The 56,014-nt window shown below is 63.8% G+C and carries 54 protein-coding genes and 2 tRNA genes (1 of these 56 cut by a window edge); 40 read left to right on the forward strand and 16 right to left on the reverse strand.

The window, feature by feature from the left end; translation table 11 throughout:
- Window positions 1–111: 111 nt before the first annotated feature.
- The 3 genes from chrA to HMPREF3227_RS06270 are packed head-to-tail and all read right to left on the reverse strand — an operon-like array spanning window position 112 to window position 2,613.
- Window positions 112–1,245 carry a chromate efflux transporter gene (chrA, locus tag HMPREF3227_RS06260; RefSeq protein ID WP_066511307.1) on the reverse strand — a complete coding sequence of 378 codons (1,134 nt, stop codon included), beginning with the start codon at window positions 1,243–1,245 and terminating at the stop codon, window positions 112–114.
- Window positions 1,246–1,250: 5 nt separating this feature from the next.
- Window positions 1,251–1,652 (reverse strand): globin domain-containing protein, encoded by a 402-nt coding sequence (locus HMPREF3227_RS06265; protein WP_066490446.1) that lies wholly within the window; start codon window positions 1,650–1,652, stop codon window positions 1,251–1,253.
- The gene (locus HMPREF3227_RS06270) at window positions 1,636–2,613 is read right to left on the reverse strand and encodes a mechanosensitive ion channel family protein (RefSeq protein ID WP_066490451.1); all 978 of its coding nucleotides are present in this window, start codon (window positions 2,611–2,613) and stop codon (window positions 1,636–1,638) included. The genes HMPREF3227_RS06265 and HMPREF3227_RS06270 overlap by 17 nt, the downstream gene beginning before the upstream one ends.
- A gap of 82 nt (window positions 2,614–2,695) precedes the next feature.
- On the opposite strand from HMPREF3227_RS06270, the gene HMPREF3227_RS06275 reads away from it, so the two are divergent.
- Window positions 2,696–3,871 (forward strand): cystathionine gamma-synthase, encoded by a 1,176-nt coding sequence (locus HMPREF3227_RS06275; protein WP_066511310.1) that lies wholly within the window; start codon window positions 2,696–2,698, stop codon window positions 3,869–3,871.
- Between the two features lie 167 nt (window positions 3,872–4,038).
- Window positions 4,039–4,770 (forward strand): GntR family transcriptional regulator, encoded by a 732-nt coding sequence (locus tag HMPREF3227_RS06280; RefSeq protein ID WP_066490458.1) that lies wholly within the window; start codon window positions 4,039–4,041, stop codon window positions 4,768–4,770.
- 78 nt (window positions 4,771–4,848) lie between these two features.
- Here HMPREF3227_RS06280 and pepN read toward each other — a convergent pair whose 3' ends face one another.
- Complete coding sequence (pepN, locus tag HMPREF3227_RS06285) at window positions 4,849–7,338, reverse strand: aminopeptidase N (protein ID WP_066511313.1); 2,490 nt, start codon at window positions 7,336–7,338, stop codon at window positions 4,849–4,851.
- Window positions 7,339–7,427: 89 nt separating this feature from the next.
- On the opposite strand from pepN, the gene HMPREF3227_RS06290 reads away from it, so the two are divergent.
- Window positions 7,428–8,048: a mycothiol-dependent nitroreductase Rv2466c family protein gene (locus HMPREF3227_RS06290; RefSeq protein WP_181734595.1), complete on the forward strand. Its 621-nt coding sequence runs from the start codon at window positions 7,428–7,430 to the stop codon at window positions 8,046–8,048.
- On the opposite strand, the gene HMPREF3227_RS06295 is transcribed toward HMPREF3227_RS06290, so the two are convergent.
- Window positions 8,045–8,446, reverse strand: coding sequence for a hypothetical protein (locus HMPREF3227_RS06295; RefSeq protein WP_066490468.1), 402 nt, complete (start codon window positions 8,444–8,446; stop codon window positions 8,045–8,047). The two genes, HMPREF3227_RS06290 and HMPREF3227_RS06295, sit on opposite strands and share 4 nt — an antisense overlap.
- Before the next feature lie 69 nt (window positions 8,447–8,515).
- On the opposite strand from HMPREF3227_RS06295, the gene HMPREF3227_RS06300 reads away from it, so the two are divergent.
- On the forward strand, window positions 8,516–8,989 hold the full coding sequence (locus HMPREF3227_RS06300) for a ribose-5-phosphate isomerase (protein ID WP_066490477.1): 474 nt from the start codon (window positions 8,516–8,518) through the stop codon (window positions 8,987–8,989).
- 219 nt (window positions 8,990–9,208) lie between these two features.
- Here HMPREF3227_RS06300 and HMPREF3227_RS06305 read toward each other — a convergent pair whose 3' ends face one another.
- Complete coding sequence (locus HMPREF3227_RS06305) at window positions 9,209–9,997, reverse strand: hypothetical protein (RefSeq protein WP_066490527.1); 789 nt, start codon at window positions 9,995–9,997, stop codon at window positions 9,209–9,211.
- A 151-nt stretch (window positions 9,998–10,148) separates the two neighbouring features.
- Between HMPREF3227_RS06305 and HMPREF3227_RS06310 the strand changes: the two genes are divergently transcribed.
- Both HMPREF3227_RS06310 and HMPREF3227_RS06315 read left to right on the forward strand, forming a co-directional pair.
- Window positions 10,149–10,223: transfer RNA gene (locus tag HMPREF3227_RS06310), tRNA-Gly, on the forward strand.
- A 47-nt stretch (window positions 10,224–10,270) separates the two neighbouring features.
- A complete protein-coding gene (locus tag HMPREF3227_RS06315) occupies window positions 10,271–11,098 on the forward strand; it encodes an aldo/keto reductase (protein WP_066490478.1) in 828 nt (275 codons plus the stop codon).
- Here HMPREF3227_RS06315 and HMPREF3227_RS06320 read toward each other — a convergent pair.
- Complete coding sequence (locus tag HMPREF3227_RS06320) at window positions 11,091–11,741, reverse strand: HAD hydrolase-like protein (protein WP_066511315.1); 651 nt, start codon at window positions 11,739–11,741, stop codon at window positions 11,091–11,093. The genes HMPREF3227_RS06315 and HMPREF3227_RS06320 overlap by 8 nt on opposite strands.
- A gap of 80 nt (window positions 11,742–11,821) precedes the next feature.
- Here HMPREF3227_RS06320 and HMPREF3227_RS06325 point away from each other — a divergent pair.
- The 4 genes from HMPREF3227_RS06325 (at window position 11,822) to HMPREF3227_RS06340 (ending at window position 14,807) form a co-directional block, all read left to right on the forward strand.
- A tRNA-Pro gene (locus tag HMPREF3227_RS06325) sits at window positions 11,822–11,895 on the forward strand.
- A gap of 93 nt (window positions 11,896–11,988) precedes the next feature.
- Window positions 11,989–13,347, forward strand: coding sequence for a trigger factor (gene tig, locus HMPREF3227_RS06330; RefSeq protein ID WP_066490482.1), 1,359 nt, complete (start codon window positions 11,989–11,991; stop codon window positions 13,345–13,347).
- 217 nt (window positions 13,348–13,564) lie between these two features.
- Entirely contained in the window at window positions 13,565–14,149 is a 585-nt protein-coding gene (locus HMPREF3227_RS06335; RefSeq protein ID WP_230384166.1) for an ATP-dependent Clp protease proteolytic subunit, read from the forward strand.
- 34 nt (window positions 14,150–14,183) lie between these two features.
- Window positions 14,184–14,807 carry an ATP-dependent Clp protease proteolytic subunit gene (locus HMPREF3227_RS06340; RefSeq protein WP_066490487.1) on the forward strand — a complete coding sequence of 208 codons (624 nt, stop codon included), beginning with the start codon at window positions 14,184–14,186 and terminating at the stop codon, window positions 14,805–14,807.
- Between the two features lie 3 nt (window positions 14,808–14,810).
- On the opposite strand, the gene HMPREF3227_RS06345 is transcribed toward HMPREF3227_RS06340, so the two are convergent.
- From HMPREF3227_RS06345 to HMPREF3227_RS06355, 3 genes are all read right to left on the reverse strand, one after another.
- The gene (locus HMPREF3227_RS06345; protein WP_141759173.1) at window positions 14,811–15,119 is read right to left on the reverse strand and encodes a hypothetical protein; all 309 of its coding nucleotides are present in this window, start codon (window positions 15,117–15,119) and stop codon (window positions 14,811–14,813) included.
- A gap of 73 nt (window positions 15,120–15,192) precedes the next feature.
- The gene (fabG, locus tag HMPREF3227_RS06350; RefSeq protein WP_066511330.1) at window positions 15,193–15,963 is read right to left on the reverse strand and encodes a 3-oxoacyl-ACP reductase FabG; all 771 of its coding nucleotides are present in this window, start codon (window positions 15,961–15,963) and stop codon (window positions 15,193–15,195) included.
- A gap of 9 nt (window positions 15,964–15,972) precedes the next feature.
- A complete protein-coding gene (locus HMPREF3227_RS06355) occupies window positions 15,973–17,274 on the reverse strand; it encodes an MFS transporter (protein ID WP_066511333.1) in 1,302 nt (433 codons plus the stop codon).
- Window positions 17,275–17,510: 236 nt separating this feature from the next.
- Here HMPREF3227_RS06355 and clpX point away from each other — a divergent pair, with 236 nt between their 5' ends.
- Entirely contained in the window at window positions 17,511–18,809 is a 1,299-nt protein-coding gene (gene clpX / locus HMPREF3227_RS06360; RefSeq protein WP_066490499.1) for an ATP-dependent Clp protease ATP-binding subunit ClpX, read from the forward strand.
- Window positions 18,810–18,928: 119 nt separating this feature from the next.
- Here clpX and HMPREF3227_RS06365 read toward each other — a convergent pair whose 3' ends face one another.
- A complete protein-coding gene (locus tag HMPREF3227_RS06365; protein WP_066511338.1) occupies window positions 18,929–19,681 on the reverse strand; it encodes a TetR/AcrR family transcriptional regulator in 753 nt (250 codons plus the stop codon).
- A gap of 218 nt (window positions 19,682–19,899) precedes the next feature.
- Between HMPREF3227_RS06365 and HMPREF3227_RS06370 the strand changes: the two genes are divergently transcribed.
- Window positions 19,900–20,865, forward strand: coding sequence for a malate dehydrogenase (locus HMPREF3227_RS06370; protein WP_066511345.1), 966 nt, complete (start codon window positions 19,900–19,902; stop codon window positions 20,863–20,865).
- Here HMPREF3227_RS06370 and panC read toward each other — a convergent pair.
- Both panC and panB read right to left on the reverse strand, forming a co-directional pair.
- Window positions 20,862–21,656: a pantoate--beta-alanine ligase gene (gene panC, locus HMPREF3227_RS06375; protein WP_066511349.1), complete on the reverse strand. Its 795-nt coding sequence runs from the start codon at window positions 21,654–21,656 to the stop codon at window positions 20,862–20,864. The genes HMPREF3227_RS06370 and panC overlap by 4 nt on opposite strands.
- Window positions 21,656–22,465, reverse strand: coding sequence for a 3-methyl-2-oxobutanoate hydroxymethyltransferase (panB, locus tag HMPREF3227_RS06380; protein ID WP_066511355.1), 810 nt, complete (start codon window positions 22,463–22,465; stop codon window positions 21,656–21,658). Before panB ends, panC begins: the two co-directional genes overlap by 1 nt.
- 94 nt (window positions 22,466–22,559) lie before the next feature.
- Here panB and HMPREF3227_RS06385 point away from each other — a divergent pair, with 94 nt between their 5' ends.
- The 4 genes from HMPREF3227_RS06385 to HMPREF3227_RS06400 are packed head-to-tail and all read left to right on the forward strand — an operon-like array spanning window position 22,560 to window position 28,183.
- Window positions 22,560–25,289, forward strand: coding sequence for a valine--tRNA ligase (locus HMPREF3227_RS06385; protein WP_066490518.1), 2,730 nt, complete (start codon window positions 22,560–22,562; stop codon window positions 25,287–25,289).
- On the forward strand, window positions 25,289–26,833 hold the full coding sequence (locus HMPREF3227_RS06390; RefSeq protein WP_066511358.1) for a bifunctional folylpolyglutamate synthase/dihydrofolate synthase: 1,545 nt from the start codon (window positions 25,289–25,291) through the stop codon (window positions 26,831–26,833). The genes HMPREF3227_RS06385 and HMPREF3227_RS06390 overlap by 1 nt, the downstream gene beginning before the upstream one ends.
- Complete coding sequence (locus tag HMPREF3227_RS06395) at window positions 26,834–27,673, forward strand: ATP-grasp domain-containing protein (RefSeq protein WP_066511365.1); 840 nt, start codon at window positions 26,834–26,836, stop codon at window positions 27,671–27,673.
- Window positions 27,674–27,706: 33 nt separating this feature from the next.
- Window positions 27,707–28,183 (forward strand): DUF4233 domain-containing protein, encoded by a 477-nt coding sequence (locus HMPREF3227_RS06400; protein WP_066490525.1) that lies wholly within the window; start codon window positions 27,707–27,709, stop codon window positions 28,181–28,183.
- Between the two features lie 3 nt (window positions 28,184–28,186).
- Here HMPREF3227_RS06400 and HMPREF3227_RS06405 read toward each other — a convergent pair whose 3' ends face one another.
- Window positions 28,187–30,418, reverse strand: coding sequence for an HtaA domain-containing protein (locus HMPREF3227_RS06405; RefSeq protein WP_066511367.1), 2,232 nt, complete (start codon window positions 30,416–30,418; stop codon window positions 28,187–28,189).
- A 214-nt stretch (window positions 30,419–30,632) separates the two neighbouring features.
- Between HMPREF3227_RS06405 and HMPREF3227_RS06410 the strand changes: the two genes are divergently transcribed.
- The 24 genes from HMPREF3227_RS06410 to HMPREF3227_RS06525 all read left to right on the forward strand — a co-directional run bounded on the left by HMPREF3227_RS06410 (window position 30,633) and on the right by HMPREF3227_RS06525 (window position 53,406).
- Window positions 30,633–30,950, forward strand: coding sequence for a hypothetical protein (locus HMPREF3227_RS06410; RefSeq protein ID WP_070540863.1), 318 nt, complete (start codon window positions 30,633–30,635; stop codon window positions 30,948–30,950).
- A gap of 39 nt (window positions 30,951–30,989) precedes the next feature.
- Window positions 30,990–31,400: a nucleoside-diphosphate kinase gene (gene ndk / locus HMPREF3227_RS06415; protein WP_066492532.1), complete on the forward strand. Its 411-nt coding sequence runs from the start codon at window positions 30,990–30,992 to the stop codon at window positions 31,398–31,400.
- Between the two features lie 235 nt (window positions 31,401–31,635).
- A complete protein-coding gene (locus HMPREF3227_RS06420; RefSeq protein ID WP_066511377.1) occupies window positions 31,636–35,157 on the forward strand; it encodes an Rne/Rng family ribonuclease in 3,522 nt (1,173 codons plus the stop codon).
- A 159-nt stretch (window positions 35,158–35,316) separates the two neighbouring features.
- Complete coding sequence (gene rplU, locus HMPREF3227_RS06425; RefSeq protein ID WP_066492512.1) at window positions 35,317–35,622, forward strand: 50S ribosomal protein L21; 306 nt, start codon at window positions 35,317–35,319, stop codon at window positions 35,620–35,622.
- Window positions 35,623–35,662: 40 nt separating this feature from the next.
- Window positions 35,663–35,941, forward strand: a complete 279-nt coding sequence (rpmA, locus tag HMPREF3227_RS06430; RefSeq protein ID WP_066492511.1) for a 50S ribosomal protein L27 — start codon at window positions 35,663–35,665, stop codon at window positions 35,939–35,941.
- Window positions 35,942–36,056: 115 nt separating this feature from the next.
- Complete coding sequence (gene obgE, locus HMPREF3227_RS06435; protein WP_066511380.1) at window positions 36,057–37,577, forward strand: GTPase ObgE; 1,521 nt, start codon at window positions 36,057–36,059, stop codon at window positions 37,575–37,577.
- A gap of 60 nt (window positions 37,578–37,637) precedes the next feature.
- Window positions 37,638–38,831, forward strand: a complete 1,194-nt coding sequence (gene proB / locus HMPREF3227_RS06440) for a glutamate 5-kinase (protein ID WP_082723318.1) — start codon at window positions 37,638–37,640, stop codon at window positions 38,829–38,831.
- A gap of 34 nt (window positions 38,832–38,865) precedes the next feature.
- The gene (locus HMPREF3227_RS06445) at window positions 38,866–39,771 is read left to right on the forward strand and encodes a D-isomer specific 2-hydroxyacid dehydrogenase family protein (protein WP_066492505.1); all 906 of its coding nucleotides are present in this window, start codon (window positions 38,866–38,868) and stop codon (window positions 39,769–39,771) included.
- 29 nt (window positions 39,772–39,800) lie between these two features.
- Window positions 39,801–40,292, forward strand: a complete 492-nt coding sequence (locus HMPREF3227_RS06450; RefSeq protein WP_231732330.1) for a DUF1707 SHOCT-like domain-containing protein — start codon at window positions 39,801–39,803, stop codon at window positions 40,290–40,292.
- 258 nt (window positions 40,293–40,550) lie between these two features.
- The gene (locus tag HMPREF3227_RS06455; RefSeq protein ID WP_066511386.1) at window positions 40,551–41,762 is read left to right on the forward strand and encodes an ABC transporter substrate-binding protein; all 1,212 of its coding nucleotides are present in this window, start codon (window positions 40,551–40,553) and stop codon (window positions 41,760–41,762) included.
- A 3-nt stretch (window positions 41,763–41,765) separates the two neighbouring features.
- On the forward strand, window positions 41,766–42,854 hold the full coding sequence (locus HMPREF3227_RS06460) for a FecCD family ABC transporter permease (RefSeq protein WP_005528313.1): 1,089 nt from the start codon (window positions 41,766–41,768) through the stop codon (window positions 42,852–42,854).
- Window positions 42,848–43,600, forward strand: a complete 753-nt coding sequence (locus HMPREF3227_RS06465; protein ID WP_046646211.1) for an ABC transporter ATP-binding protein — start codon at window positions 42,848–42,850, stop codon at window positions 43,598–43,600. The genes HMPREF3227_RS06460 and HMPREF3227_RS06465 overlap by 7 nt, the downstream gene beginning before the upstream one ends.
- Window positions 43,578–44,858, forward strand: coding sequence for a glutamate-5-semialdehyde dehydrogenase (locus HMPREF3227_RS06470; RefSeq protein ID WP_066492502.1), 1,281 nt, complete (start codon window positions 43,578–43,580; stop codon window positions 44,856–44,858). Before HMPREF3227_RS06465 ends, HMPREF3227_RS06470 begins: the two co-directional genes overlap by 23 nt.
- Complete coding sequence (locus tag HMPREF3227_RS06475; protein ID WP_066511388.1) at window positions 44,859–45,584, forward strand: hypothetical protein; 726 nt, start codon at window positions 44,859–44,861, stop codon at window positions 45,582–45,584.
- Window positions 45,585–45,736: 152 nt separating this feature from the next.
- Entirely contained in the window at window positions 45,737–46,657 is a 921-nt protein-coding gene (locus tag HMPREF3227_RS06480) for a cutinase family protein (protein WP_066492499.1), read from the forward strand.
- A 31-nt stretch (window positions 46,658–46,688) separates the two neighbouring features.
- Window positions 46,689–47,300, forward strand: coding sequence for a nicotinate-nucleotide adenylyltransferase (gene nadD, locus HMPREF3227_RS06485; RefSeq protein WP_066492495.1), 612 nt, complete (start codon window positions 46,689–46,691; stop codon window positions 47,298–47,300).
- A 73-nt stretch (window positions 47,301–47,373) separates the two neighbouring features.
- On the forward strand, window positions 47,374–47,844 hold the full coding sequence (rsfS, locus tag HMPREF3227_RS06490) for a ribosome silencing factor (RefSeq protein ID WP_066492492.1): 471 nt from the start codon (window positions 47,374–47,376) through the stop codon (window positions 47,842–47,844).
- A 6-nt stretch (window positions 47,845–47,850) separates the two neighbouring features.
- Window positions 47,851–48,549: a histidine phosphatase family protein gene (locus HMPREF3227_RS06495; protein WP_066492490.1), complete on the forward strand. Its 699-nt coding sequence runs from the start codon at window positions 47,851–47,853 to the stop codon at window positions 48,547–48,549.
- A complete protein-coding gene (locus HMPREF3227_RS06500) occupies window positions 48,549–49,412 on the forward strand; it encodes a DegV family protein (RefSeq protein WP_066492489.1) in 864 nt (287 codons plus the stop codon). Before HMPREF3227_RS06495 ends, HMPREF3227_RS06500 begins: the two co-directional genes overlap by 1 nt.
- Window positions 49,413–49,427: 15 nt before the next feature.
- Window positions 49,428–50,054, forward strand: a complete 627-nt coding sequence (locus HMPREF3227_RS06505; protein WP_066492487.1) for a ComEA family DNA-binding protein — start codon at window positions 49,428–49,430, stop codon at window positions 50,052–50,054.
- Window positions 50,051–51,427, forward strand: coding sequence for a ComEC/Rec2 family competence protein (locus HMPREF3227_RS06510; RefSeq protein ID WP_066511391.1), 1,377 nt, complete (start codon window positions 50,051–50,053; stop codon window positions 51,425–51,427). Before HMPREF3227_RS06505 ends, HMPREF3227_RS06510 begins: the two co-directional genes overlap by 4 nt.
- Before the next feature lies 1 nt (window position 51,428).
- The gene (gene holA, locus HMPREF3227_RS06515) at window positions 51,429–52,367 is read left to right on the forward strand and encodes a DNA polymerase III subunit delta (protein WP_066492480.1); all 939 of its coding nucleotides are present in this window, start codon (window positions 51,429–51,431) and stop codon (window positions 52,365–52,367) included.
- 65 nt (window positions 52,368–52,432) lie between these two features.
- Window positions 52,433–52,765, forward strand: a complete 333-nt coding sequence (locus HMPREF3227_RS06520) for an ankyrin repeat domain-containing protein (protein ID WP_066492529.1) — start codon at window positions 52,433–52,435, stop codon at window positions 52,763–52,765.
- Entirely contained in the window at window positions 52,762–53,406 is a 645-nt protein-coding gene (locus HMPREF3227_RS06525) for a LysE family translocator (RefSeq protein WP_066492478.1), read from the forward strand. The genes HMPREF3227_RS06520 and HMPREF3227_RS06525 overlap by 4 nt, the downstream gene beginning before the upstream one ends.
- Here the strand turns inward: HMPREF3227_RS06525 and HMPREF3227_RS06530 are convergent, their stop codons facing one another.
- Both HMPREF3227_RS06530 and HMPREF3227_RS06535 read right to left on the reverse strand, forming a co-directional pair.
- Complete coding sequence (locus tag HMPREF3227_RS06530; RefSeq protein WP_066511395.1) at window positions 53,407–55,041, reverse strand: alpha-keto acid decarboxylase family protein; 1,635 nt, start codon at window positions 55,039–55,041, stop codon at window positions 53,407–53,409.
- 133 nt (window positions 55,042–55,174) lie between these two features.
- Window positions 55,175–56,014: the 3' portion of a type II restriction enzyme gene (locus HMPREF3227_RS06535; protein ID WP_066511397.1), read on the reverse strand. It continues 354 nt past the right edge of the window; 840 of the gene's 1,194 nt are visible here — the last part of the coding sequence; its start codon lies off the right edge, out of view — the gene reads right to left on this strand; the stop codon is at window positions 55,175–55,177.

Here is a 56,014-nt window from a genome sequence, read left to right on the forward strand (position 1 = left end):
GGGGATTATGGCCCAGCGGTGGCGCCAGACCATTTCCCAGCGCACCGAACAGCTCGCCACCGAGCGCAACCTCATCCCGCTGCCCGAACCGGAGGAGACCAGTTTCGCAGACTAAAGAAGAACCCAGCCGGCAAGAGCCGCGCCGACCGCGACGGACCACGCCGGGGCCTTGAACCAGAGTGCTGCGAAGGCGGCCACAGCGATGAGAGCGGTGGCCCAGCCTGTCACGCCGTGGGTGATGATGGGATCCCAGAGCGCGTGGGTGAGCAGCCCGACGACGGCGGCATTGACGCCAGCGAAGGCGCCGCGCATGCGCGGAAGCGTGCGCCAGCGCGACCAGAAGTAGAGTCCCGCGACCATGAGGAGGGCGCCAGGAAGGAAGATCATCACGGTGCCGACGATTGCACCGAGGATTCCGCGATCGACGGCGCCGACGTAGGTTGCAAATGTGAAGAGCGGCCCGGGTAAACCTTGGGCGATGGAGTAGCCGGCGAAGAACTCAGCGGGGTTCATCCATCCGGTGGCGACGAAGCGATCCTCGAGCAGCGGCAGGATGACGTGTCCGCCGCCGAAGACGAGGGCGCCGGCTTGGTAGAAGGCGTTCAGCCGTGTCGCCCACCAGTTCCCGGTGAGCGCGCCGGCGGCCAGCCCACCGAGCAGTGCGAAGAAGGCAACGAGCGCGCTCCAACCGGCGCGGGCGGTGACGGGGCGCAGCTCGGGTGCGCCAGTAAGTTGTGGCCGGCGGAGGAACGCGGCGCCGAGACCCGCTGCGAGGAGGAGCGGGACTATCTGGGGAAGCCAGAACAGCGCAACGAAAGTGGCAATCGCAAACACCCACGTGAGTGGGGTATAGAGCAGCTTGCGGGCCATGCCGTAGACGGCGTGGGCGACGACGCCGGCTGCGGCGGCGAGCAGACCGGTGAGGAAGGGGGTATCGGCAAGCTGGGCGTCGCGGAAGGCGAGGCCACAGACGGCCATGATGAGGGCCGAGGGCAGCGTGAACCAGAACCAGGCCGAAATAAACCCGGCCCAGCCGCCGCGATGGTAGCCGAGCGCCATGCCGACCTTGGAGCTGCCGGGGCCGGGCAGGAACTGCGAGAGCGCGACGAGGTCCGCATAGGACGACTCGGTGAGCCAGCCGCGCCGGCCGATGAACTCGGTCCGGAAATAGCCGAGGTGAGCCGCGGGGCCGCCGCAAGACGTCCAGCCCAGCGGGAAGAAGGAGCGCCGGATGTCTGCGGACATGTGGGTTAGTCCGGCTGGTTGACGAGCATGCCAGCGACGCGCTCGAAGTGGTCGGTGAGCATGTGACGGTAGGCCGGGGGAATGGTCTCCTCGTCGATCTGGGCGAGCGAGTTATTCATGAGCTCGAGCCAGCGCAGGGCGGCGGCGCGGTCCACATGGAAGTGGGCGTGCCGCATGCGCAGGGCTGGGCGGCCGCGGTTTTCGCTGAACTCCTGGGGCCCGCCCCAGTACTGCGCGAGGAACCACTTGAGACGGTTGTGTGCGCCCTCCATATCGTCTTCGGGATACATGGGCGCGAGGATGTCGTCGTCGGGCACCTGCGCGTAGAAGCCCGCGACGAGCTTGTCGAAGGTGGCGTCGCCGCCGATGGCGTCGTAGACGGACTCGGCGCTATTCGGCGTCGTCATAATTGGGGATTCCTTTGCCGTGGGGGTAGGGGGTATTGATGTCGTTCTTCTGCATATCTTCCCAGATCTCGCCCTGGATGAAGCGCTGAACCTGCCATTGGGCGCCGGGGAGGGTCTTGGTCACGATGCGCACGGTGGCATAGTCAGGCTCGACGCTCGAGACGCCGAGCATGTTTGGGGCCTCGAGGATGAGCCCGGAGACGGCTTCCTCGTCCGCCGCGCGTGCTGCCGATGCCGCGATGACAGCTTGGGCATCATCGATGTCGTTGGACAGGCTGATGGGTACCTCGATGCGGGCAATGGCGTAGCCATCAGAGTGGTTGGCGACGTGGAGAATCTCGCCATTGCGGACGTACCACAGCGCGCCGTCCATGTCGCGGACGGTGGTGATGCGCAACGTGATGTCCTCGACGTCGCCGAAGACGCCGTTGCCGAGATCGATGGTGTCGCCGATGCCGTACTGGTCCTCGAGGAGCATGAAGATGCCGGAGAGGAAGTCCTTGATAAGCGACTGGGCGCCGAAGCCGATGGCGACGCCCACGACGCCGGCCGAGGCGATGAGTGGGGCGACGTTGACGCCGATTTCGGCGAGGATGGTCATGGCGGCCCAGACCCAGATGACGATGGCGACGGCGGAGCGGGCGACGCCAGCGAGCGTCTTAATGCGGGAGATACGGCGTTTCTCGTGCGTCTCGTCGAGGGAGCGCAGTTGGGCCTGTTGCTTGGACTTGGGCTTGCGTACGTTGCGTAGCAGCGGCGGGCGCGAACCGTTCGAGCTCTGCGCTTTGCGTGCGAGCTTGTCGATGAGCCGGCGCGAGAGCCAATGCAGAACGAGCGCAATGAGAATGATGAGCAGGATCTTCAGAGGCTTTTCCACGAGCCAGGCACGGGTATCGGGATTGGACCACCACGAGTTAACCGCGGTGACGGTGTCGGTTGCAGTGTTTTTAGCGAGAATCATCGTCCGCCTAGTGTACGCCAGGGTGAATATAAAAGGCGGAAAGGTACGCGAAAAATGGACAGCTTGGTCTAGGCTTGCGTGCATGACTGAGCCGAGCAACCACGAGCGCCGCGCACAACTCGCGCGCGGCTTCCATTCCCGTGCCATCCACGCCGGATACCAGCCGGATAGCCATATGGGTTCTATCAACGTGCCCATCTACGCGTCCACGACGTTCGAACAAGACGGCTTGGCGCAACTGCGTGGCGGCTTCGAGTATGGACGCGTGGCTAACCCGACCGTGCGTGCTCTGGAGAAGACGCTCGCCGCGCTCGAGGACGCGCAGTACGCGCGCGTGTTCTCCTCTGGCATGGCGGCCGTGGATACGCTTCTGCGCATCATCCTGCGCCCGGGCGCGCACGTCATCCTCGGCAACGACGCTTATGGCGGCATGTACCGCCTGCTCCACAATGACTACGGCGATTGGGGCGTCGAGCTCAGCATCGTCGACACTACCGACGTGCAGGCGGTGCGCGCGGCCATCAAGGACAACACGAAGCTCATCTGGCTGGAAACGCCTACGAACCCGGCGACGAACATTACGGATATCGCGGCCGTCGCGGCGGTGAAGGGCAACGCTGCTGTTGTTGTGGATAACACCTTTGCGACCCCGTACCTCCAGAACCCGTTGGCGCTCGGTGCGGACCACGTGCTCCACTCCACCACGAAGTATCTGGGTGGGCACTCGGACGTCCTCGGCGGCGCGGTCGTGACCAATGATCCGGAGATGGACGAGCGCCTGCTTTACTTCCAGGGCAATACGGGCGCGGTGGCCTCGCCGTTTGATGCGTACCTCACTGCACGGGGTATCAAGACGCTTGCGGTGCGCATGGACCGCCACTGTCAGAACGCTCAGGCGGTGGCCGAGTTCCTTGCGGCGCGCGCGGAGGTGAAGCAGGTGCTCTATCCGGGGCTGGCGTCGCACCCGGGCCACGAGCTGGCGGCGAAGCAGATGCGCGGATTCGGCGGCATGATGTCGGTGCGCTTCCACAAGCCCGAGCATGCGACGCAGTTCTGTCTCAACACGCGGCTCATTGCTCTCGCAGAATCGCTGGGCGGTGTCGAGTCGCTCGTGGAGCATCCGCGGCACATGACGCATGTGTCGGCGGAGGGCTCCGAACTCGTGCCGCCGGCGGACCTTGTGCGTCTGTCGATCGGCATCGAGGATAGTGAGGACTTGCTCGAGGATCTGCGCCAGGCGCTCGACGCTTTAGACTAGATTAAATGTCTCTTAATCTCGCTCGGATGGCTGGCATGACACCTGGCCGGTCTATATCTCACCGAGTGGATTGCGTAGAGATTTCTAAGCCTTTAAACCTTGAACTTAAGGCAGTTTTAAGCGGGCCTTAGTTAGGGGGATCATTTTTTATTGGCTATTCTTAATGCGTGACTGCTATCCAACGACGCAAGCCCGCATACTTGCTCATCTCTGACGCATTGCGCGAGAAGATTGAGACAGGCCAGCTGCGCCCCGGAGACCGCTTACCCACTGAGCGAGAGCTGGTTCAGGAGTTCGGCGTGGCCCGCATGACAGTTCGTCATGCCTTGGACATCCTTCAAATTGAGGGACTCATTGATCGTCGCCGCGGTCGCACAGGTGGAACCTTCGTACGGTCCATTCCGCCGGTCGCCGAGCTCACGACGCTCGACGACATCTACCCGCAGCTCAGCAGCCGCGGAACCGCGCTGCAGACGCGCGTTCTCGATTTCCAACGCACCACTGCTCCGCGCCATATCGCGGCGCAGCTGGAGATCGACGACAACGACGAAGTGTGGGCGCTGTGGCGCCTGCGCTCCACGGAGCTGTCTCCCGTGAGCCTTGCCATGCACTACCTGCCGGTGGAGTTCTTCCCGGACCTCGCAAGCAGCGATCTGGAAGGCATGATGAACAGTCTGGGCGTGCTCAAGCGCGAGCTCGTCACCCCGGCGTTGCCCACCGAGGACGAGCAGTCGCTCCTGCTCATCGGCCGGACACAGCCGGTGCTGCGCCTTTCCCGTACGGTGTGGGGCAGCGAAGGGCGCGTCGTCGAGCATTCAGAAGAGACCTTGCGTTCCGATGCCGTCACGGTCGCCGTCGTCGTCGGCGACAGGCCCGCCGCAACGCTCGAGTCTGTCTAGAACGGCAGCAGTCCCGCCGACGAGCGCCGCAGCGGCCGGCGAGAGGGGAGTCGATGATCCCACGCGGCCCCCAGTACATCAGGACGCGTCAAACCTGCGGTTGCGCAGTGCGCGGGCGACGCGGTCGCGGTCCTCGGTGACGCTGCGACGCAGGCCACCGGGCAGTTCGCGCGCGAGGAACTCATCGGCACGCTTGAGGCCTTCCTCTGTGACGTCCCAGCGAGGGAACAAGCCGGAGACGGTGGTCTGTGCGACCTCGGAGGACTGCGCGCCCCAGATCTTCTCCGCGACGTCGTAGAACTCCGCGGTGGGCAGGAGCGCCTCCGAGCCCGGTGACGTGAGACCCGCCAGCTTGGACTCGAGCTCGCGGTTGCCCAGGTCGCCGGCGACGATCTCGTCGTAGACCGCGCGCTTATTCTCTGGCGTGTTGACGGCAGCGCGGGCACGGATGGCGCCCTGGACGCCGAGTGCCGAGTTATCGCGCTTAAGCTCCGAAGTCACCGCGTCCTCCATGTCCTCGCCAGCCGCCGCCAACGCTGCGAGTGCCTTCCACCGCAAGCCCTGGTCCTCGGAGTCGGCGAGGAGGCCCTGCAGGTAGGAACGGGCGGCATCGGAAAGCTCGAGCGAGGTGAGCGCCTGAGCGAAGATGAGGGAGCGCTGCGCGTCCGGGTTCTGTGCGCCGCCAAGCAGGGCAGATGCAAGGGTCTCATCGCTCGCTGCCCAGGCGGGATCGGCGTATTGCCGCTGGGCGGATACCGCCTGGATAAGGATGCGTTCGAGGACGGCGAGCTCCGTCTCTGCGGACGCACCGCGGGCGACGAGCGCCACGAAGTCGCGGGCGCGCATGGTGCCGCCGCGGGTCATCTCCCACGCCGCGGACCAGCACAGCGTGCGGGCCATGGGATCGACGAACTTGTCGATGTTCTCGATAGCGAACGCGAGCGAGTCCTCATCAAACTCGATAAGTGCGTACGTGAGGTCGTCATCGTTGACGAGGACGAAGTCTGCCTTCTCGGCGCCAATGAGGGCGTCCACCGACGTGGAGGCACCATCGATATCGAGTTCTTCGCGGCGGACACGGGTGACAGCCCCGTCGACCACGTTGTAGAGGCCGACCGCGAGGCGGTGCGTGCGCAGCGTGTCGCCGGACTGCTCAACAGAGAATGAAGCATACTTGCCGTCCTCCACGGTAAAGGCAGGCTTCACCGTGTTGACGCCCGTGGTCTTGAGCCACTGCTGCGCCCAGAAGGACAGGTCGCGACCAGAGGCCTCCTCGAGGTGCTGCAGCAAATCGGAGAAGGTCGCGTTGCTGAACGCATGCGCGGCGAAGTGACGGCGTACGCCTGCCAGGAAATTCTCGCGGCCGACGTAGGACTGCAGCTGCTTCAACGTCGAGGCGCCCTTGGCGTAGGTGATGCCGTCAAAGTTCTGCTCGACGGTTTCGATATCAGACGCATCCGTGGAGATGGGGTGCGTGGTGGGCAGCTGATCCTGCTGGTAGGCCCAGGACTTCTCCACGTTGGCGAAGGTGACCCAGGCGGTGTCGTACTGGGTTTCCTCCGCCTGGGAGATGGCCGCGGACCAGGTGGCAAACGACTCGTTGAGCCACAGGTCGTCCCACCACTCCATGGTCACGAGGTCGCCGAACCACATGTGGGCGAGCTCGTGGAGGATGGTGTCCGCGCGGCGCTCGTACTTGTAGTGCGTCGCCGGCGAGGTGAAGACGTACTCGTCGCGAATGGTCACGCAGCCGGCGTTCTCCATCGCACCCGCATTGAATTCCGGCACGAAGATCTGGTCGTACTTGCCAAACGGGTAGGCGTAACCGAAGTTGCGGTGGTAGAAGTCGAAGCCCTGCTTGGTCTCCGTGAACAGGCGCTCGGCGTCGAGGGAGTCCTTGAGGGACTGGCGGCAGTAGATGCCCAGCGGCACCGTGAGTTCCTGCGCGGGCTGGCCCTCCGGGTGCTCCGTAAGCGTGCCCTCCCACACATCCGAGACGCGGTAGTAGGGACCCGCGCACACGGCAACGAGGTACGTGGAGAGCGGGTAGTCGATCTCGCAGCGCCAGCGAGTTCCATCAAATTCAACGGGGCCATTGGTGATGATCGTCCAGTCGCTCGGGGCCGTAAAGGACAGCGAGTACGTCGCCTTGAGGTTCGGCTGGTCGAAGCAGGCGAAGACGCGCTTGGCATCGGCCGTTTCGAACTGGGTGTAGAGGTACGGCTGGTTATCGGCCGGGTCCACGAAGCGGTGCAGGCCCTCGCCGGTGCGCGAGTAGGTGATGAGTGCATCGACCTCGAGGACGTGCGCGCCCTTCTTCAGCTCCAGCGGAATGCCGTAGGTGGGGTCGTACTCGAAGTCGATGGCCTCGCCATCCAAGGTTGCGGTGGCAGAATCCCCACGCAGATCGATGAACGTGGAGCCGTCCTCCTTCGCCGTAAACGATACGGTGGTGCGGGAGCGGAACTGCTTCTCGCCGGTGATATCAAGGTCTACGTCGTAGTGCTCAACTGTGACGAGGGCTGCGCGGGCCTGCGCCTCCGAGCGGGTGAGATTAACCGAGGTCATTGGGGTTCCTCCGAAATTTTGTGTGAAAAGTAACGCTACCCACATTAGTCTGGGGGAACGATAACGCACACCATTTTTTAGGAGAAATAATGCAGACCGTTACCTTCTGGTTCGATTGCACCTGCCCGTTCGCGTGGGCCACGTCCCGCTGGATGAAGGAAGTGGAGAAGGTCCGCGATATTAGCGTCGAGTTCAAGCCCATGTCGCTCTCCGTCCTCAACGACGGCCGCGACCTGGACCCGGACTACATGGAGATGATGAAGGCGAATTGGGGCCCGGCCCGCGTCGCCGCGAAGATCATGCTCGAAGCCCCGGAGAAGATCGACGCCTACTACACCGCCATGGGCACCCGCATCCACGGCGCCGGCGAGGGCGGCAAGAAGGGCTACGGCGCCTACGACGACATCATCACAGCCGCGCTTGCCGATGCCGCCCTTCCCGCAGAGTTTGCTTCCGTCGCCAATACGGAGGAGGTCGACGAGGACCTTCGCACGTTCCACCATGAAGGTATTTCCGAGGTCGGCGACGACGTCGGCACCCCGGTGGTCAAGCTGGGCGATACGGCCTTCTTCGGCCCCGTCATTACCCGCATTCCGACCGGCGAGGAGGCCGGCGAGATTTTCGATGCCGCCGTGCGTCTCGCGCAGTACCCGTACTTCTTCGAGATCAAGCGCACCCGCACCGAAATGCCGCAGGTGCGCGACAACTAGCGCTTACGCGCTCGACATGCTGCGGTGGCGAGGATGACCACCACGATGACCGTGCAGGGTAGCGAGGGCAGGCCCGCGATGTTGATAATCGGCAGGGTCTGCTGCGCCTGGTATTCCTCCCACGCGGCCAGCACCCAGCTCGCCCAGGACGCGGTGCCGATGAGTCCCACGATGAAGGCGACCAAGAGCTGGGCGTGGGTGCGTGCGCCCTTGTCAAAGCGCTTGCTGAACAGTGCGTAGCCTACGGCGACCACGAGGCCTAGGTTGGCGAGCGTGGCGAGGACCCAGCCGATGAGAAATCCCCGATAGTTGGGCAGGCTCGTGACGATGAGCGTCCCGATCCCCGCAGCGAAGCACACGGCGAAGAGGATGAGCGTGGTCGTGAGGTAGCGCGTCATGACACTTACGTTTACCGCAATGTTTGAGTTTGCGCAGCGGAACTGAGCGGGTGCGGTACCATCGTGGTCATGCGCGTATATCTAGGAGCAGACCACGCAGGGTTCGAGACGAAGAATGTCATTGCTGAACACCTGAAGAACCAAGGCCACGAAGTTATTGACTGTGGCGCCCACGCTTATGATGCCGAGGATGACTACCCGGCATACTGCATCGACGCCGCCCAGCGCACCGTCAACGATCCGGGTTCGCTCGGCATCGTGCTCGGTGGCTCCGGCAACGGCGAGCAGATCGCTGCGAACAAGGTGAAGGGTGCTCGTTGTGCCCTCGCGTGGTCCCCGGAGACCGCCCGCCTTGCACGCGAGCACAACAACGCTCAGCTCATTGGCATCGGTGGCCGCATGCACTCCGAGGAAGAGGCACTCGCCATCGTCGACGCTTTCCTCGATCAGGAATGGTCCCGCGCCGAGCGCCACCAGCGCCGCATTGACATCCTCGCCGAGTACGAGCGCACCGGCATCGCCCCGGAGCTTCCGGAGGCCTAATCGCCCCGAATATGACTCAAGCGCCAGCTTTCGCTGGCGCTTTCGTCGTTTTCCGTGCGTGGCAGTGGGTTTTATCATTTCGACGTCCCCAAACGGCACGAGGCTTAGCTTTGGGTTTGTTGCGTTTCGAGGGGTCTGAGTCGGCCTGAAGCGCCATAAACCCAAAGCTAAGGGGGCCTCCAAGAACCCTGGCGCTTGTGTTGACTTGGGGGACGGGGCTTAGAAGTCGAAGTCCATGTCGAACAGGCCGCCGCCGTCTCCGTCGCCGCCACCAAAGAGACCGTCGAAGAAGCCGCCGCCATCTTCGCCGCCGCCCATGTCTCCGCCGCCCATGTCTCCCATGTCGCCGCCGCCGTCCCAGGCGCCGGACTCTGCGGCTGCGGCCGAGTAGCCAATACCGGACATGCCCGCGAACATAGCGTTAAACATCATGGAGTAACCCATCATCCACACACCGGTGCTCAGAGCATCGGCCCACCATGGACGCGAGTACCAGCCAGCGGGGACCGGACGGCCAGCGACGGTGCCGCCGGGGTAGTAGTTCGGGGTATTCGCCGAGGCGTACGGCGAGGCGGTAATCGTCTGGCCGTCCTGGAGCTCGACCGTGCGCTCCTCCGTGACGCGGCCAGCCTGACGCTGACCCTCGAGCGGCGGGAGCTGCGGGCCGGAAGGCATTCCCATGATCTCGCGGGCGGCATTGACGTAGTGCAGGCCCTCGAGCGCGGATTCGCGCGCGAGGTTCGCCTGCTTGGTCGTCGTGGCGCTGGCGAGTGCGGAGTTCGCCGCGGTGAAACGCTCCGAAGCATCAGCCATCGCCTGCTGAGATGCGGTGTCCGTGCCGGAGAGGTTCATCACTTGGCCGCCGAGGCGCTCGGTCCAGCGGCGCGCGTCTGCGATTGCGTCTTCAAAGCTCTGCTGCTCGATGGCCGCGGTGTTCTTCTTCGAACGGCTCGAGACAAACCACACTGCGCCTCCGACGGCCGCGAGGATAATAATGAGGCCCGTCATGTTGTAGACCACTCACTCCCATGTACTTAAAAGTATGTTCTTCCTGCCCACTATAACGATTAGCTGGGTTCCTGAGTTCCCGTTTTCTCAATTCCACGTGCCATGCGTTAAAGTGTTGAGCAGCACGTTACGCGCACGCGTTTGACGGCATGGGAATGTCGTATAGTGGCTAATACCTCAGCCTTCCAAGCTGAAGACGCGGGTTCGATTCCCGTCATTCCCTCCAACTTTCAACCCCGGTTTCGGCCGGGGTTTTGGCGTATTCTAGGCCGCATGACTGTACCGAATATCAAGTTAAACGACGGAAATACTATCCCTCAGCTGGGCTTTGGTGTGTTTAAGGTCGACCCAGAGCAGACCGCGGAACTCGTGGCCGAGGCGCTGCGCGTGGGCTACCGCCACATCGATACCGCAGCCATCTACGGTAACGAGGAGGGCGTGGGCCAGGCCATCGCCGAGTCCGGCATCCCGCGCGAGGAGCTGTTCATAACCACGAAGCTGTGGAATGACCGCCAGACCGACGCCGCCGCGGCGCTGGACGAGTCACTGCGGAAGCTGGGCCTCGACTACGTCGACCTCTACCTCATCCATTGGCCGACCCCGGAGAAGGACACCTTCGTCGAAGCGTGGAAGCAGCTCATCGAGCTGAAGAAGGCCGGCAAGGTCAAGTCCATCGGCGTCGCGAACTTCGAGCTCGGCCACATTGAGGAACTCGAGCTCAATACCGAGGAGACGCCAGCCGTCAATCAGGTCGAGCTGCATCCGTACCTTCAGCGTTGGCGCGAGCTCGACGGCATTCGTGCACACGGCATCAAGATCGAGTCGTGGGGTCCGCTGGGTCAGGGCAAGACCGACATTATGGAGCAGCCCGAGGTCACCGGTCCGGCCGAGGCCCATGGTGTCACCCCAGCACAGGTGCTTATTCGCTGGCAGCTGCAGAATGGCGTCATCGTCTTCCCGAAGTCCGCGCACAAGGAGCGCATCGCAGAGAACTTCGACGTCTTCGGCTTCGAACTCACCGAGGACGAGATGGCGGGTATCACGAGCCTGGATCGCGGCGAGGACGGCCGCGGCGGCCCGCACCCGAACGACTTTAACTAGTCCATCCGGCGACGATAGCCTCGAGCGCTGGGAAGTCCGGCGCAAAGAAATCCGCGTCGTCGAACTCGGGCTGGCTGCCGTGGCCCCAGCCCACGAGCGCCGTCGCGATGCCGAGTGGGCGGGCGCCCTCCGTGTCGTGGGAGCGGTCGCCGATCATGAGGATCTTGGACTCGTGGCCGCGTAAGTCCATGGAATCAAGGACCCACTCGATGACCTCGCGCTTGCGCTTGCGCGTGCCGCCCTCGTCGTCGGCGCCGCCTATGAAGTCGAAGTGCTCGAGGACACCCAACTGGTCCAGGATGCGTGTGGTGACGGTGTCGCCCTTGCTTGTCGCCGTGCACAGCGTGTGGCCCGCCGCCTTCCACCGAGGTAGGGCGTCCGCCCAGCCCTCGTGGAGCGTGGTCCACTTCCACCCCGACGTGTCATACACCTGGTGGAATGCGGCGTAGATACGCTCGACGGCATCGGAAGCATAGCCCCAGGCCGCGAGGGTATCGCGCAGTGGGGGCCCGGGGAGCCGGTGGAGCTGGGCATCGGAAGGCTGGGGCAGGCCGAGCTCATCCATGGTCGCGCGGATGCACGCGGCGATGCCGGGATAGGAGTTGACGAGCGTGCCGTCGACATCGATAAATAAAATCGCCATGTTTGCCAGACTAGCTGCCGGTTTCCGCAAACGGCGCTACACCCAGTAGACTTGCGCGATGAACCCGTTTCGGCGGGTCGCGGGACGTGGCGCAGTTTGGTAGCGCACCTGCTTTGGGAGCAGGGGGTCGCAGGTTCAAATCCTGTCGTCCCGACGTAAAAGAAGGGGTCCAAGACGAAGAGTCTTGGACCCCTTTAGTACACTTGTGAGCCGTACATTCTACTAACTACCCGCAGGAGAGTTTTCCGTGAAGACCACCGTCGACAAGCTGAGCGATACTCGCGTCAAGCTGACCGTTAACGTTCCGTTCTCGGAGCTGGACAAGGAGATCGCGCAGGCTTACGCTGCCATCGCGCAGCAGGTCTCGATCCCGGGCTTCCGTAAGGGCAAGGCGCCGCGCCAGCTTATCGATGCGCGCATCGGCCGCGGCCCCATCCTCGAGCAGGTCGTCAACGACATGCTGCCTACCCGCTACGAGCAGGCCGTCGTTGAAAACGACCTCAAGGTCATCGGCCAGCCGGAGATCGACATCACCAAGATCGAGGACAACGACGTTGTCGAGTTCACCGCTGAGGTCGACGTCCGCCCGGAGATCGAGGTTCCGGACTTCTCCAAGATCGCCGTCACCGTTCCGGCCATCGTTGCTGACGATGCCGCCGTGGACGAGGCTCTGGAGAACCTCGCCGAGCGCTTCGGTGAGCTCAAGGACACCAAGCGCAAGATGAAGACCGGCGACTACGCCATCATCGACATCACCGCCGAGATCGACGGCAAGAAGATTGAGGACGCGTCCACCGAGGGCCTGTCCTACCGCATCGGCGACGACGACCTCATCAAGGGCCTCGACACCGCACTGCGCGGCATGAAGACCGACGAGGACAACGAGTTCACCGCTGAGATCAACTCCGGCGAGCACAAGGGCGAAGAGGCCACCATCAAGGTCCACGTCGTTCAGTCCAAGGAGCGCAAGCTGCCGAACCTCGACGACGAGTTCGCTCAGATGGCGTCTGAGTTCGACACCATCGAGGAGCTGCGCGAGGCCACCAAGGGCCAGGTCGAGGAGTCCAAGAAGTCCGAGCAGGCTGCTGCCATCCGCGACGAGGTCCTCAAGGCTGCCATGGAGCAGGTGTCCTTCGAGCTGCCGCAGTCCATCGTGGACGAGCAGGTTCACGCTCAGCTGCACCAAGTCCTGGGCCAGCTCGCACACGACGAGAAGGCTCTCGCCCAGCTGCTCGAGGCACAGGGCACCACCCGCGAGGAGTTCGACAAGGAGTCCCGCGAGCAGGCTGAAGAGTCCGTGCGCACCCAGCTGTTCCTGGACGCCGTCGCTGACAAGGAAGAGCCGGAGGTCTCCCAGCAGGAGCTCACCGATCACATCCTGTTCACCGCACAGTCCTACGGCATGGACCCGAACCAGTTCATCCAGCAGATCCAGTCCAACGGCCAGATCGGCAACCTGTTTGCCGACGTCCGCCGTGGCAAGGCACTCGCGGCCTCCATCTGCCGCGTTGATGCTAAGGACGAGGACGGCACCAAGGTCGACGTCGAGCAGTACTTCGGCGAGATCGAAGAAGACGAGGAGACCGCAGCGAACGCTGAGGATTAATCTTTCACGCTGAAAGCCCGGGCTGCAGCCCGGGCTTTTTGCATGCCTACGCGGCTGGCGTAACGCTCATAGCGAACAAGGCCCTTTCGAGGGGTTCTTGGCGACCAAAGCGCGGTAGGGTGGTGCCATTGGCTTTTCGCGTCGTGGTTTTCGCTGCGGCGGCAAAGCGGAAAAGAACACGTACGAAGGAGACTGATTAGAAGTGTCTGACATCACTATGACGGCACCGGGCGCAGGCATGAACCTGGGCGATAGCGTCTACGAGCGCCTGCTGCGCGAGCGCATTATCTTCCTGGGCACCCAGGTGGACGACGAGATTGCGAATAAGCTGTGCGCACAGATCCTGCTTCTGTCGGCTGAGGATCCCACTCGCGACATTTCGCTCTACATTAACTCCCCGGGCGGTTCCGTCACGGCCGGCATGGCCATCTACGACACGATGAAGTACTCGCCGTGCGATATCGCCACCTACGGCATGGGCCTGGCTGCCTCCATGGGCCAGTTCCTGCTCTCCGGCGGCACGAAGGGCAAGCGCTACGCTCTGCCACACGCACGCATTATGATGCACCAGCCGTCTGCTGGCGTGGGTGGCACCGCTGCCGATATCGCCATCCAGGCCGAGCAGTTCGCCGCCACGAAGCGCGAGATGGCCGAGCTCATCGCTGAGCACACCGGCCAGACCTTCGAGCAGATCACCAAGGACTCCGACCGCGACCGCTGGTTCACCGCGCAGGAAGCCAAGGACTACGGCATCGTCGACCACGTCATCGAGTCCGCTCAGGGCCCGCTGTCCAACCTCTAAACCGGCACGCATTCTTTTAGAAGGAGAATCTTTTATGTCTAATTTCCAGATGCCGAACTCCCGCTACGTGCTGCCGTCCTTTATCGAGCAGTCCGCCCAGGGCACCAAGGAGACTAACCCGTACTCCAAGCTCTTCGAGGAGCGCATTATCTTCCTGGGCACCCAGGTCGATGACACCTCCGCCAACGACATCATGGCGCAGCTGCTCGTCCTCGAGTCCCAGGACCCGGACCGCGACATCACGATGTACATCAACTCCCCGGGTGGCTCGTTCACCTCGCTGATGGCTATCTACGACACCATGCAGTACGTTCGCCCCGACGTGCAGACCGTCTGCCTGGGCCAGGCCGCGTCCGCTGCCGCTGTGCTGCTGGCCGCCGGTGCCCCGGGCAAGCGCGCAGCCCTGCCGAACTCCCGCATCCTCATCCACCAGCCGCGCACGCAAGGCACCCAGGGCCAGGTCTCTGACCTCGCCATCGAGGCTGCCGAGATCGAGCGTATGCGTCGCCTCATGGAGGACACGCTGGCCCGCCACACCGGCCGTACCTCCGAGCAGGTCCGCCAGGACACCGACCGCGACAAGATCCTCACCGCGCAGGAAGCCGTCGAGTACGGTCTCATTGATACGGTGTTTGATTACCGTAAGCTCAACGCTTAAGCGCTAAGACACAAGGGCGGCCTTCGGGCCGCCCTTTTTTAGATCTCCCGCAGTGCTGCCTGAATGCGAGCTGGCACTGGGTAGCGCCGCTGCGTCGCCAGCGTTCCCCACAACCATGGCCAGCGTGGAGCTGCCGATGCCCGCAACCATCGCGTCCCAGCCCGTCGCAGCGTCGAGGCCCAGGGCATTCCACCCCACGGACACCACAGCACCAGTGAGCATGGAGGCGAGCGCGCCCGCCTTATTCGCCTTGGGCCACCACACCGCACAGATATAGGACGGCGTGAACGCGGTGCACGAGCTGTGCGTCATAGCGGTTGCCCAGGGCACACCGAACACGGCACAAGACTCTTTGTGCGCTATCGCATAAGAACGGGAGAGAAGTCTAAGCCTCGTACGGCGGCAGAATCGCTTCGGGGGTCTCCGGCAGCACCTGGCCGCCGTCGATGATGAGGGTTTGGCCCGTGATGTAGCCGGCTTCGCGGGAGGCGAGGAACGCGGCGGCATTGCCGATATCGCGCGGGTCGCCCAGGCGGTGCATGGGGATGGCGCGGGTCATCTCGGCGAGGTACTCCTCGCCCTGGCCTTCGAGGCCCTCCGTCAGGATGTTGCCCGGCAGCACGCCGTTGATGGTGATGCCGTCGCGGGCGACCTCGAGCGCGGCGGAACGCATGAAGCCCTGCTGCGCGGCCTTGGATGCGCCATAGTGTGCCCAACCGGGGAAGCCCGTGTGGGAGCCGGTGATCGAGGTCGTGATGACAATGCGGCCGTAGCGCTGTGCTTTCATATGCGGCAGCGCCTCCTGCACCACGGTGAACGTGCCATGCGTATTGATGGCGAACATCGCATCCCACTGCTCATCCGTCATGCTCTCCAGTGGCGCGTTGGGGAAGACACCCGCGTTGGAGCACACGATGTCGAGGCGGCCGAATTCCTCGACGACGGAGTCATAGAGCGCGCGGACCGTCTCACGCTTGGTCACGTCGACGAAGCGCGAGTGCGCACCCAGTGATGCGGCGGTGTCAGCCGCGGCCGACTCGTTGAGATCAGCGATGACGACGGTGGCACCAGCCTCGCACAATGCGGAGGCGATGCCCTTACCAATGCCCGTCGCGGCACCGGTGACGACTGCAATCTGATTATTAAGGGAGAACATGCCTTCAGGCTAAACCAGAACGCGCTCGCGCGCAGGAGTCGTGTGAACCTTACGGTACTCCCGAATTCCGCGCAGGCACACACCGCCCGCAACGGTGAGTACCGCGAAGAGAACGTAGAGCGCAAACGGCGTCCACCCTGCGTCGACGAGGTAGCCCACGAGGATGGGCGAGGCCGTCGTGGCCACGCGCACGACGCCAATGGCCGCTCCCATCGCCGAGGCACGCAGCGCGCCGGGATAGGCCGCCGGGACCACGGTGTAGAAGCCCGTGATGCAGCCGTTTAAAAACATGCCCGCCACGACGCCGAGGACGAGCATCGCCAGCGGCGCGCCCGACAAAGAGATGAAGGCCACGAGCACGACCGCCGCCGCGAGGCAGCAACCGATGAGTAGGCGCTGAGCGCGAATGCGCGTCGTGAGCGTCCCGAAGGCAAGCGAGCCCAGCGTGCCGCCCACAGAGAGCATGATGCCGCCCAGGATGCCCTGCTCGGCGCTGAGCCCGGCGGTATCGAGAAGCTTGGGTGTCCACTGCGACGCGAAACCGAACGCGGACGAGCCGAGGGCGAAGGCTGCCCATAGGCGCAGCGAGATGGGGCGCCAAGCGGGGGAGAGGACGTCGCGGAGGGCGGCATCGGAAGGCTGAGCGGGCGCCACAATGATGTCGGAGCCGAGGCCCAAGCGCAGGGCAAGGCGACGCACACCGGCGGAGTCGCCGCGGGCCGCGAGGAAGTCGGGGGACTCAGGGATAGACCACGCGAGAGCAAGCGCGACGAGAGTGAGTGCGGCGCCGACCCAGAAGATAATCTCCCAGGCGCCGAAAGACTTGGCCACCCAGCCGCACGCGGCGGCGCCTAGGCCGTAGCCCGAGGCATAGATGGCCACGGCGAGACCGCGGTGGCGCAGGTTGGAAAACTCGCTCACGAGCACCGTGACGCACGTGAGGATGGCGCCCACGCCCACGCCGGTGAGGATGCGCGCGGCGAGCAGGAGCGCGAAGTTCGGCGCGAGCGCCGTCGCGACGAGACCCACAAGATCGATGGCGAGGCCTAAGAGGATGACTGTGCGGCGGCCCCAGCGGTCCGCGCGCGGGGCTAGGATGAGAGAGCCGAGCGCGATGCCGATGCCCGCCGCGGCAAGCAGCCAGCCCAGCGCTGAACCGCTCAACCCAAAGTCGTCCGTGACGGCCGAGGCGGCGAAGGCCATGGCGACCATGTCATAGCCGTCCAAGGAGTTGATAAAGAGCGCAATGGCGATGATGGTCCATTGATACGTTCCCATGCGGTGAGAGTCGATGCGCGACCGAATGTCCATGGTCAGGGCCTTTCCAGTTAATGTATTACCAAAGTCATTTTTCTGCCCCTGTGCAGGGTTGAAGGAAAGGTACTGTACCGCTTGGTCTATGTCTAGCGGACCGGCAATAATATTCATCTTCATGTGTCGCCGCGCGGGAAGAAATCGGGGCGGCGGCGCGTTGATTTACTAGAGTGGGAAGTTACGGCGCGCCCAGCGCGCGACTCCCTAGACGCAATCGAGACGGAAGGCCTGAATTGGCACGCATGCAAGAAAGCGCTGACCTGCTGAAATGCTCATTCTGTGGGAAGAGCCAGAAGCAAGTGAAGAAGCTTATCGCCGGCGGCGGCGTCTACATCTGCGATGAGTGCATTGAGCTGTGCAACGAGATCATCGAAGAGGAGCTGGGGAAGAACGCTGAGGCCGCGGAGGAGAAGGCGGAGACGCGCCTGCCGCGCCCCTCGGAGATTTCGGCGTTCCTCGACAAGTACGTCATTGGCCAGGATCGCGCCAAGCGCGCGCTGTCGGTGGCGGTCTACAACCATTACAAGCGCATGAAGTCGGACGAGGCCCAGGCTGCCGATGCCTCCCGTAGGCGCCACGCCGCACCCGAAGACGCTGTAGAAATCGCAAAATCCAACATCTTGATGCTCGGCCCGACCGGCTCCGGCAAGACCTACCTCGCGCAGACGCTCGCGCGCATGCTCGACGTCCCGTTCGCTATCGCCGATGCCACCTCGCTCACTGAGGCCGGCTATGTGGGCGAGGATGTGGAAAATATTCTGCTCAAGCTGTTGCAGGCCGCGGACTTCGACGTGGAGCGCGCGCAGCGCGGCATCATCTACGTTGACGAGATTGACAAGATCTCCCGCAAGTCGGAAAACCCGTCGATTACCCGCGACGTCTCCGGCGAAGGCGTGCAGCAGGCGCTTCTCAAGATCCTCGAGGGCACCGTCGCTGCTATCCCGCCGCAGGGCGGCCGCAAACACCCGAACCAGGAGTTCATCCAGCTCGATACCTCGAATATCCTGTTCATCGTCGCCGGTGCCTTCGCGGGTTTGGAGAAGGTCATCGCGGACCGCGTGGGCAAGAAGGGCGTGGGCTTCGGTGCGAAGCTGGACACCGCCGCCGAGCGCGAGCGCCACGACCTCTTCGACCAGGTGCGTCCGGAGGACCTCGTGAAGTTCGGCCTCATCCCCGAGTTCATTGGCCGCCTGCCCGTCGTCGCGACCGTGGACAACCTCGACACGGAGTCCCTCGTCCGCGTGCTCACCGAGCCGAAGAACTCGCTCGTGCGCCAGTACCAGGCTCTGTTCGAGATGGACGGTGCCGCCCTCGAGTTCGATAAGGACGCCCTCGAGGAAATCGCCGAGCTCGCCATGGAGCGCAAGACCGGCGCCCGCGGCCTGCGTGCCATCCTTGAGGAGCTGCTCGTGCCCATCATGTACGACCTCCCGGACCGCGAAGACATCTCCGGCGTGCGCATCACGGCCGCCACCGTCCGCGGCGAGGCCGAGCCCGAGTACCTCTACGCCCCGGCCGAACAGTCCGCCTAAAAGAATCCTCCCGCAGCCGTGCTGGCGCGGGAGGATTTTCGCAAGGAACGGGGCGAGTTGCTGCCGAAAATCGTCATGTGCGTTGAACTCTCGCGACGATTTTCGCAAGGAACGGGGGATTAGTCGTAAATGCCCGCACCCGAGTCGTAGACATCCGAGGGCACCTCGGACTCATCGTCTTCGACCTTGGCGGTGAGGTAGGACTCCTGACCGGTGTCCGGAATATTCGCCGTGAGGAACGCAAGGATGGCGTCGATAACCATGCGGCGCATGCCCTCCGTGTTGGTCTCGTTCGTCATGTCGAGACCCAGCAGATTGATCATCATGTCTTTGTTCGTCGTGCGGTACATCGCGAGCGACGCGATGAGCACGAAGACGTCATTCGCGGAAATACCGGGGCGGAAAGCGCCGGCATCCTGGCCCTTCATGAGCAGCTTATCCAGGTGGAGCGAGAGCTCGGAGAGGTCCGTGACCGCGGCGTTCTGCGTGGTCTCGAGGGACTGGATGACGGATTCCTGCGTGAGCAGGCGCACGGCCTCAGGGTGGGCGACGTACTGGTCGAAGATGGTGTCCACGAGCTTGCGCACGCCTTCGACGGGCACGGCGGAGTGGGTTTCCATGAGCGCCACATTGGGTGCGAGCAACTCGGCGGCGTGGGCTAGTGCCTTTTGATACAGCCCCTGCTTATCGCCGAAGTGATAGTGGATCATGCGCTTGGACATGCCGGACGCGCGGGAAATGGTGTCGAGCTTTGTCTCGGCGAAACCCTTGCGGGAAAATTGCTCTGTAGCAATTTCGACGACTCGCTCGACGGCGACCTCGGCCGCGGTGGTGCCGGTTGTCTCGGTCGTAGCGTTGTCATCAGTAGCCATCGCTGTGGGTCTCCCTTTCTCAAATTTCTCTGCCTATCCATCGTGCCCGAAAAGCGCGGGCCGTGAAATTCAAATGTGGAAATCTACCCGAAATGGGTGAAAGGTGGAGCCCATTTGGGGGGTGCCCGGTTGGGGTTAGGTCACAGTGGTCGCATTTTCATGGGTGTGCAGGGAAACTAGACACTAAGAGCAAATTCAGTCGTGTGAAAGGAACTGTGATGACTTCTGCTCAGCGTGTGACGATTACGGGCGCGGCCGGCAATATCGGCTACGCCCTTGCTTTCCGTGTGGCTTCCGGCGAGGTCTTCGGCAAGGACGTGCCGGTCGACTTGGTGTTGCTGGAGATTGAGCCCGCGAAGCAGGCCGCGACCGGCGTGGCCATGGAGCTTGCCGATGCCGCCTTCCCGCTGCTCCAGTCCGTCACCGTCACCACCGACTTGGAGGAAGCATTCACCGGCACCACCGCCGCGTTCCTCGTCGGCTCCCGCCCGCGCACGAAGGGTATGGAGCGCGCTGACCTGCTCAGCGCCAACGGCGCCATCTTCGGCCCGCAGGGCAAGGCCATCAACGACTTCGCGGACCGCGACGTCAAGGTGCTCGTCGTGGGCAACCCGGCGAATACTAACGCGCTCATTGCCTCGAAGAACGCTCCGGATCTGGACTCACGCCAGTTCACCGCTCTCATGCGTCTCGACCACAACCGTGCACTGAGCCAGCTGGCCGAGAAGACCGGCAAGCGCACGACGGACTTCACGAAGGTCGCGGTCTGGGGCAACCACTCCGCTTCCCAGTTCCCGGATCTCACGTTCGCCGAGGCAAATGGCGAGAAGGTCGAGGTCGACCAGGCCTGGTACGCCGATGAGTTCATTCCGCGCGTGGCCAAGCGCGGTGCCGAGATCATCGAGGTCCGCGGTTCGTCGTCTGCTGCGTCGGCGGCCTCGGCGGCCATCGATCACATGCGCGACTGGTTCGCCGGCACCGAGGACTGGCGCACCGCCGCTGTTGTCTCGGACGGCAGCTACGGCGTGGACGAGGGACTCATCTGCGGCTTCCCGACCATTGCGCGCGACGGTAAGTGGGAGATCGTTCAGGGCCTCGAGCTCAGCGACTTCCAGAAGGAGCGCATCGAGGCCTCCGTCGCCGAGCTGCGCGCCGAGCGCGAGGCCGTGAAGGATCTCCTCTAGCTCAGCTCGAGGTTGTCAATGAGCCGGACCGGGCCGACCCACGCTGCACACAGCGCGAGGGCGGGGCGCTGGTCCGGCTCGACTGCGTTCAGGGTAAGCGGGTCGACGACGACGAGGTAGTCGAGCCTGTCGATCATCGCGCGGGCCTTGTCAAGCGTGGCGCCGTCGCGCAGCGCGAAGAGCGCCTGGGACAGCTGGAGGGCCTGCGGGCGCTCGTCGGGGGAGAGGCGCTGGTTGCGGCTGGACTCGGCGAGGCCGTCGGCGGCGCGGACGATGGGGACCGCCACGATGTCGACGGGCAGGTCGAGGTCGGCGACCATGCGGCGAATGATAGCGACCTGCTGTGCGTCTTTCTGGCCGAAGTAGGCGCGGTCCGGGCGCACGAGGTTGAACAGCTTGGTCACGACGGTGGCGACACCATCGAAGTGCCCGGGGCGCGTCACACCCTCGAGGGCCTCGCCCATGCGGCCGGTGCGTACCCAGATGGCCTGGCCGTTCGGGTACATCTCCTCCGGCGAGGGCGCGAAGACTGCGTCGACGCCGAGCGACTCGAGGAACGCGGCGTCCGCGTCGAGGTTGCGCGGGTATTCGCGGTAATCCTCGCAGTCGCCGAGCTTGTCGAACTGCAGGGGATTGACGAAGACGGAGACAACCACGGTGTCGTTCTCTTCGCGTGCGCGGCGCACGAGTGAGGCGTGGCCGCCGTGGAGCGCGCCCATGGTGGGAACCAATCCGACCGAGCCAGTGCGTTGGAATGCGAATAGTTGAGCTTTAGTGGTGAGAATCTGCATTAGTCCTGAAAGCTTTCTGCCTCGGAGGGGAAGGAGCCGGAGTTGATGTCTGCGATGTAGGAGGAGACGGCCTCGGTGAGCGTGGCGCGCAGGTCTGCGTACGTGCGGGAGAAGCGCGGGGCGACGGTGGACAGTCCGGCCATGTCGGTCCATACGAGGATCTGGCCGTCGGTGTCGGCCCCGGCGCCGATGCCGATCGTTGGGATGTCGATGGTCTTCGTGACGCGCGCGGCAACGGGGGCCGGGACCATCTCGAGGACGACGGCGAAGGCGCCGGCGGCGGCGAGGGAGGAGGCATCGGCAAGCAAGCGGTCGGCTTGGTCCCCGCGGCCCTGGACGCGGAAGCCGCCCAAGGCGTGGACGGACTGGGGCGTGAACCCGATGTGCGCGCAGACAGGGATGCCTGCGGCGACCAACTTCTCGACGGTGGGGGCGAGCTCCGCGCCGCCCTCGAACTTCACGGCGTGCGCCCCGGTCTCCTTCATGACGCGGACAGCGGATTCGAGCGCCTGCGAAGGCGAGGCCTCGTAGGAGCCGAAGGGAAGATCGACGACGACGAAGGCGCGTTGTGTGGCGGCGACGACGGCCTTGGCCATGGTGATGGTTTCGTCGAGGGTAAGGGAGAGCGTGGTCTCGCGGCCGTAGACGACATTCGCGGCGGAGTCACCGACGAGGAGGAGTTCGATGCCAGCTTCGTCAAAGATACCGGCGGTGAGGGCATCGTAGCTGGTCAAGCATGAAAACTTGGTTCCTTGTGCATGCGCGTCGAGGAAGTGGCGCGTGCGCAGGCGGGTTACTTGTGAAGACATGGAAAGCAATGTAGCGCCGGGCGCGCGCGGGCGGGGGAAAATGCTGGAATGGGGGTAAGAATTCGGCGTTGACGCACAGGGTAGACTTGGCCGGGTGACTGAGCGAAATGACAAGAATTTAGTTGGTACCAACCGCGCCGACGCGCTGCCCAAGTCCTGGGATCCGCAGTCGGTCGAATCTGACCTCTACGAAGGCTGGGTGAAGGCGGGCTACTTCACACCGTCGGCCGAGTCCGAGGCCGAGCCGTATTCCATCGTGTTGCCGCCGCCGAACGTCACCGGTCAGCTGCACATGGGCCACGCCTTGGACCACACGCTCATCGACTCGATTATCCGCCGCAAGCGCATGCAGGGCTTCGCTACGCTGTGGCTGCCGGGCGCGGACCACGCGGGTATCGCGACCCAGACCAAGGTCGAGGCCAAGCTTAAGGAGACCGAGGGCAAGTCCCGCTGGGACTACGACCGCGAGGAATTCATTGAGAAGGTCTGGGAGTGGAAGCGCGAGTACGGCGGAACTATTCAGAATCAGATGCGCGCCATCGGCGACTCCGTGGACTGGTCCCGCGAGCGCTTTACGCTTGATGATGGTCTCTCTCGCGCCGTCCAGACTATCTTCAAGCAGCTCTACGACGAAGGCCTGATCTATCAAGCCAACCGCCTGGTCAACTGGTCGCCGGTGCTCGAGACCGCCGTCTCCGACATCGAGGTCGTCTACAAAGACGTCGAGGGTGAGCTCGTTTCCATTCGCTACGGCTCCCTCAATGACGACGAGCCGCACCTCATCGTGGCCACGACCCGTGTGGAGACAATGCTCGGCGACGTCGCGATTGCCGTCCACCCGGACGACGAGCGCTACAAGGACCTCGTCGGCCAGGAGTTCCCGCACCCATTCCGCGACGACCTCACGCTCAAGGTCATCGCCGACGACTACGTGGACATGGAATTCGGCACCGGCGCCGTGAAGATCACCCCGGCCCACGACCCGAACGACTACCAGATGGGCCTGCGCCACAACCTGGACATGCCGAACATCATGGACACGACCGGCCATATCGCAAACACGGGCACCCAGTTCGATGGTTTGACCCGCGAAGAGGCCCGCGTGCAGATCCGCGAGGCGCTCGCCGAGCAGGGGCGCATTGTCAAGGAAATCCGCCCCTACGTCCACTCCGTGGGCCACTCGGAGCGTTCCGGCGAGCCCGTCGAGCCGCGCCTGTCCCTGCAGTGGTTCGTCGCCGTGGAGAAGCTCGCCAAGTACTCCGGCGACGCCGTCCGCGAGGGCGATACCGTCATCCACCCGACCTCCCTGGAGCCGCGTTACTTCGACTGGGTCGATGACATGCACGACTGGTGCATCTCGCGCCAGCTGTGGTGGGGCCACCGTATTCCGATCTGGTACGGCCCGGACGGCGATATCGTCTGCGTCGGCCCCGACGAGGAGCCGCCAGCTGGCTACGTCCAGGACCCCGACGTCCTCGACACCTGGTTCTCCTCGGCGTTGTGGCCCTTCTCCACGCTCGGCTGGCCGGAGAAGACCCCGGATCTGGAGAAGTTCTATCCCACGAACGTGCTCGTCACCGCGTACGACATCCTCTTCTTCTGGGTCGCTCGCATGATGATGTTCGGCACCTTCGCGGGGGCTCATACCCCGGAGCTCCTCGGCGAAGGCAAGGACGGCCGTCCGCAGATTCCGTTCCACGACATCTATCTGCACGGCCTCGTCCGCGACGAGCAGGGCCGCAAGATGTCCAAGTCGCTCGGCAACGGCATCGACCCCATGGACTGGGTCCGCGACTACGGCGCGGACGCCCTGCGCTTCACCCTCGCGCGCGGCGCCAACCCGGGCGTTGACCTGCCGCTGGGCCAGGACGCTGCCGCGGCCTCCCGCAACTTCGCCACGAAGCTCTTCAACGCCACGAAGTTCGCGCTCATGAACGGCGCGGGCGTGGGCGAGCTGCCCGCTCGCGACGCGCTCACGGATGCCGACCGCTGGATCCTCGACCGCGCCGAAGAGGTCCGCGTTCAGGTGGATAAGTACCTGGACGACTACCAGTTCGCCAAGGCCAACGAGCTGCTCTACCACTTCGCGTGGGACGAGCTGTGCGACTGGTACGTCGAGATTGCCAAGACGCAGATCCCGCGCGACTTCGATTCGGCAGAAACGTCAGACGCGGAGCGGCTGACCGGCCACAATACGCAGCTCGTTCTGGGCCGCGTCCTCGACGTGGTCCTGCGCCTGCTCCACCCGACCATGCCGTTTGTCACCGAGGTCCTGTGGAAGGCTCTCACCGGCGGCGAGACCATCGTCGTCGCCCCGTGGCCGACGCAGGAGGACACCAACGGTGGCGCCGAGAAGGACGAGGTTGCTGCGCGCCGCATCGCGGACGCGGACAAGCTCATCACCGAGCTGCGCCGCTTCCGCTCCGACCAAGGCGTCAAGCCTTCGCAGAAGGTCCCGGGCCGCCTCGATTTCGCCGCCTGCGATCTAGTGCCGCTCGAGGCTATGATCCGCAACCTCGCCAACACAACCGAGCCGGAAGACGGCTTCGCGCCGTCCGCGTCCATCGAGGTGCGCCTCACCCAGGCCACCGTCGAGGTCGCACTGGATACCTCCGGCACCGTCGACGTCGAGGCCGAGCGCAAGCGCCTGACCAAGGACCTGGGCAAGGCGGAGAAGGAACTTGAGCAGACCGGCAAGAAGCTCGCCAATGAGGCCTTCCTTTCCAAGGCTCCCGATACCGTCGTGGAGAAGATCCGCACCCGCCAGCAGGTTGCACAAGAAGAGGTCGAGCGCATTACCGCACGCCTGGAGGCACTCAAGTAGTGGCAGACAAGAAGGACAGCAAGGACGACGAGTTCGAGATCGTCGACGCACTTGCCGAGGGCACCGCGGACAGCCCGGTGGAGATCACCGACTCCGGGCTCACGCTCAACCTCGGCATGGGTTCCGAGGACGAGTACGAGGAGCCCGCGCCCGCGGAGGACACCCCTGAAGAGCTGGCTCAGCTGGCAGCACTCGAGGCGGAGCTCAACGCGCGCCCGCGCGAGACGGATCCGAATCCCTCGCTCGACCGCGTGGAGATGCTCCTCGACATCTTGGGCAACCCGGAGAAGACTTTCCCGGCCATCCACATCGCCGGCACGAATGGAAAGACCTCAACCGCTCGTCTTACGGATTCGCTCCTGCGCGCCTTCCACCGCCGCACCGGCCTGTTCACCACGCCAGCACTGAGCAGGATGACCGAGTGCATCGTCATCGACGGCAATCCCATTCCCGCGCGCGACCTCGTACGCATCTGGGAGGAGATCGCCCCTTACGTGGCGATGGTCGACGACAAGTTCGCCGGGCAAGCCCCGATGAGCAAGTTCGAAGTCCTCGTGGCGCTGGCCTTCGCGGCCTTCGCGGACGCTCCCGTCGACGTCGCCGTCGTCGAGGTCGGCATGGGCGGCACCTGGGACGCCACGAACGTCATCAACGCGGACGTCTCCGTCATCACGCCTATCGGCATGGACCACATGAACTGGCTGGGGGAGACCCTCCCGGAGATCGCTGAGCAGAAGGCCGGTATTATCAAGCCGCGCCCGCACGACGAGGGCTTCGACGCCGGCCCGGACGAGAACATCGCGATCATTGGCGTGCAGGAGCCCGACGCCATGAAGGTCCTCCTCCAGCGCGCCGTAGACACTGACTCTGGTGTCGCGCGCGAGGGCTCCGAGTTCGCCGTCGCCGAGTCTGCTGTCGCCGTGGGCGGCCAGCAGCTCATTCTGCGCGGCCTGGGCGGCACCTACGAGGGCATCTTCATTCCGCTCTTCGGCGAGCACCAGGCCCACAACGCGGCCACCGCTCTCGCCGCTGTGGAGGCCTTCTTCGGCGCCCACGCTGGCCACGCCCTCGACATCGCAAGTGTCCGCAACGGCTTCGCCCAAGCCACGGTCCCGGGCCGCTTCGAGCGCTTGCGTGCCAACCCGGCGGTCTTCGTTGACTCCGCGCATAACGCGCACGGCATGCGTTCGCTCGTCGCCGCGCTCGACCGCGACTTCGACTTCGCAGACGTCACCGCCGTCGTGTCCATCTTCGGTGACAAGGACGTCCTCGACATCTTGAAGACGCTCGAGCCCGCTGTCAATCGCGTGGTCATCACGCAGAATTCCAACCCCCGCGCGATGGAGATGGAGGAGCTCGCGGAACTCGCCGCCGACGTCTTCGGCGACGAGCGCGTCTACACCGCGCATACCATCCTCGACGCGGTGGACCAGGCTATCGAGCTCGCCGACGAAGACGGCGCCCAGGCCTTCGCGGGCAAGGGCATCATCATCACCGGCTCCGTCGCCACGGCCGGCGAGGCCCGCACCCTCCTGGGAGCGTAGATGGGCTGGCTCGTCCACAACGCGTGGCTCAACTGGCCGGTCTTTGACCGCCAGTTCGGCCTGCTTGAGGACGCCGCCCGCGCCCGCGGGCTCACGCTGGACCGCGTCACCAATGCCCATGCCCAGCTTGTCGATGCCCCCTCCTTCGCCCTGGCCTTCGACAAGGACGTCGCACTCCTCCGGCTCCTCGAGGCCCGGGGCACGCGCGTATTCAACTCCGCCGCGGCCGTCGAGACTTGCGATTCCAAGGCGCTCACGTACCCGGCCCTGCTCGCCGCAGGCGTGCCTCAGCCGGATACGTTGCTCGTGCCGCTGCGCTTTGCCCCGCAGACCGCCTGGGGCAAGTACGCCGACGCCGCCATCGACACTCTCGGGCTCCCGCTCGTGGCCAAGCGTGCCCGCAGCTCCTGGGGCGCGGGCGTGGAATTAGTCGAGTCCCGCGCCGGACTCCTGGACTTCCTGTGCGGCCTGGGCACGGAGGACGCCGTCCTCCAGCGCTTCATCGCCGCGGCCACGGGCACGGACGCGCGCCTCTACTTCGTGGGCGATGACCTCGTCGCTGCCATGATCCGCCGCAGCTCCGGTGACTTTCGTGCGAATATCGCAGCCGGCGGCACGGCCGAGGCCTTTGCTCCCGATGCCGCCACCATCGCGGCTGCGCGGGGCGCTATGGGCGCGACCGGCCTCGACTTCGGCGGCATCGACGTGCTCTTCGATGCCGACGGCGCGCCGCTTATCTGCGAGGTCAATTCCAACGCTCAATTCGTGGCGCTCACGGAGACCACCGGCGTCGACGTCGCAGGGGCAATTCTGGACCACGTCGCGGCCCGTATTAATTAGACTTGCCCTGCCGGTTTTGGCAAACTCACTTGCATGACTTCGCGCAACAACAACCGTGACGAACTGCGGGGCAAGCCCCGCGTCGAGTCAGAGGTAGGCCCGCTGGGCATGGGGCACGCCCCGGCCAAGGACCCGCTCAAGCAGTTCACTGGCATGGTGCTGGCCAACGGGCTCACCATGGAGGTCATCACGCTGGTCCTCGCCCTGCTGGCGTTGCGCATGCTCTACAACGGCGAGCTGTGGACGACCACCACTATCGCGCTGGTGGGCGCGTGGCTCGCGTTCCACGTCATCATGTTCGCTTTCATTAAGAAGCCGTGGGCGCTCGCCGTCATCTTCGCCGGCCAAATCGTGGGCGCTGCGATGGGCATCTTCATCCACTGGTCTGTGCTCGCCGTTGCCATCATCTTTGCGATGCTATGGGGACTGGCGTTGTATCTGCGCTCCATCATTGTCGAGCGCATGCGCCGCGGTTACCTCACGACGCAACACCTCGACGCTCCGAATTAATCGCTAGAAGGGGAGCTTCGGCAGCTTGAGACCGGGGATCATGCCGTGGATAACGGCGTAGCCGACGCTGCCTAGAGCCGCGAGGAGCGTAAGGATCGGCACGATCCAGGCCACCGTCGCCGAGGCACTCATCGACTCCGGCTTGCTTGACTTCTCCGACTCGGGCTTTTCCGGCTTCGGGTTTTCAGGTTTGGGCTTGTTTGGCTGGGTGTTTTCCGGCTTTGGGTTTTCAGGTTTGGGCTTGCCCGACTCCGGCTGGCCAGCTTGGGCCTTAGCGAGAGCCTGTTGCGCGGCAGCGAGTTTGTCTGCGTCATTGTCGAGCTTGGCGGTGGCGATGTCGAGCTCTGCTTGAGCGATAGCGACATCACGCTGCAGCTCAGCGTTGGTGGGATCTGCGGCCAGTGCCGAGGTGGCATCGTCAAGCTTCTTCTGGGGAACAGCAAGCGCACGCTTGCGCAGCTTAGCCAGGTTGTCTTCCTCGCTGATTGCGGGCGTATCTTCGGACGCGACATCGATGCGGCGCAGGACGTAGTGCTCCTTCCAGTCTCCACGCGACTCGTCGAGAGTGGGCACGAACATGGTGCCGTCCTTGCGAACCAGGAACGTGTTGTTCGTGACATTGGTCGTCTCGCGCCCGTTGGGCAGCGGGAAGGACTTCGTCACGGTGAAGCTGCCCTGCTGGAGCCAGTTGAGATCGCCGGTCGAGCCATTAAGCTGAATGGGCGTGCCGTCTGCGTCGAAGCCGACAGCCGCCCAACCCGGAAGCACGCCAAAGGTCGGCTCGCTCTCGGCCTTGACGTCGCGGGTATCCGGATCGTAAATGAGCGACTGCGCGGCGGCGGCCGACGGATTGGGATTCGAGTTAAAGCGGTAGATGTGCACGCCATCGGTGGACAGCCCGTCGAGGTAGGTGCTCTGGGAAGTGTAGCGCGAGCCCTTCATGAAGGTGGCGCGCTCAGTGACCTCGGTGGCGTCGGGCTTGATGGAGTAAAGCAGCGACTTCGTGGGGAGTTCCTCGCCCTCGAAGTAAGGCTCCGGCGAGCCGTTGTAGAGGAACGTGCCGTCTTTCATGGGCAAAAGCTCCGCCTGGTTCTTCCACGCGAAGTCGTTAGCCCAAATAGTGCCCGGCTCCGCGTCCAGGCGAGTGTCTCCGAAGAGCTGTTCGCCGGTGGGCAGCGGCGCCTCGGTGAAGGTTCCGTTCGACCCTGAAAGCAGCGTTGCGGTGCGGGCGCTAAAATCCTCCGGGACGATAGCAGCAATGACGTCGGTGCCCGGGTGGTAGCCCACCGCGTAGATGTCGTGGGAGGCGGTGGCGGCTACACGCGGGGTGCCGAAGCCGGAATCGGTGATGTCGACTGCCTTGAGCTCGGCGCGGTCGGTCTCGTCGACGTAGTAGAGCACCTTGTGATTCGAATCGTAGGCCGCGAGGCCACGGTTGCCGGTCTGGGCGGGCAAGGCCGCGATTTCCTTTAGGTTGTTGTCAATGAGCGCGTAGCCCTGTCCATCGGGCATGCCGACGAGTACGCCGGTGCCAGTATCGAAGAGCTGGTGCACGCCGTCGTCATAGTCAGCGTGGGAGTTCCAGGTCTGCGTGCGCAGCGTGATGTCCGACTCGACGAAGGTGGCGCCCTCACCGACATAGTTCAGCGCCACGGGATCGAGTCCCTCGCCCACGGAGTAGAACTCGGAGAACATGCGGTTGCCTTCTTCGGTCAGGGTAGAGGCGATATTCTCCCACGAGACGCGTCCGCCCTCGTTGGTGAACGTGGCGGAGCTGGGCTTGAGGGTAGCTATCTTGACGGCCTCTTTGGGTGCGTAGATCTCGTTCTTGAGGTACTGCTTGGAGCTCACGTGAGCCTCAAGGTAGGACTCGGCGGGGGAGAGCACGACCTTCGGGTCTTCGAATCGCAAGTCGAGATCGCACACGCTCGTCATCGGTTGCGAGGCATCCTGGCAGTACTTGCGGTAGAGGATAGTGCCGTTGAACTGGGCCTCGGTTCGCTTCGACTCCTTGTCAAAGGTGACGTCGGTGAGCTCGAAATCAAAGCCATTGTCCGTGCGCGTTGCCCCGTCGCCCACGTAGGTCGCCCCGTTGGTGTAGCTGTTGAAGCTGGCGCGGATGCCCCAGTGCAGGTGACCGTCCGCCGTTGCGGCGGAGGCAGGCACAGTGAGAGGGATGAGGGCGGTGGTGGTGAGGGCGGCAATGAATGTGCCGCGTCGGAAACGAGATGCCACGATGGGGTTCTCCTTGGTCAATGAGATGAAACAAAGGCGGCTGAGTAGCGCGCGCACTCAATAAAGCACAATTAACAAAGGGTAACCTAACCTTCGAGAAGTAAGGGGGTGCTAAGTTTGTGCCGAAGGGTACGTGGGCAGGGTAGATTATTAAATATCTATACTTTTGGGGGTAAAGCGGGATGTGCTGCGTGGTCTCGTTATGCTGGTGCGCATGCGCTACGTTCTCTTCGCTTTCTCTGCATTCTTTTGCCTTGCGGCGATAGGCAGCCAACTTTTTGGTGCGCCGCGCCTCGTCGCCGTGGTGTGCATGGTCCTCGCTGCCCTCGCGCTCGTCATCGGGCTCGTGTACCAGGGGAGGGTCATCGAGAGCCAGGAGAAGGTCCTCAACGAGGAGCAAACGGCCGAGCTGGAGCGGCTGCTCGACAACGGTCAATTCGGCGTCGCAGTGGGGCAGGTACGCCTGTGGTTCCGGGGCACCAGCGAGGAAGAAGCAGAGGCGGTTGTGCACGCGCTCGCGCAAGGCCGATAACGTGCGCGCGGAAGCGGGGCGTCATGTACTATGTTTCGCATGACTGAACGTACCCTCATTCTTATCAAGCCGGACGGCGTTGCCAACGGCCACATCGGCGAGATCATCTCCCGCATCGAGCGCAAGGGGCTCAAGCTCACCGCTATGGACCTGCGCGTTGCTGACCGCGAGACCGCGGAGAAGCACTACGCCGAGCACGCAGACAAGCCGTTCTTCGGCGAGCTGGTCGAGTTCATCACCTCTGCTCCGCTGGTTGCTGGCGTTGTCGAGGGCGAGCGTGCCATCGAGGCATGGCGTCAGCTGGCTGGCGGCACCGACCCGGTCTCCAAGGCCACCCCGGGCACCATCCGCGGCGACTTCGCCCTCACCGTTGGCGAGAACGTCGTCCACGGTTCTGACTCCCCGGAGTCCGCAGAGCGCGAGATCGCTATCTGGTTCCCGAACCTCTAAGCCGTACTCCACTACACCGAAGTGCACAGCCCAGGCCATGTGCCTGGGCTTTTGGCGTTTTCGTGTCCGCGCGCGGACGAGGGTGCGCCGGGTGTGCCAGAATGGGAGGCACGATACTTCTCACAGAATGAGAAGCGTCGACAAGCTTTCATACACACCGCTGCCTCGTGTGGCTGCTGCACCGTTAAGTGCGCGCCCGGGGAGCGACAAGAGAAAAGGTAAGTGAGTAGCAGACGTGGCTGCACCGAAGAACTCTAAGACAACTACACAAGACACCGGCTCGCTTAGCGCCGCGGCGAAGCTCATCGCGAAGCTCGACCGCACGCAGTTCGGTCCGAAGACCCGCCTTTATGCTTTGGCCAAGCAGATTGCTCTGCCGTCCAGCGCCCTCGTGAGCGTCTTCGCCGAGCAGGGCGTGAAGAAGGCCGCCCAGTCCTCGCTGAGCCCGGATGAGGTTGCCGCGGCTCTCGATGCGATTGTCGCTCAGGCAGGCGCTCCCGCCGCCGAAAAGAAGGCCGAGGAGAAGGCTGAAGACAGGCCCAAGAAGAAGGCTGCGAAGAAGGCTGCCAAGACCTCCGCCGAGAAGGCGCCGAAGAAGACCCAGAAGAGGGCCGCTAAGAAGGCAGAGAAGGCCGAGCCGGAGACTGCTGAGCCCGCCGTCGATGAGACCGTCGCACCGGCAGCCGAAGAGAAGCCGAAGAAGCGCGCGACGAAGAAGTCCTCCCGTAAGGCAACGCGCAAAGCTGCCACGAAGAAGACCGAAGCGCAGCCTGTTGCCGAGGCAGCCGAGACCGAGCAGCCGGCGGACGCCGAAGACGAGAAGCTGCGCGAGCGCGTGCGGAAGAACGTCGAGAATGAGATCTCCCAGATTGAGACCAAGGTCGAGGCAGAGCTCGAGGAAGAGAAGGCCGAACTCGCCACGGTGCAGGTCGAGACTCCGGAGGAGAAGCCGAAGAAGTCGCGTCGCCGTGCTACGAAGCGCACGAAGAAGTCTGATCAGGCCCAGGCTCACGAGGAGCCGAAGCAGGAGAGCGCCGAGGACGCAGAGAACGCTGAAGACGCCATGCTGCGCGAGCGCGTGCGCAAGAACGTGGCGAACGAGATCTCCCAGATTGAGGAGAAGGTTGAGGCCGAGCTGGAAGAAGGGCTCGACGACGCCGCTGAAAACACCACCGAGGACGCCGCAGAGCAGGAGCACGACCAGTCCCACGAGCCAGACGTCGAGCAGCTGCACGAGGCGCTGGTGGAAGCCGGCGAAGACTTCGACGAGGACTTCGCGCCTATCACCCCGAAGCCTGAGACGGACAAGTCGGTCGACTATGCGCCGGTCTTCATGGCACCCACCCCGCGCCGCGGGCGCCGTCGCGCTGTGAAGCGCACGTCCCAGAAGCAGGACCCGCAGCAGGAGCGCCAGCAGCACGAGCAGCAGCCACACGAGAATGAGCACAGCTCGAAGCAGCACGACAAGCAGGACCACCACGACGAGCCTGAGCGCATCGAAGAGCCGCGCGCCATTCGCGGTTCGACGCGTATCGAGGCGCAGAAGCGTCGCCGCCGTGAGATGCGTGAGAAGGGCCGCGAGCGTAAGCACATCGTGAGCCAGGCGGAGTTCCTCGCGCGCCGCGAGTCGGTGGAGCGCACCATGGTCGTGCGCGACAAGGAGCGTACGGACGGCCACGGCACCGTGACCCAGGTGGGCGTGCTTGAAGACGGCCTGCTCGTCGAGCACTTTGTGACCTCGGAGTCGCAGGCGTCGATGATCGGCAATATCTACTTGGGCCGCGTGCAGAACGTGCTGCCGTCCATGGAAGCTGCGTTCGTCGACATCGGACAGGGCCGCAACGGCGTGCTTTATGCCGGCGAGGTCGATTGGCGCCGCACGGGCCTGGGCGGCCGCCAACGCAAGATCGAGCACGCGCTCAAATCGGGTGACCAGATTCTGGTGCAGGTCGCCAAGGACCCGATTGGCGCGAAGGGCGCGCGACTGACCACGCAGATTTCGCTCGCCGGCCGCTACCTCGTCTACGTGCCGGGTGGCCGCAATGCGGGTATCTCCCGCAAACTGCCAGTCCCGGAGCGCAAGCGTCTCAAGGAGATCTTGAACCGCGTCGTGCCGGATGATGGCGGCGCAATCATCCGCACGGCCGCAGAGAATGTCTCCGAGGAAGCCATCGGCACGGACGTGCGTCGTCTGCACACGCTGTGGGAGGACATTACCGAGCGCGCGAATAAAGAAAAGAATTCCAAGGGTGCCAAGCCGGTCACGCTCTACGAGGAGCCGGACCTGCTCGTCAAGGTCGTGCGCGACCTCTTCAACGAAGACTTCAGTCACCTCGTCGTCGACGGCCGCCGTTCCTACAACACGGTGGATCACTACGTGCAGTCCGTGGCGCCGGATCTCGCGGACCGCGTGGAGCGTTTCGACCGCCGTGAGCACGGCGGGGCAGACGCGTTTGAGACCTTCCGCATCGACGAGCAGCTCCACAAGGCGCTCAGCCGCAAAGTCTGGCTGCCGTCGGGCGGCACGCTCGTCATTGACCGCACCGAGGCCATGACCGTCATCGACGTCAACACCGGTAAGTTCACCGGCTCGGGCGGCAACCTTGAGGAGACAGTGACGCGCAACAACCTGGAGGCTGCCGAGGAAATCGTGCGCCAGATGCGTCTGCGCGACATGGGTGGCATGATCGTCGTCGACTTCATTGATATGGTCCTGCCGGAAAACCAGGACTTGGTTCTACGCCGCCTCAAGGAGGCTCTGGGCCGCGACCGCACGCGCCATCAGGTCTCTGAGGTCACCTCGCTGGGCCTCGTCCAGATGACACGCAAGCGCCTGGGGACCGGCCTTATCGAGACCTTCTCCACCGAGTGCGAGGCCTGCCACGGCCGCGGGCTTATCATCCACGAATACCCCGTGGACGAGTCCGAGCCGGAGCACCACCACGGCCGCAGCAAGCGCAAGCGCCCCGCGAAGCCGGACCACCCGGCCGCCAAGGCCATGCATGTCGAGCACAAGAACGAGCAGCGCGACGACGAGTACGAGAACAAGCGCGAGGACAAGCCTTCGCTCGAGGACCTCGCGGCCTCCGTCGTTGCGGGCGGCCATGACGCGCAGGAAGATGACCACGAGGAGCGCAAGCCCCAGCGTCGCCGTCGCCGTGGCTCGCGCGGCAGCAACCGCGGCCGCGACAAGCGCGAGGAGCAGAAGCAGGAGGTCGACGCCGCAGAGATCGCCTACGCGGCCGCCGAGCATGCCGAGGAGCTCGACGATGTCCAGGAATTCCAGTCGCATATCCCGGACGAAGAACACGTCTCTGCGAAAGCGGAGACGAATCCAGAAAAGACCTACGAGGAGGCCGTCGCCGAGTTCGAGGCCTCACCGCGTCGTAAGCGCCGCACCCGCGGCAACTCGCGTTCGGACCGCAGGCCCCGCCGCGAGGACTTCCAGCGTGCGCCGGAGCCTTCCGATGTCCCCTTGCAGCAGCCTGAGCAGGAGTCCCCGGCCGAGATCCGTACCGTGAGCTCGCGTGGGCGTCGCCGTGCGGTGCGCCGCGCCACGCGCAGGCAGGCACAAGCCCAGCCAGAAGCGCAGCGTAAGGAGACGGTGGAGAAGCAGTCGACGGAGGAGAAGAGGGCATCGGCAAGCTCGCGCGGACGCCGGCGCGCTGTGAAGCGCTTCGTGAAGACGAGCGAACCTCAGGCTGCCGAAGGCTCGCGTGGCCGGAGGCGTGCGGCGCGTCGCAACCGCGGTTTGTAATTTAGGCGGTGTACGGGGTAGTCTTTGACAGTCGCTGTTTAGGCTTGAGTCAAGCGCTGCATCACCGTGCGCGCGAGAGCCTCAAACGCAATGTAATTTTAATGTCCATTCAGGGCCCGACCGGGTCCTGAGCCGAGTTTAGATAAGGGGTAGCCCTCTATGTACGCGATCGTCAAGACCGGCGGCAAGCAGTACAAGGTTGCTGAAGGTGACCTCGTCAAGGTCGAGAAGATCGAGGGTGAGCCGGGTTCGTCCGTGGCTCTCACCCCGGTTCTGCTCGTCGATGGCGCAACCGTCAAGGCAAAGGCCGCTGACCTGGAGAAGGTCTCCGTCTCTGCAGAGATCGTCGAGCAGGGCAAGGGCCCGAAGATCGACATCCTCAAGTACAAGAACAAGACCGGATACAAGAAGCGTCAGGGTCACCGCCAGCCGGTAACCACCCTGAAGATCACCGGTATCAAGTAAGCCTCAACCGGCTTTTATACCCTTAAAGGAGGGAAACCACATGGCACACAAGAAGGGTGCTTCCAGCTCCAGCAACGGTCGCGATTCCAACCCGCAGTACCTCGGCGTTAAGCGCTTCGGTGGTCAGCAGGTGAAGGCCGGCGAGATCCTCGTTCGCCAGCGCGGCACCAAGTTCCACCCGGGCGAGAACGTCGGCCGCGGTGGCGACGACACGCTGTTCGCTCTCGAGGCTGGCTCCGTCCAGTTCGGCATCAAGCGCAACCGTCGCATTGTGAACATCGTGCCGGCCGAGCAGGCCGCTGCTGAGGCTTCTGCCTAAGCGTTCACGCTTTCAAGGCCCGGGGCTCCCGCTTAAATGGGAGGCTCGGGTCTTTGTTTATCTCCACTAGACTGGCGTCTAGTTTTCTTCGATTTTTAATTCCGGAAGGATTTCCATGGCACGCTTTATTGACCGCGTGGTGCTCCACCTGCAGGCGGGCGACGGCGGACACGGCTGTTCGTCCGTCCACCGCGAGAAGTTCAAGCCCCTCGGCGGCCCCGACGGCGGCAATGGTGGCCACGGCGGCGATATTGTGCTCGAGGTCTCCTCGCAGATCCACACGCTCATGGACTTCCACTACCGTCCCCACATCAAGGCCGGCCGTGGCGCGAATGGCGCGGGCGACTGGCGCAATGGTGCGCGCGGCGAGGACCTCATCCTGGAAATCCCCGCGGGCACGGTGGTCTATAACGACAAGGGCGAGATGCTCGCGGACCTTACCGTCCCGGGTACCCGCTTCATCGCGGCCGAGGGCGGCTTTGGCGGCCTGGGCAACGCGGCGCTGGCCTCCGCGCAGCGCAAGGCCCCGGGCTTCGCGCTGCAGGGCGAGCCGGGCGAGGCGCACGACCTCGTGCTCGAGCTTAAGTCCATGGCCGACGTCGGACTCGTGGGCTTCCCGTCTGCGGGCAAGTCCTCCCTGATTTCCGTGCTCTCTGCCGCGAAGCCGAAGATTGGCGACTACCCATTTACCACGCTGCAGCCAAACCTCGGCGTGGTCGATATGGGCTACGAGTCCTTCACCATCGCCGACGTTCCGGGCCTTATCCCGGGCGCCGCCGAGGGCAAGGGTTTGGGCCTCGACTTCCTGCGCCACATCGAGCGCACCGCGGTGCTCGCGCACGTCGTCGACGTCGCGACGCTGGAGCCGGGCCGCGACCCCATCTCCGATATCGAGGCCTTGGAGAAGGAACTGTCCAACTACCAGGATCTGCTGGAACAGGACACCGGCCTGGGCGACCTGCGCGAGCGCCCGCGCATTGTCATCCTCAACAAGGCGGATATCCCGGAGGCTCTGGAGCTTGCCGAGTTCCTCAAGGAAGACATTGAGAAGCAATTTGGCTGGCCCGTCTTCATCATCTCCGCCGTGGCGCACACGGGCCTGGACCCGCTCAAGTACAAGCTCCTGGAAATGGTGCAGCAACACCGTAAGTCTCAGCCCAAAGTCAAGGTAGACAAGGAACACACCATCATTCGTCCGAAGTCGGCGAAGAAGGGCCGCTTTGCGGACTTCACGGTGCGCAAGGATCCGGAGATCGATGGCGGCTTCATCGTCGAGGGCGAGAAGATCGACCGCTGGATTGTTCAGACCGACTTCGAAAACGACGAGGCCGTGGGCTACCTCGCCGACCGCCTGGCCAAGGCCGGCGTGGAGGACGAGCTGCGCGACCAGGGTGCGGTGGAAGGCTGCCCCGTCACTATCGGCGGCATTACCTTCGAGTGGGAGCCGATGACCGGCGGCAAGGCGACCAATGCCGGCCGCGGCTTCGACGGCCGCCTCCTCGGTACCGACCGTGTCTCCGCCGCAGAGCGTAAGCGCGCCTCGCAGGCACGCCGTGGTCTTATCGACGAATACGACTTTGGCAACGACGCAGAGGTCACCCGCGAGCAGGCAAACAAAGACCGCTGGCAAGGATAACGTGCCCTCTTGCCCGCCGAGCATAGGGGCGCCTGAGCGGAAGAGGTATGATTTCGCTTCATGAGCTATCCGCTTCCCTTAAGCCCCTTCGACGGCGAACCCATCGTGCCGGAGCACCATGCACCGCGTGGGCCATTGCAGTCGCCGCTGCGTGAGGAACTGAGCCGAGCGAAGCGAATTGTGGTGAAGATCGGCAGCTCTTCCCTCACTAAGGAGGACAGCTTCATCACCTCGACGGAGAAGATCAACCACATCGTCGACGCCATCGCGACGCGCATGGGCACTTCGGACATCATTCTGGTCTCCTCCGGCGCCGTCGCCGCGGGCATGGGGCCGCTGGGCTTGCAGAAGCGCCCCAGCGATCTCGCGACCAAGCAGGCCGCGGCCGCCGTCGGCCAGATTCACCTTGCCTACGAGTGGGGCGTGTCTTTCGCCCGCTACAACCGTTCCGTCGCGCAGGTCCTGCTTACCGCCTCCGATATTGGCGCCCGCGACCGCGCCCGCAACGCCCAGCGCACCCTCGATCGCTTGCGCCAGCTGCGCACGGTGCCCATCGTTAACGAGAATGACACCGTCGCTACCTCTGAGATGCACTTCGGAGACAACGATCGCCTCTCCGCGCTCGTCGCGAACCTCGTGGGCGCGGACGCTCTCTTCCTCTTCTCCGACGTCGATGGCCTCTACGACAAGAACCCATCCGAGCCCGGCGCCCGCTTTATCGAGGAGGTCCGCACGGGCAAAGACCTCAACGGCGTGACGGCCGGCGACGGCGGCCGCGTGGGCACCGGCGGCATGGCCACGAAGGTCTCCGCTGCGCGTCTGGCCACTCGCGGCGGCATTCCCGTCCTGCTCACCTCGGCCGACAATATCGACGCCGCGCTTGCCGATGCCTCGGTGGGCACCGTTTTCCATACCCGCGAGGAACGCAGGCTCTCCGCTTGGAAGTTCTGGGCCCTCTACTGCGCCGATACCGGCGGCGCCGTGCGTCTCGACGCCGGCGCGGTCAAGGCCGTGACCGCGGGCGGCAACTCGTTGCTCGCCGTCGGCATTACTGAGGTCATTGGCGAGTTCCACGCGGGCGAGATCATCGACATCATGGGTCCGGAAGGTGAGGTCATCGGCCGCGGCGAAGTACGTTTTGATTCCGCGGAGCTGCGGGGCATCCTGGGTAAGCAGATGGAGGAGCTGCCGGAATACCAGCGCCGCAGCGTTGTCCACGCCGACTACCTGTCGAACTACGCCTCCCGAATCTAGTCACTAGAAGCCAGAGAAAACCCAGGAAAAGACCATGAAATACGCCATGTTGCCGGAACAATGGGAAGAATCCGTCGAGACTTTGCGGGGAGCTGGCCATGAGCTCGCGGAGCTTTCCGATGCCGACTTCCTCATCTACAACGGCGACGGCTCGGACTTCCCGTTGCCACTGCCGGAGAACATCAACTTCGTGCAGATTCCTTCTGCAGGCGTAGATCATCTGCTCGACGTCATGAAGGAGACCGACGTTATCTGGTCCAACGCCGCTGGCGTATTCGATAACACCGTGGCGGAATCCGCCATCGCGCTGCTGCTCGCGCAGCTGCATGCCCATCGCTATGTCAACGACACCTTCTCCAACTACGATGAGGTGCAGGATCACAAGTCCTACCTGCACGAGGACAAGACTGTGGCGATCATCGGCGCCGGCGGCATCGGCAAGCGGCTCATCACGATGCTCTCTGGCTTTGGCCCGCGCATCATCGCCGTAAACCGGTCCGGCAACGCGGTTCCAGGCGCGGATGAGACCTATCCCATCTCCGAGGTGGACAAGGTCTGGCCTGAGGCCGACTACTTTGTGCTCATAGCGCCGCTTACTCCGCAGACCCATCACATGGTCAACAAAGACGTGTTTGCCCAGATGCCGAAACACGCGGTGGTGGTCAACGTGGGCCGTGGCCCGCTCATCAGTACCGAGGATCTTTTGGCAGCGCTGGACTCTGGCGAGATTGCCGGCGCAGCGCTCGATGTCACTGAGCCGGAGCCGCTCCCGGATGATCACCCGTTGTGGAAGGACCCGCGGGTGGTCATTACACCGCACATTGCCAATACCCGTAACTCGGTGCGCCGCCACTTGGGAGCACACACCGCAAAGGTGGCCGCGGCCTTTGAGGCTGGCGAGGAAATTCCTACCCGTGTGGATCCGAACGCTGGATATTAAAGTGTAAAAGCATTTACAAAGACATTCGCGTGGGAGACGCCGAACGCCACAATGCGCTAGACCTCCTCAGCACCCACTTCGCTAACGGTCTCATCGACATCAACGAGTTCGAAGACCGCACAGGAAAGGCGGCTGTTGCGCGTACCCGCGGCGAGATTGCTTCCCTCTTTGATGACCTTCCTGACAATCCAATTGTAGAGGTCGTTCGGTTCAAGGAATCGGAAGCGCAGGCCGAGCTCGACCGGCTGCAGCGCCGCGGAGGGTTAGTTCACCGAATCGATGCCGTCGTTTGGTCAGCGATGATGTTCCTCTTCTTCCTGGGTCTTTTCGTCTTTGACGACTGGGACTATTTTTGGCTTGGCTTACCGATTGCAGGTTTCGCCTCGTGGGGTGTCAGGGAGGCGGTCAAGCTCTCCGACGACGACGAAGAACTTTATAAGGAATTGAAAAAGAAAGGTGACAAAGACAGGGCCGAGCGCCTACGTCTGGCAGCCGAGCGCCGCAAGGAGCTGGGGCAGTAGTCCGCGGGGTCCGCGGGGCCGCGGGGGGAGTGGCTGCGCGCTTGGGCTATAGCCGCGCGTGACATCCAGCGCGGATAACCATGCTGTTGGGGGTGGGTTTCTTTAAGAGGATGTTATTCAGCTTTAAAGTGACCTAAATCAAACTCGGGGGGACCATTTCCGGGTCTATGCGAGTGGTTGTATGCTCAAGCGTATTCCAATTAGCTAAGCCTTAGTTAACTTATCTATGGATTGACTGTGAGCAAAGGATTCTCTTTCATGACCCATTTCAACGTGCCCAAGTACTCCGTCCGCATTGCGGCAGCCACCCTGGCCATGCTCGCATCCGCGACTGCGTTGAGCGCGTGCAGCAACAGCGAAGACACCTCCGCGTCCACCGGCTCTACCGGCGCCGCGGGGGACACTGCTTTGGCCATCACTGACGTCGCCGGCCGCGAGGTCACCTTCGACAAGCAGCCTGAGCGTATCGTTCTGGGCGAGGGCCGCGGCGTGTTTGCTACCTCGATCCTCAACCGCGAGGATCCGCTCGAGCACGTCGTTGCACTCGGCAAGGACTTGCATGAGGCTGCACCCAGCTTCGAGTCCAAGTTCGCCGAAACCAATGCGGCGTACAAGGATCTGCCGACTATCGGCAACATCGCCAAGGGCGACGTAACCGTCGAAAACCTGCTCGCGCAAAAGCCGGACGTCGTGGTCATGACCCTCGACCACAAGAAGGGTGCGGAAAAGACCGGCTTCCTAGACAAGATGGATCAGGCCGGCCTGAAATACGTCTTCACCGACTTCCGCCAGAAGCCATTGGAAAACACCCCGAAGTCCATGGAGGTCTTCGGCCAGCTCTTCGGTCACGAGGACAAGGCCGCAGAGTTCAACAAGTTCTACACCGGCAAGGTAGATGACATCAAGTCTCGCGCGGAAAAGGCGGGCAATAAGCCGCGCACCCTGGTCTGGCGCGCAGCGGGCCTGAAGGATTGCTGCTCCACGGTCAAGGACTCTAACCTAGGTGACCTGGTTAATGCCGCCGGCGGTGAGAACCTGGGCGATAGCCTGCTGGACACCGAGTCTGGAGACCTTACCGCAGAAAAGGTGCTTGCTGAGCAGCCAGAGCACATCATCGCCACCGGCGGCGCATGGGCCAAGAACCCGGAAAAGCCGGAGGTCCTGCCGCACGTGGAGATGGGTTACGCGGCCAAGGAAGAAAAGGCGCAGGAGACCCTCGAAGGCCTGCTCAAGACCCCGGGCTTTGATCAGCTTGAGGCCCCAAAGGAAGGCAACTTCCATGCTGTCTACCACCAGTTCTACGATTCGCCTTTCAACGTCTTCGCCCTGGAGCAGTTTGCCGTGTGGATGCACCCAGAAACCTTCAAGGACTTAGACCCAGAAAAAGACTTCGCTGACTTCCACGACAAGTGGCTGCCCATCGACTACAGCGGCGTTTTCTTCACCACCAAAGACGCACACAAGCACTAGAAAATGGCACTTTTGACCTCTTCTGATCGTTCGCAGACTGACCAGAAAACCGAAACCAACCAGGTAATCGCCGAGTACCGAAGCAATAACTTACGCAAGGTACTCACCATCGGTGGACTGGTGCTGGCGGCCTTCGTGGCCTTCGTTGTCGCCACGGTGGTCGGCCCGATTCACCTTTCCCCGATGGAGATGTTGCGTGGCATTTTCTTACCGGGCCAGGTGGATGAAACCACCCGCACGGTCCTGTGGAACCTGCGTCTACCGGCGTCGGTTATGGCCGTGCTCATCGGCGCCGCATTGGCGCTATCCGGCGCGCACATGCAGACCATTCTGGATAACCCTTTGGCCGAGCCTTTCACCTTGGGTATTTCCGCCGCCGCGGCTTTCGGTGGCGCGGCCTCCATCGTGTTGGGCTGGACCGTGCTGGGAAATCCGCAGTTCAATCTCGCGGCCGTCGCTTGGCTGTCGGCTCTCGTGGCTGTGGCCATCGTCGCAGGTGCGGCGGTGTGGCGCGGCGCTAGTGCGGAGTCAATGATTCTGCTTGGCATCGCCCTGGTATTCCTCTTCCAGGCGCTGCTTTCGCTGATGCAATACAGCGCCTCGACTGAGGCCCTGCAGCAGATCGTCTTTTGGACCATGGGCTCACTGCAGCGCGCGAACTGGGTGTCCAACCTGATCATCGCCGCCACCTTGCTCATCGCTGTGCCCTTCACCGTCTTCAACGCGTGGAAGCTCACGGCGCTGCGCCTGGGCGATGAGCGCGCGGCAGCGCTGGGCATCAACGTGCAGCGGCTGCGCGTTTCCACCCTCGTGGTGGCATCCTTGCTGGCCGCAAGTGCCGTTGCTTTCGCCGGAATCATTGGCTTCATCGGCTTGGTTGGCCCACATGTGGCGCGCCTTCTGGTGGGCGAGGATCAGCGTTTCTTCGCTCCGGCCTCCATGGCAGCGGGCGCGATGCTGCTGGCGGGTGCCCACGCGGTATCCATCACCATCATCCCCGGCGTTGCCGTGCCCATCGGCATCATCACCGCTCTTGTTGGCGTTCCTTTCTTCGTGCTGCTCATCTTCACCAAGAGGAGGATCAAGTGCTGAAAGTAGAACAAGCATGCGTGAACTTTGGTAAACGGGAGGTTCTAAAGGGCGTTGACCTCCCAGAACCAGGCCCCGGCACCATCGTCGGCCTTATCGGTCCGAATGCCGCGGGCAAGTCCACCTTGGTCAAAACCATCGCTGGCATCCAAAAACTAACTTCGGGTACGTGCGATACCGGTGATGCCACCGTGGGCTACGTGCCGCAGGACCTTTTGACCAGCGCCTCCCTGACCGCCTTTGAATCGGTGGTCATCTCCGCTAAGCGCGGCTCGGCCAACGCCTTGGAATCGGCGGTTGAGGCGCTCGAAAAGCTCGGCATCGTGCATCTCGCGCACCGCTACGTCCACCAGCTCTCGGGCGGCCAGCGCCAGCTCGTTGCCGTGGCGCAGATGCTGGCCCGCGAGCCGGATCTGATGCTGTTGGATGAGCCGACCTCCGCGCTCGACCTGCGCCACCAGGTGCATCTGCTGGATACCTTGCGCAAGGAGGTCTCCCGCGGGGCGGTGGCGTTGGTAGCTATCCATGATCTCAACCTGGCCGCGCGCTATTGCGATGAGCTCGTGGTTCTCCACGGCGGCCGCGTGCATGCCCATGGAACGCCCGCAGAGGTGCTGAACACCGAGCTGTTGGGTGAGGTCTATGGCATCCGCGCTCGAGTCATCGATGACGAAGGCGTGCCCATGGTCTGTCCTGTCGAGGCTAACTTCAGTAAGCTTGAGCCTCATGAGCCAACTCACTCGCGATGAAGAACGAGACCAAGTACTAAACCTGGCACGTCAGGCGAAGAAAGTTGCGCCGCGGTTCGCGCAGCTTTCTACCCCGCGCAAGAATGAGATTCTTCTGCGCGCCGCTGAAAACCTGGTGGCCCGCACCCCTGAGATCCTCGAGGCCAATGAGCGCGACGTCGCCGCTGGCCGCGCGGCCGGGATGAATGATTCTTTAATCGACAGGCTCTCGCTTGACGCCACGCGCGTCGAAGGTATCGCCGGCGGCCTGCGCCAGGTCGCCGCCCTGCAGGACCCAGTAGGGGAGGTACTGCGGGGCCACACCATGGACAACGGCATCCAGATGAAGCAGGTGCGCGTGCCGCTCGGCGTCATGGGCATGGTCTACGAGGCCCGCCCGAACGTCACGGTGGATGCCTTTGGCCTTGCGCTCAAGTCTGGCAACGTGCCGCTGCTGCGCGGATCTAAGTCCGCACGCAACTCCAACGAGCAGCTCGTGGAGATCCTCCAGGACACCCTTGAGCACTTCGACCTTCCACGCGAGGCAGTGCAGCTGCTGCCGTGCGAATCGCATGACTCGGTCCACGACCTCATCACGGCGCGTGGGCTTGTCGATGTGGTCATCCCGCGCGGCTCGGCGCGGCTGATCAACGCGGTGGTGGAGAACGCGACGGTCCCGGCCATCGAGACGGGCACGGGTAATTGCCACTTCTACGTCGATAAGAGCGCGGATGTGGACAAGGCGATTGCGATGGTCATCAATGGCAAGACGCGCCGGCCGTCCGTGTGTAATTCCACGGAGACGGTGCTCCTCGACGCGGCGCTGCCGGACGCGGAGAAGCTGCGCGTCATCGCGGCGCTGCAAGATGCGGGCGTGACCATTCACGGGCGCGTGGCGGAGCTTGAGGGCTTCGGAGTGAAGAATGCGCTCGAGGCGACCGAGGAAGAGTGGGCGAACGAGTCGCTGTCGCTGGATATCTGCGCCGCGGTCGTCGAGGGCGTCGACGGCGCGATTGCCCATATCGCGCGGTTCTCGACGGGCCACACGGAGGCCATCGCTGCGCAGGACGCCGATGTCCTCATGAAGTTTGCCAACGAGGTCGACGCGGCGGCGGTTATGCTCAACGCGTCGACGGCGTTCACGGACGGCGAGGTCTACGGCATGGGCGCGGAGATTGGTATTTCCACGCAGAAGCTGCACGCGCGTGGGCCCATGGCGCTGCCGGAGCTCACCTCGACAAAGTGGATCCTGCAGGGATCCGGACAGACGAGGCCGTAGATGAAACGCGTGCGCTGTGCGGTGGTAGTATCCGTGCTCTCCGCCGCCGCGGCAGCGGCAGCGGTGCCGGGGGCATCGGCAAGCGAGGTGTGCCCTGCGGTGACCATTGTCGCGGCGCGCGGCTCGGACCAGGACCCGGAGCACGGGGATTTCCTGGGACCCGCGCGCTATGGCGAGCGGATGTCCAACGGCTACGAGGGGCCGAATATCGCGGGCCTGCTGCACTTGGCGGAGGAGCGCCACCCGGGACTCTTCGACGACGCGGAGGTGCTGGGGCTCGACGAGCACACGTACCCGGCGGCGATGAACCTGCCGCCGCTCGCCAAGGACGGCGAGCGGCTTACGTCGAGCCAGACCACGGAGCGGCTGAGCAGCGTGCTCGAGGAGCATCCGCTGCCGGAGCTTGCGTATGGCACGACGGTGGGTGCGATTGACTCGGTGGTGCGGGGTGCGCGGAACGCGCCGGGCTTCTTGCATGCCCGGGAGGCCGCGACAGGGTGCCATCCTGACTATATCGTGGTCGGCTTCTCGCAGGGCGCCGTCATCGGCACGGCGCTGGAGCAGAAGCTGGGAGACCGCGTCAAGGGGGGCGATGTACATGGGCAATCCGGTGCCGTGGCATTCGCCGAAGTCGGTGAACTACTGTCTGGGCGGGGACGTTATCTGCCGACCGACGGTGCCGAACGCGGTGGACGCGCTGCAGACCAAAATGGAAGTGCACGCTAGTTACTTTGAAACCCCACGCGTCACAGATGCGTACTTTGCTGACAGGCTGGCCGGATGGGTGAAAAATTCACAGGAAGTCCAACGTGCACATAGAGTTCCAAACCAGTAGGGTGTCCTAGCGAATAAGAAAATACTGGGAAGGTTTTCACGCCGTGTTTAAACACATTTCAGCCAAGTTTGGCTCTCTGGCGGCATCGGCAGCCGCTGCTCTCGCCCTCATTGCCGCTCCGGCGACCCTCAACGTACCGGAAGCGAAGGCAGACGTATGCCCGGCCGTCGTTGTGGTTGCGGCCCGCGGCTCCGGACAAAACAGCCAGATTTACCCCACGTGGTACTCTGCTGGCGCGCCGTACGCTTCCAACGGCTGGGAGGGCGAGACCATCCGCGCCATGTTGCGCACGGTGGAGTCGCGCTACCAGGCCACGCACGGCGGCGCGTCTGTCATGAATTCGGTCTACGTCCTGGGGCTTACGCCGCAGGACTACCCGGCGACGTACCCGGCCTACACGGTGCCGGATGTGGGACTGCCGCAGGGCATTGGAGACGTCATCGCCATCCTTGCGCAGTACGCCTCCCCGGTGTTGAACACAGCGATTTCCGCGGCCAACCAGTTCAACTACTCCGTGCAGACTGGCCGCAAGGGTGTTATGAACGCCATCAACGGCTACGAGCGCGCCTCCGGCTGCCGCCCGAAGTACATCCTCACGGGCTTCTCCCAGGGCGCGATGGTCCTCGCCGAGCACGAGAAGGAGCTCGCCGCTCGCGGTCAGCTCGCCGGCGCGGTCTACATGGGCAACCCCATGACGCGCAAGGGCGACCCCACCACGGTGGGCAACACCGCCACTGAGGGCGGCCCGCTGGGTTGGACCCCGCTCAACACGGTGACCGCGGCCGGCACGCCGAACCGCATCAACTACTGCCTGCCGCAGGACGGCGTGTGTGATACCTCAGTGGGCACGCTCATGGCCTCGCGCGGCAACGGCGGCAACCACGGCCGCTACTTCCAGTGGTGGTCCCAGTGGGATAACCAGGTGGCAGACGCCGTCGGCCGGTGGATCGACCAGGCGCGTTAGGCGGCTACCCCCAGCGGTTACAATGCCATCCATGACTGCACAGCGCATTGGCATCATGGGTGGCACTTTTGATCCCATCCACAATGGCCACCTCGTCGCGGCCAGCGAGGTCGCTCACCGTTTCGATCTCGAGCAGGTCATCTTCGTGCCCACCGGCCAGCCGTGGCAAAAGACCGGCGTCACGGACGCGGAGCACCGCTACATCATGACGACCATTGCGACGGCGTCCAACCCGCGCTTCCGCGTCTCCCGCGTGGACATCGATAGGGAGGGCGAGACCTACACGCTCGATACGCTTCGGGACATCGGCAAGCTCTTCCCGGGTGCCGAGCTCTACTTCATCACGGGCGCGGACGCCTTGGCCTCCATTACCTCGTGGCATGACTGGGAGCTCATGCTTGAGCTCGCGCACTTCGTGGGCGTGACCCGTCCGGGCTATGAGCTCACGAAAGACATGCTGCCGGCGGACGCCACAATTACGCTCATTGATATCCCCGCCATGGCGATTTCCTCCACGGATTGCCGCACGCGCGCGAAGGCCGGCCAGCCGGTGTGGTACCTCGTGCCCGACGGGGTCGTGCAGTATATGGCCAAGAACCATCTCTACCTTCCCAACCAGAACCGCGTGCTGGGCCTTAACTAGTGCTGAACTAGGAAAAATGGCCGGGCCGTGGGAAACTAGAAATAACCAATTCACGACCATTAGAGGAACACAATTGTCTATTACGGACACCGCCCGCCGCATGGCGGAGATCGCTGCGAAGGCCGCGGATGAAAAGCTCGGCGAGAACATCGCCGCCATTGACGTCTCTGACGTTCTTGCCATCACCGAGGTCTTTGTCATCGCCTCTGCGGAGACGGAGCGCCAGGTCGCCGCCATCGTCGAGGAAGTTGAAGACGAACTCACCGCCGCAGGCTTTGAGCCCAAGCGCCGCGAGGGTAACCGCGAAAACCGCTGGGTGCTGCTCGACTACGGCCACATCGTGGTCCACGTCCAGCGCGAGGGCGAGCGCGACTACTATGGCTTGGACCGTCTCTACCACGACTGCCCGCTCATCGACATCGAGGGCATTGAAACGCCCGAGCGTCCCGGCGAGTGGAGCAACGAGGTTAACACCCGCGAAGTCTCCGATATCGAGGACATCCCGCTTGCCGGCCCCGCGCCGGAAGATGAGGAAGAGTACTAAGCCATCATGTCCCGCCGCCTCATTCTGATCCGCCACGGTCAGACCACCTATAACGCCACTGGGCGCATGCAAGGCCACTTGGACACCGAACTGTCCGAGCTGGGCTACACGCAGGCCGAGGCGGCGGCACGTCTGCTCGCAGACAAAGGCATCACCCGCATCCTGGCTTCGGACTTGCGCCGGGCCGCAGAGACCGCGCGCGTCATCGGCGAGGCCTTGGGCGTGCCGGTGCTTTCCGATGCCCGCTTGCGCGAGACCAACTTAGGCGACTGGCAAGGCCGGCGTTCTGTAGACATCGATGAGGAGTTTCCCGGTGCGCGCGCCATATGGCGCCACGATCCCACGTGGGCACCGCCTGGCGGCGAGTCCCGTGTCGACGTCGCGCGCCGTGCACGTCCCGTCATCGACGAGCTCATGGAGTCCTACCCCGAGTGGAACGACCATGCCGTGCTCATCGTGGCGCACGGCGGCGCGATCTCGGCGCTCACCTGCCAGTTGCTGGGGCTTGAGGTCGCGCAGTTTGGCATGCTCTCAGGCCTGAAGAATACGCACTGGTCGCAGCTCACCGCGCGGCCGCGGTTTAATCCGGAGACGCCGCTGGCACCAGCCTGCTTTACGGAGACCAACGTCGCTGAGGCGACGTGGTACTTCGACGGCTGGAACATGGGCGCGCGCGTATCCGGCGACGGCGGGGCGGATATCTAGTGGCCGTACGCGTAGTCACTGACTCCTCCGCGGGTCTGCCGGCAGACATCTGCGAGGAACTCGATATCACGGTGCTCGACCTCCACGTCATGGAGTCCGAAGCCAAGGACGGACAAACGGAGACCTCGACCTCGGGGCTCTCGGCGTTGGAGCTCGCCGCGGCGTTTGGCCGCCAGATGGAGCGCGCCCACGACGATGGGGTAGTGGCTTTGCACCTGTCGCGCGAGCTGTCCTCCACGTGGTCCGCGGCCGTGACGGCTTCGGGCGTCTTCCCAGATACCGTGCGCGTCATCGACTCGGGGACCGCAGGCATGGTGCTGGGAGCTGCGGCGATGGCCGCGGCGCGCCTAGCGCAAGACGGCGCGAGCCTCGACGACTGCTACGACGCGGCCCAGAACACGCTCGACCGCGGGCGCACGTGGGTCTACGTCCACTCCACGGAGGAGCTGCGCAAGTCTGGGCGCATCTCCACGGCCACGATGGTGCTGTCCACGGCGCTGCTGGCCACGAAGCCCATTCTCGCGATCCAGAACGGCAAGCTGGAGCTCGTGGGCAAGACGCGCACGCAGACCAAGGCCTTTACCAAGCTCACGGAGCTCATCCAGGAACGCGCGCAGGGTGAGCCGTGCTTCGTGGCCATCCAGCACAACGAGGCGGAGGCCGCGGCGGAGACGCTGCGCGGGCTGCTTGAGCAGATGCTGCCAGCGGACTCGACGTTTATGGTCATGCCGCTAGGCGACGTCATGGCGGTCCACACGGGCCCCGGCGCGCTGGGCGTGTCCGTGGTCTTTAGCTGTGAGCAGGGGCCGGACCCGAAGCCTGCGCATAAGACGACGTTCGGGTGGAAGCCTCCGCAGAAGTAGTTTATTCTGGGCCGCATGGGCCAGAATGCGTCGCAGCGTTCGGGCGCGGGGAGGCTGGCTGACTTGCTGGCGCCGACGGGGGAAGAAGAGCTGCTCAACGTCGAGTATCCGCGCCCGCGCCTTCGCGTGCCTCTCATCCCCGCCGTCGTGGCGGGCCTCGTGCTCATCGCGGGGGTCCTGCTGTGGAACCAGCGGGAGCCCCAGCCGGTACCACTCGTGGCGCCGCATCCGTCTGAAACGGCGGGGGATTTCGTGGTCTCTGTGGTCGGCGAGGTCGACAATCCAGGGCTGGTGACGCTCACGCCCGGCGCGCGCGTGGCCGATGCGCTGGAGCATGCGCGGCCGCGGGAGGGCGCGAACCTCACGGATTTGAATCACGCGCAGCGCCTCGAGGACGGCCAGCAGATCCACGTGCGACCGGCGGGCGAGCCGGTCGCGCAGTCAGATGACGGCACCATTCATGTGAATTCCGCGACGGTGGAGCAGCTCATGACGCTGCAAGGCGTCGGCGAGGTGACGGCGCAGGCCATCGTGGATTATCGGGAGTCCATTGGGGGGTTTAGCGATATTGCGCAGCTTGAAGAGGTCAGCGGCATCGGCCCCGCGAAGTTCGCGCAAATCTCGAAGCAGGTGTCGCTGTGAGGGAGCTGCGGCTGCTCCCCGCCTTCGCGATGGTGTGGGCAGTCCTCCTCTGGGGCCCGTGGGTTCTGCTCGCGGCGCCGCTTGCGTGGCGCTGGAGCCGCGGCCAGGTCGTCCTCATGGCGACGGCTGGCCTCGCGGCGGTGCTGCGCGACGTGCCCGCACCCGAGTCGTATGTGGGCACGGTCGTCTCCTCCGGGAAAGTCCTCGAGGTCGCACGGCCCGGCGCGGTGGACGCCCTCTTTACCGACGAGCGATTTCCGGATGGCACGCGCGTCGTCGTTGAGCACGGCGTCATCACGGCGCATGCGCCGCCCGAGGGCTGGTGGGCGTTCGCGGGGGCGGTGAAAGAACATTTCCGCGCGAAGGTCGCGGCACATACGGGGGCGGCGGGGCAGAATCTCATTCCGGCGATGGTCCTGGGGGACACCGAGCTGCAGTCGCACAGCGAGCTCTATGCGGACACCGGGTTGTCACATCTGAGTGCGGTGAGCGGGTCCAATATCTCGATTGTGACGACGACGGTCTTTGTCGCGGCGCGGCTGCTCGGCGCCGGTCCTAAGTTGCAGGTGGGGCTCGCGCTTTCGGCGATGGCGTTCTTCGTAGAGTTGGTGGGCCCGGAGCCGTCCGTGCTTCGCGCGAGTGTGACCGGTCTCGTCGGCTTGGCCGCCGTGGCGAACTCGGCGCGCATGCAGCCAGCGCACGCGCTGTGTTTAGGCGGGATCTTCTTGTTGCTCTACCGGCCAGACCTCGCGACGAACTTTGGATTCGCACTGTCCATGGCCGCGACTGCTGGGCTCATCGCGCTGTTCCCGGCGCTCTACCGAATGCTCGCCCCACTGCGGCTGCCGGACGTCGTGACGCGGGCGCTGGCCGTCGCGATGGCGGCGGATATCGCGACGCTGCCGTTGGTTGCGGCGATGACGGGGCGCGTCTCGCTCGTCTCGGTGCTGGCCAACGTGCTCGTCGCGCCGGCGGCGCCGCCGCTTACGGTCCTGGGACTAGCGAGCGTCGCGCTGCCGGGGCCTGTTCTCAACCTGGTGGAGCCGTTCGCGTGGTGGATTCATACGGTGGCCGTCACCCTTGATGGGCTGCCGCTGACCACCGTCGCCGCGGCGCCAGCGACCGTAGTGCTCGTCTATGGCTGGATCGTGGCCGGGCTTGCCTGGCGGCCCCGTGCGACGGTGGGGATTGTCGCGGTGGTGTTGGTGGCGGCATCGGTAGATTCGCGCACCGTGCTCACGGTGCCGACGGACGAAGATATCCCCGCGCACCCTGCGGCGGAGAAGATCGTCGTGCTCGAGAAGGGGCCGGCGCACGACTATCCGTCCGTGACGAAGGACGGGATTCCCGTCGAGTACCCTCACCGCCGCTAGAATGGCCGGTATGCCATCTCCCGTTCACCTCGTCATCGGCGACGATGAATTCCTTGCCGAGCGCGCCCGCCTGTCCATCCAGCATGGAGAAAAGAAGACCTTCAAGGCGAGCGAGATTACCGTGAGCGAATTGCTCGAGGCTACGAGCCCCTCGCTGTTCGCGGACGAGCGGACCATCATCATCACGGACGTGGAGAAGATCGGCGCGGAGCTGCAGAAGATCATTCTCAACGAATGCACGCAGCTCGCGCCCGGCATGACCATCATCGTCATGTACCACCTCGCCAAGAAGTCGGCGAAGAAGAAGATCCCGGAGTTCGCGAAGAAGCTCGCCAAGATCGCGGAGGTCCACGAGGCCTATGAGCTTTACACGAGCGACCTGGCGCCGTGGCTCACGCGGGAATTCCAGTCGCTGGGTGTGCGTCCTACCCCGGACGTCATCAAAGCGGTGCTCGACGGCGTGGGCTCGGACTTGCGCAAGCTGGCTTCGGCGGCTTCGCAGCTCGTCGCGGATACGGACGGCAACGTGACGCTGGAGGCGGTGCGCGATTACTATTCGGGCATCGCGGAGGTCGCGAACTGGGACATTGCGGACGCGGCGGTCGCCGGCCAGGTGGGCACGGCGGTGGCGACGTGCCGCCGCGCGCTGCAGCTGGGCGCGGAGCCGATTCTCATTGCATTTGCGCTGTCTTCCAAAGTGACGGCGCTTGCGCGGCTCTATGACCAGCGCGGCGACCAGTTCACGTTGGCGAAGCAGACGGGGCTCAATCCCTTCGTGGTGAAGAACAGCATGCGTGTCGCGCGCGGCTGGAGCGGGGATAACATCTCAAAGGCCGTCATCATCGTGGAAGAACTCGCCGCGACGACAGTGGGCCAGGGCGGCGATCCCGCCTACGAGGTGGAGGCGGCCGTCCGCAGGATTGCGGAGCTGGCGGGCTAGACTGATTCTCCGTGGAAAACAACACAGAAGAATCAGTGGAAGAATTCGCCTCCAAGCTTTTTGATATGGCGCGCCACGGCGACCCTACGCTTATCGAGTACGTGAAGCAGGGCGTCAACGTCGACTTGGTCAATCAGGACGGCCAGTCCTTCCTCATGCTCGCGTCCTACAACGGACAGCTGGAGCTCACCCGCGCGCTGCTCGAGGCGGGTGCGAACCCGAATCTGCTGAACGATCGCGGGCAGTCGCCGCTGGCGGGCGTCATCTTTAAGAAGGAAGAAGCGATTATTGACCTGCTCGTTGAGCACGGCGCGGACCCGTTGGCGGGCCAGCCCACGGCAGTGGATACGGCGCGCATGTTCGGTCGAGACGACCTCGTGGAGCGTTTCGCCCAGTGAGCCTGAGCGCGTACCTCACCGTTATCGTCGCCAACCTGCTCGGCGCGCTGTCGCCGGGCCCGGACATCATCCTCATTCTGCGCACGGCGACGCGCTCGCGTCGCCATGCGGTGGCCGCGGCCTTCGGCATCCAGGTGGGCGTACTCATGTGGGTCTCGCTCACGGTGCTGGGTGCGGCGGCGCTGCTCACGGCGTTCCCGGAGATTCTCGACGCCGTGCAGATCGTGGGCGGCGGCTGGCTCCTCTGGATGGGCCAGGGTTTGGTCCGCTCGGGCTGGGAGAACCGCACCTCGCCGCCAGTGGGTCTGGCGGAGGCCGCCGCCGCGCTGGGCACGGTGCGCCACACGTTCGTGCAGGGGCTCACCACGAATCTGTCGAATCCGAAGATCGTGTTGTTCCTCGCCGCGCTGGTTGCACCGCTGTTGCCGGCGCATCCGAGCGTGGGCACATCCGTCGCCCTGATCCTGGGGCTGGCGTGGAGCTCGCTCGCACTCTTCTTGGTGCTGAGCTTCGTGGTGTCCACGCGGGCGGTGCGCCGCAAGATGCTCGTGGCAACACCCTTTATCGACTTGGGCGCCGGCCTCTTCTTCCTCGCGGCCGGCGCGGTGCTGGTCGTGCGTGGAGTGACTGCACTGGTTTAGCTATTTCGCGGCCAGTGCCTCCGCGACGCGCACGAGCTGCTTGGGATAGTCCTTCTTGCCCGTGCGCACCTCGAGGAAGACGAGGCCGGGGTGGGCCTTCGTCTTCTCGAAGGCGGCACCCAGCTCGTCGAGCGTTTCCGCCTTGAGTGTGAGGCCGAAGTCGCCTGCGCCGAAGAAATCGAGGGCCTTCGACCAATTCCACGCGGGGATGTCGTTGTAGTACTGGTCCTCGCCATGGATGGCGCGCTCAACGGAGTAGCCATCGTTATTGACGAGCAGGATGACGGCGGGGATGCGCTCGCGGATGAGCTGGCCGATTTCCTGGATGGTGAGCTGCGCGGAGCCGTCGCCGATGAGCAAGACGGGCCGCCGGCGCGGCTCGGCGAGTGCGGCCCCCAGGGTGGCGGGCAGCGTGTAGCCGATGGAACCCCACATGGGCTGGCCGATAAAGACCGTGTCGCTGGGGAAGTGGTGGGCGGCCAGTCCGAAGAAGGAGGTGCCCTGCTCGGCGAGGACGAGGTTGCCAGGGGTGAGCGCCTCGGACAGTGCGCACCAGAGCTGGGACTGGGTAAGTTGTGCAGAGTCTGCGACGGCCTCCGCCTCGGGCGCGCCGGTGGGCATGTACTCGGGTTTCAGGTCCGTGATGACTTTCTCGAGGATATCGATGGCGCGGTGCATGCTCAGCGGGGTGTAGGCATTCTTGCCGATGAACGCCGTGTCGCGGCGGACGTCGATCTGGTGGGACTGCTCGATCTTGGTGGTGAAGCCCGCCGTGATGTTGTCGGTGAAGTCCACGCCAAGGGTCACGAGCGCGGTGGCATCTTCGATGGTGTGGCGGCAAGACTCATAGGAAGCCGCGCCGGCGTAGATGCCTGCGAAGTTGGTCTCCTCCTCGTTGACGACGGTCTTGCCCCAGCTCAGCGTGGCGACGGGGACTTTGGTCTTCTCGAGGAAATCTGCGAGCCGGTCTTGAGCGCCGAAGCGGTGCACGAGGACATCGGCAAGCACGGCAAGCGTGCGGCCGGGCAGGAATGCGCGCAGGTCGCGCTCGAAGTCGCGGGCGGCGGCCTCTGAGTCGTGCTGTTCGATAAGGGGCAGGGGACCGGTGGGCGGCTCGGTGGGAGTCTCCGCGACGTCTGCGGCGAGGTGAATGACGCCGGGCTTGCGCTGGAAGAGGACTTGGACGATGAGGTTATCGATCTGCGCACGGGCAGTCATGGCGTTGAGGTCCTCCGCGATGCAGGAAATCTCGCGGTCGATGCGGTAGAACTTGCCGATGTCCCCGTCGCCCAGCGTGTGATGGATCTTGGCGCGGGAGGCCTGGAGCTCCTTGCGCGGGGCACCGACGATGTGGATGACGGGCACGTGCTCGGCGAAGGAACCGGCGAGCGCATTCGTGGCGGAGAGCTCGCCCACGCCAAACGTGGTGAGGAACGCGCCGATCCCACGGAGACGGGCGTAGCCGTCTGCCGCGTAGCCGGCATTGAGTTCGTTGGAATTGCCAACCCAGCGGACCGTGGCGTGATCGACGACGTGATCCAAAAACTTGAGGTTGAAATCGCCTGGGACGCCAAAGAGCTCGGTTACTCCGACGCTGGCCAGACGGTCAAGCAGATAGTCCCCAATGGTGTACATGGGTCTTTCTCCTTCGTGTCAGGTGAGTGTGGTACCTCACACTGTAGAAGAAAAGTGGTTCAAAAGTTACGTACGAGGACCTCGTCCACCTTGCCGCGTTTCGAGGCGACGGAATTGATGGTGCGGAATAACGTCAGATCAAGGAAATTGCCCATCGCGTCCAGCTTAGTACCGTTCGTGCACGGCGAGATTGAGTGTCATACGACGCGACTGGGATAAGGTCTGCGATCTCGTCCGCTGTGGGCATTCTTCCCGTTAGCGCTTGTTTGAGGCAGTAATTAAATACCGGTCGGGTAGCAAGTGCACGAACTAGTTCCACATGACGTTCATCTCTACTTGGTTTGGCAATTATCTGCTCGCCTAGTGGAGTCAAATGCCAGGGTGTTCCACGTTTGTCGCACTGTGCGAGCCCGAGGTATGCGAGTGCTGCAGTGTAGTAATTAGCTTGGCGACGAACGAAGGCGTAGTGGTCTCGAATCTCGTCGATCTCCATCGGGTCGGCAAGGAGCTCAAGTAAGTTAATGACACGCTCAAAAGAGTCGGCTTGAGGGAATGGTTTGCTTTCGACAGTAGGGGTGGAGCGTACGACGTTTAGAAGTGTGGCTGCATCGACCTGAGAGGGTTGTAGCACGTAGCAAGCGGCTGCGACGAGTTCGATACTGCCGGGGTCGAGTGCGTCGGCGAACTTGTATTGATAAAGCCGAAAAACTCCGTTGGTTGACACCATATAGACCGGAATAACCGGCTTGCCTAACGCGGCGAACCGTCGATATGGAAAATATAGCTGACGAATGTTGAAATCTGGCGTTATGTGGTTTTTCGCTTCGACGAGAACGAGTTGTTCGTTTGATTCGAAACCTGCATCAATTTCCATCTGAGCCCGGTCGACAGTAATTGGTCTTCCAAGGTCGAACTCGAAAGTGCCTGTAGACATGCGGCCAGAAACCGTCGCTTCTAGACCTGGACCGAGGAA

Source organism: Corynebacterium sp. CMW7794, assembly GCF_001563605.1.
GTDB classification, from domain to species: Bacteria; Actinomycetota; Actinomycetes; order Mycobacteriales; family Mycobacteriaceae; genus Corynebacterium; species Corynebacterium phoceense.

Excerpts from the sequence above, each read along its gene's own strand:
- HMPREF3227_RS06455 (WP_066511386.1), top strand. The coding sequence starts at position 40,551 with ATGACCCATTTCAACGTGCCCAAGTACTCCGTCCGCATTGCGGCAGCC.
- HMPREF3227_RS06305 (WP_066490527.1), bottom strand. The coding sequence starts at position 9,997 with ATGACGGGCCTCATTATTATCCTCGCGGCCGTCGGAGGCGCAGTGTGG.
- HMPREF3227_RS06505 (WP_066492487.1), top strand. The coding sequence starts at position 49,428 with ATGGGCCAGAATGCGTCGCAGCGTTCGGGCGCGGGGAGGCTGGCTGAC.
- rplU (WP_066492512.1), top strand. The coding sequence starts at position 35,317 with ATGTACGCGATCGTCAAGACCGGCGGCAAGCAGTACAAGGTTGCTGAA.
- obgE (WP_066511380.1), top strand. The coding sequence starts at position 36,057 with ATGGCACGCTTTATTGACCGCGTGGTGCTCCACCTGCAGGCGGGCGAC.
- chrA (WP_066511307.1), bottom strand. The coding sequence starts at position 1,245 with ATGTCCGCAGACATCCGGCGCTCCTTCTTCCCGCTGGGCTGGACGTCT.
- HMPREF3227_RS06320 (WP_066511315.1), bottom strand. The coding sequence starts at position 11,741 with ATGGCGATTTTATTTATCGATGTCGACGGCACGCTCGTCAACTCCTAT.
- HMPREF3227_RS06355 (WP_066511333.1), bottom strand. The coding sequence starts at position 17,274 with ATGGACATTCGGTCGCGCATCGACTCTCACCGCATGGGAACGTATCAA.
- pepN (WP_066511313.1), bottom strand. The coding sequence starts at position 7,338 with ATGACCTCGGTTAATCTCACCCGCTCGGAGGCGCAGGCCCGCGCAGCC.
- HMPREF3227_RS06530 (WP_066511395.1), bottom strand. The coding sequence starts at position 55,041 with ATGTACACCATTGGGGACTATCTGCTTGACCGTCTGGCCAGCGTCGGA.
- HMPREF3227_RS06410 (WP_070540863.1), top strand. The coding sequence starts at position 30,633 with ATGCGCTACGTTCTCTTCGCTTTCTCTGCATTCTTTTGCCTTGCGGCG.
- HMPREF3227_RS06340 (WP_066490487.1), top strand. The coding sequence starts at position 14,184 with ATGTCTAATTTCCAGATGCCGAACTCCCGCTACGTGCTGCCGTCCTTT.
- panB (WP_066511355.1), bottom strand. The coding sequence starts at position 22,465 with ATGTCTTCACAAGTAACCCGCCTGCGCACGCGCCACTTCCTCGACGCG.
- HMPREF3227_RS06365 (WP_066511338.1), bottom strand. The coding sequence starts at position 19,681 with ATGGCTACTGATGACAACGCTACGACCGAGACAACCGGCACCACCGCG.
- rpmA (WP_066492511.1), top strand. The coding sequence starts at position 35,663 with ATGGCACACAAGAAGGGTGCTTCCAGCTCCAGCAACGGTCGCGATTCC.
- HMPREF3227_RS06265 (WP_066490446.1), bottom strand. The coding sequence starts at position 1,652 with ATGACGACGCCGAATAGCGCCGAGTCCGTCTACGACGCCATCGGCGGC.
- HMPREF3227_RS06460 (WP_005528313.1), top strand. The coding sequence starts at position 41,766 with ATGGCACTTTTGACCTCTTCTGATCGTTCGCAGACTGACCAGAAAACC.
- HMPREF3227_RS06345 (WP_141759173.1), bottom strand. The coding sequence starts at position 15,119 with ATGACGCACAGCTCGTGCACCGCGTTCACGCCGTCCTATATCTGTGCG.
- HMPREF3227_RS06470 (WP_066492502.1), top strand. The coding sequence starts at position 43,578 with ATGAGCCAACTCACTCGCGATGAAGAACGAGACCAAGTACTAAACCTG.
- panC (WP_066511349.1), bottom strand. The coding sequence starts at position 21,656 with ATGCAGATTCTCACCACTAAAGCTCAACTATTCGCATTCCAACGCACT.
- HMPREF3227_RS06475 (WP_066511388.1), top strand. The coding sequence starts at position 44,859 with ATGAAACGCGTGCGCTGTGCGGTGGTAGTATCCGTGCTCTCCGCCGCC.
- HMPREF3227_RS06445 (WP_066492505.1), top strand. The coding sequence starts at position 38,866 with ATGAAATACGCCATGTTGCCGGAACAATGGGAAGAATCCGTCGAGACT.
- HMPREF3227_RS06335 (WP_230384166.1), top strand. The coding sequence starts at position 13,565 with ATGACGGCACCGGGCGCAGGCATGAACCTGGGCGATAGCGTCTACGAG.
- HMPREF3227_RS06290 (WP_181734595.1), top strand. The coding sequence starts at position 7,428 with ATGCAGACCGTTACCTTCTGGTTCGATTGCACCTGCCCGTTCGCGTGG.
- nadD (WP_066492495.1), top strand. The coding sequence starts at position 46,689 with ATGACTGCACAGCGCATTGGCATCATGGGTGGCACTTTTGATCCCATC.
- HMPREF3227_RS06520 (WP_066492529.1), top strand. The coding sequence starts at position 52,433 with ATGGCGCGCCACGGCGACCCTACGCTTATCGAGTACGTGAAGCAGGGC.
- HMPREF3227_RS06400 (WP_066490525.1), top strand. The coding sequence starts at position 27,707 with ATGACTTCGCGCAACAACAACCGTGACGAACTGCGGGGCAAGCCCCGC.
- proB (WP_082723318.1), top strand. The coding sequence starts at position 37,638 with ATGAGCTATCCGCTTCCCTTAAGCCCCTTCGACGGCGAACCCATCGTG.
- HMPREF3227_RS06495 (WP_066492490.1), top strand. The coding sequence starts at position 47,851 with ATGTCCCGCCGCCTCATTCTGATCCGCCACGGTCAGACCACCTATAAC.
- HMPREF3227_RS06370 (WP_066511345.1), top strand. The coding sequence starts at position 19,900 with ATGACTTCTGCTCAGCGTGTGACGATTACGGGCGCGGCCGGCAATATC.
- fabG (WP_066511330.1), bottom strand. The coding sequence starts at position 15,963 with ATGTTCTCCCTTAATAATCAGATTGCAGTCGTCACCGGTGCCGCGACG.
- HMPREF3227_RS06300 (WP_066490477.1), top strand. The coding sequence starts at position 8,516 with ATGCGCGTATATCTAGGAGCAGACCACGCAGGGTTCGAGACGAAGAAT.
- HMPREF3227_RS06395 (WP_066511365.1), top strand. The coding sequence starts at position 26,834 with ATGGGCTGGCTCGTCCACAACGCGTGGCTCAACTGGCCGGTCTTTGAC.
- HMPREF3227_RS06295 (WP_066490468.1), bottom strand. The coding sequence starts at position 8,446 with ATGACGCGCTACCTCACGACCACGCTCATCCTCTTCGCCGTGTGCTTC.
- holA (WP_066492480.1), top strand. The coding sequence starts at position 51,429 with ATGGCCGGTATGCCATCTCCCGTTCACCTCGTCATCGGCGACGATGAA.
- HMPREF3227_RS06315 (WP_066490478.1), top strand. The coding sequence starts at position 10,271 with ATGACTGTACCGAATATCAAGTTAAACGACGGAAATACTATCCCTCAG.
- HMPREF3227_RS06275 (WP_066511310.1), top strand. The coding sequence starts at position 2,696 with ATGACTGAGCCGAGCAACCACGAGCGCCGCGCACAACTCGCGCGCGGC.
- ndk (WP_066492532.1), top strand. The coding sequence starts at position 30,990 with ATGACTGAACGTACCCTCATTCTTATCAAGCCGGACGGCGTTGCCAAC.
- HMPREF3227_RS06270 (WP_066490451.1), bottom strand. The coding sequence starts at position 2,613 with ATGATTCTCGCTAAAAACACTGCAACCGACACCGTCACCGCGGTTAAC.